This window comes from Blochmannia endosymbiont of Camponotus sp., assembly GCF_023586085.1.
Taxonomy (GTDB): domain Bacteria; phylum Pseudomonadota; class Gammaproteobacteria; order Enterobacterales; family Enterobacteriaceae; genus Blochmanniella.
Map to the genome: position 1 here is coordinate 230,685 of NZ_CP097757.1, position 57,671 is coordinate 288,355.

Consider the following 57,671-nt stretch of genomic DNA (forward strand, 5'->3'; position numbering starts at 1 on the left):
CAATTGCCCTGTAATATTAGGAGGAGGCATCATAATGCAATAACTTTTATGAGATGTATCTCCATGAGGATTAAAGTAACCTCCTTGTTCCCAAAATTTATAAATTGGTTCTTCTATATTTTTAGGATTATATATTTTTTCCACGACATGTTTACTCATGAAATTGGGATGTTAATAACATTCAATTTAAATCCATTTTTTTTGTAAGATTGGTATCTATGTCTTGCACATTTTTTTAGAATGTCAGTTACAGGTACAAAGTCTATTATTTCGTTAAAATTAAAAAAGAAATCCATATTTTGTTTCATAAGATTAATTAATAGATCTTTTGGATTATTGTTATAACAGCATTGACGCCAGTATATAACTACTGGAGCAGTGTGAATAGTTTTTCCAAATAAATTATGAGGTAAAAATGTATTTTGATCAAATGTCCACAATATTTCATCTATTTTTATAGCTTGATGTTCATTTTCGCAAGCTACTAAGATGTTTTTACCAGATCTCCATTGTATACTTATTAAAGTACAAATAAATTTTTCTATATAACTGAATTCGGTTTGTTGCTTAAATTCCTGAGGTATTAAATAAAAAGTGCCATGCTTCATATATTATTAATTTCTATTAAGTTTTACAATTAAAATAGTCTTTGTTTATTTTTTATATGGATGTGATTTATTAATCAAATATTGTGATAAAAGCGCTACGGGCCGGCCCGTAGCGCTTTTATCATGACAATTAGATATCCATGCTGTTCCAGCAATATCTAAATGTGCCCAACTATATTTATACGCAAATTTTTGAAGAAAACAACCAGCTGTAATAGCCCCTCCAGATTTACCTCCAACATTTGTCATATCTGCGCATGTAGATTTCAATTGTTTTTGGAATACATCATTTAGCGGTAATCTCCAAACGTAATCTCTAGATTGTTTTGAAGCTATAATTAAATCATTGATTAAATCTTCATTATTAGACATTAAACCGCTAAAATGATGCCCTAATGCAACGACACAAGCTCCGGTTAATGTGGCTATATCAATTACAACATCAGGCTTATACCGCTCTGCATATGTCAATGCATCACATAATACTAAACGACCTTCAGCATCAGTATTTAGTACTTCTACTGTTTGTCCTGATAAAGTAGTTAAGATATCACCTGGACGGAAGGAAGTATGATTTATCATGTTTTCACCAATAGCAAGTATCCCGATAATATTTAGTGGTAAATTAAGTTCTATAGCTATACACATAACTGCATATACTGCAGCAGCTCCGCACATATCATATTTCATTTCATCCATTTTGTTTGATTCTTTAATAGAAATACCACCAGAATCAAAAGTTAATCCTTTTCCTATAAATATAATAGGAGGAACGTTAGATCCTTCAGGGTGTCCCTCATATTTAATTATAGGCATTTTAGGAGTATAACTGGATCCAAGGCTTACTGCTAAATAAGCATTCATACCTAATTTTTTCATTTCTAAAGCATCAATTATATTGATTGTGATATTATCATAACTGGATAATTTATTCACTTGATCAATTAGATAATCAGGAGTACAAAAATTAGGAGGCATATTTCCTAAATCTTTAGCTATTTTTATTCCATGAACGATCGATAATCCATCTTTAATAGATTGTTCGCAATATGTAAGTTCGTTTGTGTTGGGTATATGTAAAATTATTTCTTGTAGCGATTGGTTAAATTCATTCTTATTGTTTTTAAACTTATTAAATACATATAATTCTTCTTCAACAATTTCTATTGTCTGTCTTATTTTCCAGTAATTATCATATCCTTTGATCTTTAATTCGCTTAAAAAAAACAGTATTTTAACTATGGGGATTTCTTTACATAAGAGCATTATTTTATGAATTAATTTCCTATAACAATATTCATCAAAATTATACTTTTTACCACAACCAATTAATAAAATTTGTCTATTATATAATTGAGGAATATCATATAATAAGAGTGTTTGCTCCATTTTTCCTTGAAATGCTCCACGCTGTAATAATGAACTGATGTATCCTCCGCTTATGTTATCAATCTTTTTTGTTGAAGGAAATAAATGCGATTCTTCAAATATACCAGTAATTATACAACTATCAGGATATAATTCTAGATGACTATCAGTAACCCTAAATTTTATCATAAACTTTCCTGTATAAGGTATTCTAAATAATATGTTGAGATTAAATTAATCACAATATGTGTGATTATATATCATATGTAACAATAAGGTATATTGTTTATACGATCTGAATTAATATTTTATCATTGGTAAATTTTGTTTGCGTTATAAATAAATTAAGTATGCATTTTTTAACATCATAATTTTATTATTGGTACGATACTGATTTTGATGTAAAACAAGTTTTTTAGGTAAAATAATGATATTTACGAAGTATATATTAAAAGAAATATTTAGAAATCAATTAATTATTTTAACATTATTATTTTTAGTTTGTTTTTGTCAAAAATTGATCAAAATGTTAGGACTGGTAATAGATGGCAATATTTCAATGTATTTATTTTTTCTATATCTTGGTTTAAATATACCAGAAGCAGGAAAATTACTTATTCCTTTTAGTGCATTTTTAAGCGTATTGGTGACTTTTTATCGCTTACATATTCATAATGAAATTATAGCTATGTATTCTTGTGCTGTAGGTAAATACATTATTATAAGGAGTATATTTTTATTTAGTGGAATCATCGCAATGTTTGCGATGATTAATATAGGATGGTTATCTCCTTATTGTTCAAATTATCAAAGTAAATTATCGTATGAAATCAAAGAAAACATTAATTTAACTGTTTTGTCAGAAAAGAAATTTCAACCATTATCTACTAAATCTTTAATTTTATTTGCAGATAGTATTCGGGGAACAAAATTAAACCATGTTTTTTTAGTGCAAACAAATCAAAATAAAAATAATAGTATGTTTACAATTGTTACGTCAGAACAAGGTAATGTTGATCGAAATCCTGATGGTTCTCGATTAATTATTTTAGAGAAAGGTACGTATTATGAAATTTATAATAAATGTGAATTATGTGAAGATATATTTATAACTGATTTTTCTAAGTATAGAATGTTGATCAATAGTACGTTTAAAACATTTTTAAAAAAAAATAAGCCCATTGATCATATGTCTATATACCAATTATGGTGTTCTGTCGCTCCAGAGGCGCGTGTGGAATTGCATTGGCGTTTAACTTTGTTAATGTCTATTTTTATTATGCCAATGATTACAACATTATTAATTATTACTATTTCATATAACTATTTATCAAATTTTTTATTAACAATTTTTTTGTATACTATTTTTTTTGTTTTGCATACTTTATTGCGTTCTCATATCATTTTAGAAAAAACAAATCCTATGGCATGGATGTGGATTATAAATAGCATTTATTTATTAATAGCTTTATTACTTAATACATGGGATACTTCTTGTATGAAAAAATTAGTTTTAGTAGTATTTAATCGTAATTAAGTAACAAGATAGTCTATATGTACAATATTTTAAACCATTATATTAGAAAAGTAATTATATCAAGCACAATAGTGGTTTTTTTAGTATTAATATCCTTATCTAGTATAATTAGATTAGTTGATGAACTACGTAAGATAGAAGAAGGGAATTATTCTATTTTTGAAGTTATTATTTATATTGTTTTAAGTTTACCAAAAGATTTTGAATTATTTTTCCCTATAGCTACTTTATTAGGCGGTCTTTTAGGTCTAAGTGTACTTGAAGTACATAATGAATTTATAGCGATGCAGGTTTCTGGATTTAGTAGATTACAAATTGCTTTGTCAGTTATAAAAGCTTCTGTTCCCGTATTACTGTGTAGTATAATTTCTAATGAATGGGTAGTTCCTAATAGTGAAAAAATAATACATACATATCGTGATAAATCACAATATGACACTTGTTTGTTATCTGTAAAGTTTAAAAATTTGTGGTTTATAGATAACAATGATTTTGTTTATGTTGAGCGTGTAGTTTCATGTAGTGAGTTATTGGGAGTAAAGTTGTATAATTTCGATGAAAAAAAAAAATTAAAAAAGATATTTTATGTTAATCGAGCAGTATTTATTAGCAAAGTATGGCATTTAATTGATGTGAATGAATTAGATATTTCTGATGAAATGTGTATTGTTAATAAAAAAATATCACATTCTGAATGGCATGCTGCATTAACTCCATATAAATTATCAATGCTGATTACTCATCCGAATGTTTTATCTATTTCTAAATTATATCATTGTACGAAATATTTTAATAAGGTTGGTCAAAGTTCAAAGTATTATCAGATGATATTTTGGAATAAGATATCATCTCCTATATCTGGATCAGCTATGACCATAATGGCATTAGCATGTACTTTTGGTCCATTATATAAAAAAAAGACAGGATTCAGATTATTTATAGGAAGTATAGTTGGATTTTTATTCTATATTTTAAATCAAATATTTGGAACATTAGGTATAATATATAATATTCCACCAATAGTTGGATCAATATCGCCTAGTATAATATTTTTGGTAATTAGCACAATTATCATATGGATATATTCATAAATTTATTAAATTAGGAATCTTTAAAAAGTTTTCATATTTATTTTATTTTAGTTAAAAACATGTCTTTGGTAAATTCTCGTAACCATTTGTGAGCAGGGGAATGATTGTGTTTAGAATGCCATGCTTGGATGATATTTCTTTTTCCTAAGTTAAAATCAGTATGAAAATATGTTATTGGCATATTTAATTTTTGTGCAATTGTTAACACAAATTCTGGGATTATAGCCAACGCGTCTGAATTAATGATAGCATTTACAGTAGTAATGTATTCAGGAGTAATACCAATTAGATTTCGTTCTGACCAAAAATATTTGTTATGTTCGTCAAAATTGGTTAAGTATTCATTTTTAGTTTGAATAAATTGATATTTTAATAAATTATCCATATTTTTATTTTTGGATAAAATGGGATGATGATTTCGGCATATTAAACAACACTTAGATACATAGATAGTTCTAATGGTTATTTCAGGGTTAAGAGAACGTATTTCTCCTATATATAGGTCTATGGTATGATTGCGCAAAAAATCATCGTCATAGTCTGAATCATTTACTAAATTAATAAATACGTTGGGAGCGCTATTTTGAATCTCTTGGAATAAGATAGTATTGAGAATAAAAAAAATAGCATGATTTGATGCGATAGTAAATGATACCGTAGTACTTTTAGGTTCAAATGCTATGTTACTATTGAATACTGATTCAATACGATTAACTAGTTCTTTAATATTTTCTTTCAGAGACATTGCTTTAGGCGTTGGAATTAATTTAGTTCCACTACGAACTAAAATTTGATCATTAAATAAAACGCGTATTTTATTTAGAGATTTACTAATAGCTGGAGCAGTGACATTTAGTTTTTTTGCCGCTAAATTTACACTATTATCTTCTAGTAGCGCATTAAGAACTACTAGTAAATTAAAATCGAAATTGTTCATATAATAAAATTTCATATAGTATTTATGTACCAGGTATTATAATGTATAAATATACAAGAGTAAAATATATTAATGTAATCAATTATGATATTCTTGTCGATAATAGGTATATTAAAGATAAATACGACATTTACATTTTGCATAAAATAAGAATTATAAGTGATAGACATAGTTGAGAGAAATAAAAATGTATGATATATATTACTACTACGAGTAGTAATATATATTTGATTATCGTTTCATATTGATTAAGGTATTTTTTTAAGAAATAAAAATATGATTTTGTATGTTTAATAATTAAATGAAATAAATATGCATAAATCAATTTTTTATGTGATAAAATCATATTTTATGTACTATACGTATAGTTTGATTATTAAATATTGATTTTAGAGAATGCTTTTAAAGTATGTTTGTTTGCCGAAGTGGCGAAATAGGTAGACGCAATTGACTCAAAATCAATCACTTTTTATAAGTATGCCGGTTCGATCCCGGCCTTCGGCAGAGTTTATATAAGAAAGGTTGTTGCGACAGAAAAATCTAAAATGTCTATATATTTTAAAATTTTTTGTTTGAGATTTATAGGTATTAAGTTAAGGTGAACTAAATATATTTTATAATAGCACTGAATGAGCATAATTTATTTTTTAAATTAGCATGTTTCTATGTACTAGTTACAGTTAGAGGAATTGGGATTAATATTTGATAAGAATTCAAGTTGCAATTAAAAGTATCGGGAAATTTATTAGGAGGTGGGAAAGAAAGGTGAAGAAGTAAGAGTTGTATGAAAGTTGAATTAGATTAGGGGGTTTTTTATTAAAAGATGTTATGTTATAACATCACTTAAATTATTAAGAGAGTTGCATGTCATCATTTTATTCTAAACAACGGTTATCTATTGGAATGAGACTGTTTATTACTTCAGGATTAGTTCGTATGCTCATAGTATTAGTGATATTAATGTGTTTGTGGGCTGCTATTCTTTGGTCGTCTTTGTTACCCTAATAATACAAGGTTAAATCCATGATGACATTATATAATGTAATAGCAGGTTATTATGGTCGTAATGTTAGTCCATCCGTGAGCGGTCGTATTAAGTATGGCAGTATGATTGCAATTGTAGGACCTAATGGAATAGGAAAATCTACTTTATTAAAAACATTAGCTGGATTATTACCCCCGATATCTGGTACATTAAAATTTGGAAAAAGAGGTAAACCTCGTGTAAGTTATTTACCTCAGGATAAAACTATAGACTATCATTTTCCATTAACTGTTTTTGATGTAGTATCTATGGGTTGTTGGCCTAGAATAAATTTGTTAAAAAGACTAAATCAACGTCAAAAAATTGTGATTTGTCGTTCTTTAGAACAAGTAAATTTATTGGATTTATTAAATCAATATATAGAAAATTTATCAGGTGGACAGATTAGACGCATGCTGTTTGCTAGAATATTAACGCAGGAAGCATCGTTAATTTTACTTGATGAGCCGTTTCAGGGTGTTGATGCAAATACTTGTAAAATAATGATACATTCCGTAAATCTGCTTTGTAGGAGAGGATGTACTGTAATTGCTGCATTGCATAATGACGAATTAGTAACTGAATATTTTCCTAATATATTATCATTAACTCATTCTTGTAGCATTTGGAATCCTTCTGTATAAATGTGATAATTTAATTTTATGTAATTTCATATATTTTATACATGAAATTATTGATATATATTATGTTTATTTTGGTAAAAATATGGTTATTCATATGTTGTTTGATCCTTTTATTAATTGTGGTTATATGCGTAGAGCTATAGTTGCATGTTGTATATTATCTATTAGTATGACGCCAATTGGCAATTTCTTAATGTTAAAACGTATGAGTCTAGTGGGAGATGTATTGTCTCATGCCATATTACCAGGAGTAGCTATAGGATATTTTTTTTCAGGTATGTCATTTGTTATGATGAGTATAGGAGGATTTATTTCTGGTTTAGTTGTTGCAATATTATCCAATTGGATTAGTGAAAAAACATTGTTGCAAAAAGATGCTAGTTTTTCTGGATTTTATCTTGGATCTTTAGCATTTGGAGTTATATTAATGTCATTACATGGTCCTAATATAGATTTATTAGATTTATTGTTTGGATCTGTTTTATCTGTAAATTTATTGCATTTAGAATGTATTGGAGTAATTGGAACAATAACTTTGCTTATTGTTGCCTTACTTTATAGAGCTTTGATTATTGAAACGTTTGATCCAGATTTTTTAAGAGGAAATGGTGTTAAGGCGTCTAAATTTATTCAAATAGTTTTTTTATCAATAGTTATGTTGAATTTAATAGCAAGCTTTCAAGTGACAGGCACTTTAATGTCTGTTGGGTTAATGATGTTACCTGGGTTATCAGCTCGGTATTGGGTTAAGAGTTTAATGAATATGCTTTTGTTGTCAGTATTAATTGCTTTATTGTGTTCATGGATAGGATTGCTTGGAGCATTTTATATGCTTTTTCCAGCAGGTCCTGCTATCGTAGCATGTGGTAGTGTGGTATTTTTAGTTTCAGTATTTTTTGGAAGAAATAAAGGTATTTTATTTTTTATGTATTATAAAAAATAAAATTTTTTTGCATTACTTATTTAATTAATCATTTATTATGTTAAGAAGAAATTAAGTGTGTTTGTTTAAAACACTATTTTTTGTAAACATGAACATATAGTAATTGAATATTTATATGATTAATTTTAATTTTTTATATGAAATTATATTTAGCAATATTGCTTGTATCTACTTGCATGTAGAAATATTAAGTTTTAATAGTATTAAAAATTTCTATTATTAATTTTTTTAGTATTACTAATAAAATTAGGTATAATTTTCATTTAAATTAGATATCTTTGACTGCAATTAGAAACTAATAAATAATGATTTTGATAGTCATTATTATTGTTGTTGTTTTTAGCAGATAAAAATGTGATACTGTATGATTTATAATATATATCAACAAAAATTAATGTATCTATAACATTTGTTATGATATCAATAACAATGGTATTTTTCAGTTAAGCTTATATTATAAAAAATAAGGAAATTAAAAAATTGAATTTTTTGAAAAAGATGTAGAATAGTAATCTTAAGTGGGAAAAAATAAATCCTTCGTGCTTTTAGGAAAAAAATATATGACATCCCATATATGTTACTTTTTGGTCCTTTATAAGGAGCAGTATTATTTAATGTCATGTTATATGAAATATGACTGTAAGTAATAATCACTTCAAACTGGTGTTTATGTTTACTAGATACTATAATTGCAATTTACTATCATACGGTTGCCTAAAATTATTCTCGTTACTTAATGAGATTTTGTGTTTTATAAGATAGCACATAAAATATACGTAATTTTATAATTAAACTATGTTCATAAACTAATATTTATTTTGATTTAAATTGTTTATTTCGGTAGCATAGATTAGCTTTAATAGTATTTAGTATGTGCTGTAATTATTAGAAATTATTAATTTTTAGTTTGTGCGCGTCAATCATGGTTTATGGTAAAATTATAATTTAATTGTATCTCCTAAATATACTTGTTGTACATTTTTGTTATTCAAAATTTCATTAGGAGATCCATGAGCAATTAATTTTCCTTGATTAATGATATATGATCGCTTACATATACGTAATGTTTCTCTTACATTATGATCGGTTATTAACACTCCAAGTCTACGGGCTTGGAGTTGTTTAATGGTTTTTTGTATATCTATTATCGCGATTGGATCAACTCCAGAAAAAGGTTCATCAAGCAATATAAATTTAGGATTAGCAGCCAATGCTCGCGCGATTTCTACGCGTTTTCGTTCTCCTCCAGATAGTGTTTGACCAATATTGTTTCGTAGATGATTGATATGGAAGTTATTCATTAATTCTACAATAAGTTTATTGCGTTTTTTTGTATTAAGATTACGTTGGGTTTGCAATATAGCCATTAAATTATCAAATACCGTCAATCGACGAAAAATTGAACTTTCTTGAGGCAAATAACCTATTCCTAACCGAGCTCTAAGATAGATTGGAAATATACTAATATCTTTTTTACCAAGGAAAATATGCCCGGCATTATGTTGAACAATTCCTAATATCATATAGAATGTTGTAGTTTTTCCTGAACCATTTGGGCCTAATAATCCAACAATTTCTCCAGAAGAAATATATAAACTTATGTCATTAACTACATAACGTCCTTTGTAGATTTTGGATAAATTTCTTATAGTAAGTGTTGTCATGCTATCGAATTAGAATTAATTATATAGTATATATTAAACATATTTTTTAGATTGATTGGCTAATAAAGTTGTTATAACTTTATTACCTTTATTAGAAATAGCTTTCATTTGTTTTTTTTTTATTGAGTATATGATTTTATCACTTTTTATAGAACTTCCTGATTGCTCTATATAAGCATTACCAATAAAAGTAACGGTATCATCGTTAGTGCTATAATATATTATCAACGATTGAGCAAATATTGAATTCTTTATGTCTTCTTGTGTTTGATTTAAAATAGCAGGTTTTCCATGCGCTTCTATTACAGATAAATGATGTATATCTTTTGCATGAGAGATGAGTATTTTATCTGCATGAAGATTGATATTTTTATATTTAAGAGTAACTTGATTTGTAAAAATTATTGTATTAGTTAGCATATCAATTGACTGGCATTGAGAACAAATTTGAATTATTTGTGTTTTTTTGTGTGTTATAGCATGGGAACATGTAAACATAAAAAATATGTTAATGCAAATAAGGATCGTTCTGTTTTTACCGTATATGTTGAATTTCATAATAAGTTTGTGTACTATCAATTAATTTGATTGTTTGTGTATGCAGATTAGCATGCATTTTCATCCCGACAGAATAAAAATAACGACCATGTATAATTACTTTTTTATCTGCAATAATATCTTGGGTTATTAAATTAATTATAGCTTGGTTTGTTTTAATGGATTGAAAATATGCACTATCTATTAAATTATTCATATGGACGTGTCCATGTAAATGTAATATTTTTCCATGATCTAATCTAGCTTGATTTGCTGTAATTTTCCATATTGGAGTATTTTTTTCATTAAAAGCAGTTACGTCAGGATGCTTAAACCAAGTAATTTTTTGATTTGAAAAATGTTGAATACAATACGCTGTTAATTTAAATTTAAGTTGCCCTGTCGTATAATATGTGTTAATCACTACATTGTTACCTTGATGAGTATAAATCTCTTTATTGACCAATGAATTTAGTGATGTATTCAACATGATTAGTGATTTTTTTACAAAAATAGACAAAAAAATTATTATTAATATTAATAAAATTAAAATAAAAATATATTTTTTGTTTTTGTTTAATAATCTAGATAGATAAAACATCGTGTTATCTCATTATTGAATGGTTATAATTTAATATTATTAATTGGTGTAAATAATAAAAAATATTATCAGGAGTTGATATAAATCAAATATTGCTTGGACCGTGAATTTTAGTGTTATTTTGGTGTGAAGAAGGCTACGTATAAAATAATGTATGTCATAAAATAATACGATTGAAACAGTTATCTATAACAACATAAAATGTAGTGTACAGACATAACAATATATTCATTAACTTAACGTGATATATAATGAAATTAATTTCAAAATATTAATTTTTAGTTTAGTTGCTAATTTTGAAATTAATGTTAATAACATATAGTATTATATGTTTTATTTAAGCGTTACGTATTTCTGATAGATTTAGGTGTCTTTAATTTTAGTTTGTGATAATATTTTTATGATTAAGTTGTATTGTATTAGATAATATAAGTAATATATATTGTGTGTAAGTAATATATTTATATATGTAATTTTTAAGTTTGTTTTTTATTAAAAGTATAATTTTTATATGTAAGATGAATATTGTTTATATTCAGTAATAAAATTTTAATTTATATAAAATATATTATCGTTAATTTTTCTAAAATAGAAAACAATTATTATCTTTAATAAGATAATCGAATTTACTTTTATAGATTTATTAATTGAACATAATTTTTTATACATTATATACACAACATAAAGATATTTAATATCATAAGCGTATGAGTACGGGATAAATCTCTACAGGATTTTATCACTATATGATTATTTAGGTTAAATATTCTTATGTTGTAGTACGTATGCGTAAATTATATATTGTAAATTTGTATTATACGAAGTCACTTTAGATAAATTTGTATATATTCTTTGTTACATGTGCATTATAGTCAAATAGTGCGTATGTAACAAAATAGATTATTAATAATTAAATTAGAAATATAATAATATTTGTTATTTATGTAATAAAGCGTATTTTTTAATTTATTTTTAATATTGATGGAAAATTTATTCTTAATGCATTTGTAATAAAAATTATAAGTTGTATGAGAATTATTATCATTTTGGTAATGTTATTAGTAATTATAAATACATATATCCATCCCAAAAATAGTTGGAAATAATGTTATAAATTATAATAAAGATTGTTTAAGCTTATCAACTACACTTGAGTAGTTGATATAGTCGGTGGTGTGTTTATTGATGTAATTTAAAGCGTTACTTTAATAAAAATTTATTTTTAGTAATGTTTAATATTAATTTTTAATTATAAACATATAGATATAAAATTTATTAAAATATGGTTGATATATTATAAATTTTAATAATATCTGGATGAGTGAAATAATTAATTTATAAATATAATGTTATTTTTACATTATTCAGTGTCTTATAGGTTCTATAAATAATAAAATTTTTTATTTTTATAGTTAGGTTAATAACTATTATGAGAAAATTATAATAATTAACCTAATAATATAAAAATAATATTTTTAAAAAATATGATGTAAGTATATATAAAAAATATATTTGATGTACTATCAATATTTTCATAGGTATATATTATCAATATTGGTTTAATTATGATAAATATGGTATCTAAGATTTTTAGATAAAAAAGATATTGTTGTGTATACTATAGTATTTTATAGATACAAAGAGTTTTGTAGATATATAATATACAAAAATTTTAGATTTTATCTTTTAATGTATTCTCATTGAAAGATAAAGATAGTAATGATTATTGTTAGATATTGACTAAAAATAAAACCAAAAATTAGTTATTTAAGATTAAGATTAAATATAAATTTCAGAATATTTTAATTTAAAAATAACAGCCTAAAATAATTTTTAAATAAAACATGATTAAGATAATTATTTGTTCTATTATTAATTGTATTTTTTAAATGGATTTGAAGCTTATGAATGGGAATGAAGTTAAAGGTATTTTATTAAAAAATTTATTATTAGATGAAGTGTATGTTTCTTTCTATGAAAATAGTTGTCAAATTATAGCTATAGGTCATATATTTTATAATATGAATGAATTAGAGCGGCATAAAATGATATATGCTCCTCTTATGCGGCATATATTAAATAATGAAATTCATTCTGTATCTATTCAAGCATTTAATCCTGAAGAATGGAATAAAAAACGTATGTCATATAATATATGAATCAGGTTTTTAATTACTATAGTAATAGTATGTAATTAACGTTAAATTATGATAATGGATAGATTTTACATTTATGGTCCTACTCCTTTAAATGGTGAAGTGAGGATATCAGGAGCTAAAAATTCTGCATTACCAATTTTGTTTGCTACGTTATTAACTGAGGAACCAGTAGAAATTTTCAATGTTCCCAAACTGAAAGATATTGACGTTACTGTAAAACTTTTAAAAAAACTGGGAGCAAAAGTGGAACATTGTGATGTGGTTTTTGCAGATACTAGCAGTGTTAATACATGTTGTGCTCCTTACGATTTAGTTAAATCTATGCGTGCTTCTATTTGGGCATTAGGACCATTAGTGGCGCGGTTTGGAGAGGGAAAAATTTGGTTACCTGGTGGATGCTCGATTGGTAAAAGGTTAGTAGATTTGCATGTTAATGGGTTAAAAAAATTGGGCGCAACAATTATGTTAGAGAAGGAATATGTTATAGCTTCTGTGAATGGACGATTGCATGGCGCTCATATTATAATGGATAAAGTTAGTGTTGGAGCTACAGTCACTATTATGAGCGCTGCTGCATTAGCAGAGGGAACTACTATAATTGACAATGCTGCTCGTGAACCAGAAGTTGTTGATACTGCTAATTTTCTTATTATGTTAGGAACAAATATTAATGGAGCTGGAAGTAATAGAATTATTATTGAAGGAGTTCGAAAACTAGGTGGCGGAAAGTATTGTATTATACCGGATCGTATTGAAACTGGAACTTTTTTAGTTGCTGCCGCTATTTCACGTGCAAATGTGGTTTGTTTAGGATCACGTCCAGATACTTTACGTTTTGTTTTAAAAAAATTACGTGAATCTGGAGCTGAGATCAAAACTGGTAAAGATTGGATTAGTTTAAATATGAATGGAAAACGACCAAAAGCTATTACTATATGTACTAAACCATATCCAGGATTTCCTACCGATATGCAAGCGCAATTTACTTTATTGAATGTAGTATCTGAAGGTACGGGGAAAATTATAGAAACTATATTTGAAAATAGGTTTATGCACGTTCCAGAACTTATTCGTATGGGAGCTCGTGTTAAAAAATCAAAAAACATGATTGTTTGTCATGGAGTTAATTCATTAGTTGGGGCACAAGTCATGGCAACAGATTTGCGAGCATCTGCAAGTTTAGTATTAGCTGGTTGTATTGCTGAGGGATTAACGGTAGTTGATTGCGTATATCATATTGATCGGGGATATGATCGTATTGAAAAAAAATTAAAGAACATGGGAGCTTGTATTGAACGAGTCACTAATAAATAGCTTATGTTAGATATATAATTATTTTTATTTAATTGATTTTGTAATCTTTTATATTTGATTTATTTTTTTAAATAAATCAAATATAAAAGATTACAAAATCAATGCAAAAATTTAACGTAGTAATAGAAATATATTTGCATCTCCGCGGACAATGTTAAGTGCAATAATAGATGGTTTTTCGTTTAAAATTTTGCGTAATTGAGATAGGTTATGTACTTTCGTACGATTTAATCCAATGATTATATCTCCTTTTTGTAAACCAATAGCATAAGCTGGAGAATCTTTGGCCACTTCTTCAACTTGTACTCCTTTTGTTCCATCTTTTAAATATCCATTACTTAAAGAAGCTCCTTGTAATGCAGGAGTTAATACCTCTTCACTGGTGCTAACAGAGGTGCTGTCATCTAGTAAAACTGATATTGTTTGTATTTTTCCATCTCGTAACAACCCTAGTTTTATAATTTTACCTGGGGTGGTAGTACCAATTTTGACTCTTAATTCTGCAAAATTTTTTATTGGTTTTCCTTCTATAGATACAATAATATCCCCTGCTTTTATATTTGCTTTAGCAGCTGCAGTTCCTGGTAAAACTTCGCTAACAAATGCGCCACGTTGTGCGTCAATATTCAGCGCCTTAGCAATATCAGCAGTTAATTCCGTTCCTTTAATTCCTAATTGCCCGCGTTTCACTTCTCCAAATTCGATTAGTTGTTGACTTAAATTTTTTACAATATTGCTAGGAATAGCGAAACCAATACCAATATTTCCTCCACCAGGTGTTAAAATGGCAGTGTTAATTCCAATTAATTCTCCATGTAAGTTTACTAAAGCCCCTCCAGAATTTCCTCTATTTATAGAGGCATCAGTTTGTATAAAATTTTCTAGTCCTTCAAGGTTTAAACCACTTCTGCCTAGTGCTGATACAATGCCAGAAGTTGCTGTTTGACCTAATCCAAAAGGGTTTCCTATCGCAACAGCAAAATCACCAACTTTTAAGATATCGGAATCAGCCATTTTTATTTCAGAAAGATTTTTAAATTTTGATAATTGAAGTAATGCTAGATCAGTTTGTTCATCATGTCCTATTAATTTCGCATCAAATTCTCGACCATCGTTGAGTTGTACTTTAATTTTATCCGCGCCATTTACAACATGATTATTAGTAATAATATAACCCTTATTGGCATTAATAATCACTCCTGATCCCAATCCTTCAAATGGTCTAGACCCGAAATTTCCTCCGGGTATATCTGGTCCAAAAAAATATTTGAATTCTTTAGGTAAGGTAAGTTTTCTTGCTGGTTGAATACCCTCCACATGTACACTTACTACTGCTGGAAGCACTGTATCTAACATGGGAGCTAAACTTGGTAGGAATCCTGATTTTTCCGTAGAAAATGTTGTATGATTGATAGAAGATTGAGAGCATGAAATGCTTAATGCGAATAATATACTCAATATGTTAAGTAAATGTGTTGTTTTCATAAATAATTAATTTAGTTAGTTATATTCTTAGGTAAGAATAATATTTATACTAAAATGTTTATAAAATTTTAGTGACTAAATTACATATATTGAGGCCTATAATTAATTTTAATTGTCCGCAAGCTGTGGTGTTGAAGACAACACTTCATACATGAAAATATAATATAGGGTATAATGAAATTTATATAAATGATGCTAGCTTTATTTGTTATCATGATTTTTTAGAGTATTTTCCGTATTATTAGAATAATCTAGTGGTGCTTCTATCGGTAGTTGTTCGTTTTGTATCTTTGCTTCTTTAGTGTTAAACATGCACATTATATCTTGAATATGTGCGTTTGGTAGAAAAAAATTAGCGCTTTTTTTTACATTATGATATAGATGACGATAATCAACTATCATTTTGTTTAATAACTCTATGGTGCATAAAAAGTGTTTACTTAGTTCTCTTTGGTATTCATTTAGCTTAATTTTGTTTTCTTGTAATTCGTCGTATAAATTTTTTTGATTATGTAGCAAATAACGAGTTCTGTAGTACATTATAATTGCCCCTGTTGTAATACCAATTATTAAGCTTGCAAGTATATACATACATATCATGGTAATAACTCCTAAAATTTATTTTGTTTAATACACTTTGTTTTGTATATTAATTAAGTGGCATAAGTACTTTGGCTAAATATTTAGGTGATTAAAAATAATCTTTAAAAATTGTTTAGGAATATTAATTATCGATTTTATTAATTGATAATATACAATGAATTTATTCATTGTAAAATATAATGTGATTATATTTCTTAATTATTTAAATTTTAGTTAATCTATAGACATATAGATGTGAGATATTTTATGTGTTGAGTATTAATACATATCTGTTTTAAATGTTAAATAACATTGGAGAAATTTTATTTTTGAATGACGCTATTATAGTATAGAATTTATTGTGTTATAATGATTTTCATATTAAAAACCTATTTTTAATTAGAATAGGTAGATTTTTATGTTGAGTTGAACTTTATTTTCATGAAAACTTTTATGGCAAAATCAAATACGATTAGACGAAAATGGCATGTTATTGATGCTAAAAATAAAATACTTGGTCGTTTATCTACTGTGATTTCTAGATATTTAATTGGCAAACATAAAGTGGAATATGCTCCCCATATTGATATTGGAGATTATGTTATTGTGTTAAACGCAAAAGAAGTATCTGTAAGTGGTCGTAAGCGTGATAATAAGATTTATTATCATCATACTGGGTATGTTGGAGGTATTAAACAATCTAATTTTAAGAGAATGATTGATAGGTATCCTGAAAAAGTAGTTGAAATTGCAGTTAAAGGTATGTTACCTAAAGGTCCTTTAGGTCGTATTATGTATTGCAGATTAAAAGTATATTCGGGAGATACACATATACATTCTGCTCAAGCACCTCAATTAATAGATTGTTGATGAATAAAATACAATGGAAAATAGAGTATGATCTATAATCAATATTATGGTACCGGGCGAAGAAAAAGTGCATCAGCTCGGGTATTCATTAAACTAGACGCGACGAGTAATGGAAAAATTATTATAAACAAACGTAAATTAAATCAATATTTTCCTAAAAATAGTATGCAGTGTATTGTTACCAGGCCTTTGAAAATTACTAATTTATTAAATAATAAGTTAGATATATATATTACTGTGAAAGGTGGAGGTACATCTGGGCAGGCTGGTGCTATATGTCATGGAATAACACGTGCATTATTGCAGTATGATGAAAAATTACGTGATGTATTGCGTTCAGTTGGATTAGTTACTAGAGATTCAAGAGAAGTAGAAAGAAAAAAGGTAGGATTACGTAAGGCACGAAGGAGCCCTCAATTTTCTAAACGTTGATATTTTTGACGCATTTTGTGTATAAATAAGTATAAGGATGTAATGGTTTTATCTTTTAAATGAGATTGAAAATTAAATATGAAATCATTTTTAATGATAAACATTGAGGTAAAGGTTCAGCATACTGTAAGTGTTTTGGTTAATAAAAATTAGAGATAGTATTATTTAAAATAACATTGATCCCTATGGGATGGTGTATGCATATACATGTCGTATTAGTGGTATGGTAGATGTGTTATTGGTTTGATGATTAGGTTTATTTATATTGTGTTATATAAAACGAAATTGATATGATCGTGCGTTTTATTTTTTAAAAATTATATATTTTAATATTCACGGAATTATAATTGATTCAATAATCGTAGGGATGTCTTTGTTGTAAGAGAATGAAGATTTATAATCATGTAGGGTTTATTTGTAATAAATATTGTTAACTTTCAAGCCATAGAATTTTAAAAAGTTCAATAATGTTCATTATGCGTATAAATTAAAAAATTTTATAATTTAAACCTAAAGTATATTTTTGATAAAAATAAAAATAGAATCTTCATTGAAGATAGAGTATATACAGAGTGATTGATTATTATTAAAATAATTAGATATATAGATAAGTATATTGTATACAAATGGTTATTTTAAGTATTTTTATTATTACTTCCTATGTTAGTAAACATATATGCATATAAATGATGATTTATAGATAAGGTGATGATGTACTATATCTATTTTTATTAAAGATTCACGCATTATATTCAATATTTCTTATTAATTTAAATGAAATAATTTATTTGGTTTTACATATGGTATATATAAACTAAAATTTAGTGTTAAAGTGTGTGTTTTTATAGTATTTGTATATGTTTAAAATGATGTTGATTTATGAATATATTGTATTGACAAATAGATTGATTAATTTCTTCATATTCAAAGTTATATCCTAATGTGGAAATAGGAAGTGTTTTATTATTTTTGTTAAAAATTCTATGTTATTTGTAGATAGAATTAATTAGAAATTTGCTAATTTGGTATATTTATGAATATAAATAAAAAAGCATTAATTAATGATAACTAGCCTTTTATGATGATAAAAGTTAGTAAATAAATTACATCATAAATGATGTGTATGGATATATTTTTACTCTATTTTCTCAAGTATTATCTGTAATTTAAACTTATACAAATAATTTTTATAAAGTATAATAAACAAACTTATTGAAGAAAAGATTTATATTTCTGATCTGTAACTACTGCATTTCCCTTATGCATAGGAAAATGCAGTAGTTACATTTTTTACCCCATTTGTTGTGTTTGCTATTTTTTCAGCATATTTACCTTCTGCATAAGTAACTTGACCCAAAAGAAATACCTCTTTATTTTCTGTAATTATTTTAATACTAGAAGCATGTATATCTCTTTTAAGCAAAAGGTTTAAACGTATTTGATTAGTAATCAAAGTATCTGTGAAAATAGATTGCAAACATATTGGCGTACCTTGTCGAATTGCATTATAAATATTTTTTGTTCCATTAATTTTAGTTACTATTTTTATGGCTTCTTTGATAAAAGAAATAGAGGGAGCCTGTCCAGTTAATAATACGTTACCCTGATATACAGTGTTTTTTATACGTGCGTATTTTTTAATGTGTTGATTTTTGTTAAAAGCGTAAGCAATATGAGTTTCTAAAATGTGATCATCCAGTTGAGTACCTATAGTACGAGGATCATGCCATGCTGTAGTAATAAATGCAGCAGTTCCGATAGCTAACATACTTGAACAACAAGCTTGCAATACCAATACAGAAAACAAAATTAATAATAATTGAACTATATGATATCTAATGTTCATTTATATGTATTCACAAATTCAGATATTAAAAATGGATATTAATACTAGTTCACTTATTATATTTTTTGTAAGTAAATTAATCGCAACTAACCATTTTGATTACACAAATGTATCAATAATAATTGTAAATAATATGAAAATACTCATTTTACTGCGAGTATAGTATACTTTTAAAAAATTTACATAAGATTATTATATTTTTGTTAAGTATTTTTAATAATTTCATTATGTTTATCATTTGTTTTTAAAGTAACCATTTTGACAAGAAGTAATTTTTAAAATGAATTATATTTCAACTAGTAAATTTTAATTATTCAATGTTGAAGTATTAGTTAAAAACATGTTTTAGTTAAATACATATTTAAAATGCGCTTAAATTTTTAAAAAATAATAAAAATAATGTACTAATTAATTTTTATATTATTTAATTATTCCTATATTGGTGAGTCTTAATGTATGAGACACTAATTTAGTATGTTGGTATTAACAATAAAAATGCACCGTATTTTATAGTTTTTATTAAAATAATTCCTATTAAAATAAGATATTAATATATGAAGAAAACATCATCATCAATAACTAATTGTGTATCTGCTTTGTATATAGTTCCAACTCCTATTGGAAATTTAGAAGATATTACATGCCGAGCGTTATCAGTGTTGCGCCAAGTAGATTGTATTGCTGCAGAAGATACACGCCGTACTCGCATATTATTAAATTTTTTTTCTATTCGTACATCTTTGTGTGTATTACATCAACATAATGAATATAAAACAATACCAATATTAATTTCAAAATTACAGGCAGGATTAAGTGTTGCTGTAGTTTCTGACGCAGGTACTCCATTAATTAACGATCCAGGATATCGTTTAGTACAATGTTGCCAGAAATTAAAAATTAAGGTTATTCCGCTTCCTGGCCCATGTGCTGCTATTACCGCATTATGTGGATCTGGATTGCCGACGGATCGGTTTTGTTTTGAAGGATTTCTACCGCATAAACATAGTTTACGAATAGGTCGTTTACAAGCCTTATTGGAAGAACCACGCACATTAATTTTTTATGATGTAAAATACCGCATAATGGATACTTTAAAAGATATGATTAGTATTTTTGGATTAGAACGTTATGTTGTATTAGCTCGGGAATTAACTAAAATATGGGAATCTATTTATGGAGCCCCTGTCGGCCAATTATTATCTTGGATACAAAAAGATAATTCTCGAATTCAAGGAGAAATGGTTTTGGTGGTAGCAGGAAATTGTCTAAAAAATAATGAATTATCGCCAAAAATACTTCATGTCATGAACTTGTTGGCATCGGAGTTATCTATAAAAAAAGCTGCAACTTTAGTAGAATATATATATGGAGTAAGAAAAAATGTGCTTTATAAAAAGTATTTGAGTAAACAATTAAATAAAATTTCAGATCAAAATATTAATTGATTAATGACATCATTTAAAATAATGGTTATAATGCTTTAGGGAGTTAGTCAAACAATCGCTGCTTCTTGTATTTGTAGTAATGAAGATGAAATTGGTATAATTACAAGTGAAGGGGAGGAAAGTCCGGGCTCCATAGGGCAGAGTGCCAGGTAACACCTGGGAGATGTGAATCTACGACAAGTGCAACAGAAAGAAAACCGCCAATAATTATTTATTATCACGAATAATGATAAATAATATAGGTAAGGGTGAAAAGGTGTGGTAAGAGCGCACCATATGGGCTGGTAACAGTTTGTATCATGTAAACTCCACTCGGAGCAAGGCTGAATAGAAGTTCTATAGTATGGTCCGTACTGAACTTGGGTAAGCCGCTTAAGCTGGCATGAGAATACCAGTGTAGATGAATGATTGTTTAAAACAGAACCCGGCTTAATGACTAGCTCCTTGTTAAAATAAATATAGAGTAAGAAGAATAAAATAAAAAATAATATAGTAAGTGTTTAGTTTTATAGTCAGTAATGTGTCTTTAAATCGTTAATTATAGAAAAATTATACTATTTATGATAGACAATGAAAATTTTATTTGATACTTATAACATCCATATCACATACTGTTGTTTATTATCATAAGTATTTTTATGTGGTATCGTTAAATTAATTTGTAATGTTATCAACAAATAAAATATGTAAATTAAAATTTAATCAGTATTTACTTACAACATATCATTGCATTATTTAACGTAAATAGATATATAGTTACATTAATACATTTTATACAAAAGTTTTAAAGAATTTAACATTTCTACAAAAATATTTCAGAATTTATAATTATAGTGATTAAATAAATATTATTTCTAATTATTTGTTGGCAGCATTATGTAGAGGGGTTAAAGGAATAGTAGATTTGTATTTTTTGTTGAAAAGTGATGGACTAAAATAGGGATATGCAAAAAATATAGATTTGTTTTAAATTGATTAAATATTCTTATATGTATGCAATTCAGTGAGTCATGGATATTTTAAAAGAATTACTAAATATAATATGGCAGAATAATCTTACGTTATTTCCTAATTTAAGGTTAGCATTAGCTATTTATTCGTTAGTATTTATTATTCTTTTTTTAGAGAATGCTATTCTTCCGGCATTTTTTTTGCCAGGAGACAGTTTATTAATTGTATTAGGAATATTAATTGCGAAAGGTATTTTAAATTTTACTGCAACTTTAGGAATTTTAACAGTAGCTGCAAGCTTAGGTAGTTGGATGAGTTATTTGCAAGGTAAATTTTTAGAAAATAACAAAACAATAAAAAGCTGGTTATCTTTTATACCTAATAAATCCTATCAAAGAGCAAATCGTATGATCCACAAACATGGACTATCTGCTCTTTTTGTTGGTCGTTTTATAGTGTTCGTGCGAACAGTGTTACCTACTATTGCAGGGGTGTCTGGATTAAGCTCCTTTCGTTTCCAATTGTTTAATTGGATCAGTTCATTTGTATGGGTGTTTATACTTATTGTTTTGGGTTTTTTTTTGGAACGATTAGAATTTTTTTATCTATTATAATAGATAATGTAGTCAAAATTACTCATTGATAATGATATTAATGCTATTAGATCATGGGGTTTTTAAAAAATGATTTGTAAACGCTTAATGAGATAATGTAAAAATTATTTTTAGTAAAAATATTATGACCCCTGCTGGATTTGAACCAGCGACCAAGCGATTATGAGTCGCCTGCTCTAACCAATCTGAGCTAAGGGGCCTTGATTTTAATTTAAATTACCTGCAATATGAAAAATTTTTTATTTAATATTAAATAAATCATTATAATCGAAGTCTTCTATATGTTATCAAGTTATATTGATGTTCTACTATATAATTTTATTTATTGATATTCTACGTCGTAGTGTATAGCATACTTTATGCAATTTTGCAAAAATTGTTATGTTTTATATTTGTATATTGAATATATATATTGTAAATTAATATGTGATATCATAATTATACCAATTGGTAATTATTTTTTAAAATTTTTATATTTATTTAATCATCTAAAAAGCTGCGTAATATTTCAGAGCGGCTAGGATGACGTAATTTTCTTAAAGCTTTTGCTTCTATTTGACGGATACGTTCCCGTGTTACATCAAACTGTTTTCCCACTTCTTCTAAAGTATGATCAGTGTTCATATCAATACCAAACCGCATACGTAGTACTTTAGCTTCTCTTGGAGTTAATCCAGAAAGTACATCATGAGTGGCAGTACGTAAATTATCTGAAGTTGCTGAATCTAAAGGTAAGTCAAGATTCGTATCTTCAATAAAATCACCAAGATGAGAATCTTCATCTTCTCCTATAGGAGTTTCCATGGAAATAGGTTCTTTCGCTATTTTTAATACTTTTCTAACTTTATCTTCTGACATAAGCATGCGCTCTGCTAATTCTTCTGGTGTTGGCTCATGTCCAATTTCTTGTAGCATTTGCCGAGAAACTCTGTTAAGCTTATTGATGGTTTCTATCATATGAACAGGAATTCTAATAGTACGTGCTTGGTCTGCTATTGATCTAGTAATTGCCTGGCGAATCCACCAAGTAGCGTAAGTAGAAAATTTATAACCACGACGATACTCAAATTTATCTACAGCTTTCATCAAACCAATATTACCTTCTTGTATCAAATCTAAAAATTGTAACCCTCTATTTGTATATTTTTTAGCAATAGATATGACTAAGCGAAGATTAGCTTCAACCATTTCTTTTTTAGCTCTGCGAGCTTTAGCTTCCCCAATCGACATACGACGATTAATATCTTTCACTTGTTCTATTGTTAGTCCTGTTTCTTTTTCAATTTGGTGTAGTTTTGATAAACTATGTTGTACATCTTCATCAACTTTATGTAATGTTTCCGACCATGACGTGTTGTGCATAGATAAAGCCGTATTAAACCAAGCTTTATTAGTTTCATTTCCTGAAAATAACTCTATGAAATTTTTTTTAGGCATTTTACTAATTTCAACACATAATTTCATAATCAAACGTTCTTGTATGCGTACTCGTTCCATCATAGAGCGCATGTTATTAACTAAGTTGTCAAATTGTTTCGGAACTAATCTAAATTGTTTAAATACTTCAGAAAGCTTTAAGATTTCTTTTGATGATTGAACATGATTTCGTCCATTACATTTTATTGATTTTCGCGTTATTTCATATTGATTACGTAGCGCTATAAATTTTTTACGAGCTACGTCTGGATCAATGTTATTTTCATCATTATTTTCTTCTTCATCGTCGTCAGATATTGTTTCAGAAACAGTTTCAGGAGTTATATTCTGAGTTATATTTGTGCGTGCTGATATATTTTCTTCATCTGCGTTAGGATCTACAAAACCTGTAATTAAATCTGAAAGGCGTGTTTCTCCGGTTTCTACACGTTTATATTGATCTAATAGATAAGTAATTGCTTCTGGGTATTCAGCAACTGAGCATTGCACTTGATTTATCCCATCTTCGATTCTTTTAGCAATATCTATTTCGCCTTCTCGTGTTAATAACTCTACAGTACCCATTTCTCGCATATACATTCGTACTGGATCAGTTGTTCTACCTAACAACTCTGAGTCAACATTAGCTAATGCCTGTACTGCTGCTTCTGTTGCGTCTTCTTCGTCGTTAGTAGAACTAGTATGCTCAATTAACAAAAACTCATCGGAACTAGGCGCTTCTTCCATGACTTGAATACCCATATCATTCATCATTTGAATTATATTTTCGATTTGACTTGGATCCACAATATCTTCTGGTAAATGATCGTTGACCTCAGAAAAAGTTAAATATCCTTGTTCCTTCCCAAGTGTGACGAGTAACTTAAATTGTGATTGTGGGTTATGTTCCATAAAAAAGACTCCCACGTTTGCAGTGATATTTAAAAGTTTAATAGATGGTGTAGTGCCCATCTATCGATAATATGTAAATAAAATTATTAACAGTAATTTATTCAGGAGGTATTTTTATGATTATTTTCATTAGTAATATTGAACCTAAAAAGTGTATAATTTTATATTAACGTTTTGATAATGTTTGAGTTAATAACCACAATTCTTGACGTTCTTGTGTTGTTAATCCAGATATTCGATCACGCGCGATCAGTATTTCTTGACGTTGTTCAAGAGTGAAATTATATAATTTAGTTAATGCATCAATAAAAGCGGTTTCTATCATATCATTTGTAATCAAGTGGTTCCAATATGCTAGTGTTTCAAGTTTTGAAAAAAATTTATTCTCACGGTAGTACTCTAACAATTGTGCAGGAGTTGGTGTTGGATATGTCTTACATATTTTAACTAAATCAGTAAAAATCAACATCATGATATCGTTTTTTTTAAATTGTTTTAATTCTTGTATGTTTGGTACTAATTTAGAAAGTTGTGGATTTTGTATTAGCAATCCTATTAATATGTGTTCTACGCTATAATTTATACAATATTTTTTTATTTTATTAGTAGATAAAACAGGTTTGTTTATAAGCAATTGATTTAGTTTATTTTCATCTAAAATTCCTATTTTATTACCTAATTGTTGTAGTAAACATAATTTTAATGTTTTTCCAGGAATTTTATTAAGCATAGGTAATATTAGGTTGCTTAATTTAACCCGACCCCCCAATGTTTGTAAATTTATTTTTTGTGATAGTGTTTTGAAAAGAAAATTTGATAAATCTTGTGTTTGTGTTAATGTTTTTAAAAAATTATCTTTTCCTATTTTACGTATTAATGTATCTGGATCTTCTCCATGAGGTAAAAATATAAAATTTATTTGGCGATCGTCAGTAAGATATGGTAAAACGATGTTTAATGTACGCCAAGCAGCTTTTTTACCAGCATGATCACCATCATAACAACAAATAATTTGATTGGTGATATTATATAATAATCTAATATGATTAGCAGTGGTAGTTCCTAAAGAAGCGACTGCATAATTGATTCCAAATTGTGTTAATGTAATAACGTCTATATACCCTTCTACTAAAAGTATATAAGAGGGATTCTTACATTGTATGCGTGCTTCATATAAACCATATAAATGTTGATTTTTTTTAAAAATTTCGGTATCTGGTGAATTTAAATATTTGGGCATTTTTTTATGTGTGATGACACGCCCTCCAAATGCTACGATTCTTCCTGCTATATCTCGTATGGGGAACATAAGACGATTACGAAATCGATCATATTTATATTTTCTGTTATTACTAATTAACATACCTGATTGGTCAAGTAGTATTTGATCATATGATGTAAAACGAAATTTTCGTATTATATTATTCCATCCAGGTGGAGCAAATCCAATGTTGAAGTCAGTAATAGTTTTAGCGGTTAGTCCACGATTTTGCAAATATTTATAAGCATATAAATATTTTTTTTGAATCAATATATTTTGATAGTATTGACTTAATTTGTTCATTAGTTGATACAAATTGGGTTTTTGACAATTATTTTTTTTTAAAATGTCTACATTTAGCTCTAATGATATCCCATTTATAACTGATAGTTCCTTAATAGATTCGATAAATGTAAGTCGGTCATAATTCATCAGAAAATCTATCGCATTCCCATGTGATCCACAACTAAAACAATAATAGAATTGTTTCTCGATATTAACAGTAAATGATGGGTGGTTTTCGACATGAAATGGACAACGAGCCAGAAAATTTTTTCCTTGTTTTTTTAAAGATATACGTCGACCAATTAAATCAACAATATTAGTACGCGATATCAACTCATTGATTACTGTATTTGGAATACGGGTAATTATATCTCCTTAGTTTGTGTTATTGAATAACAAATAACACTAACGTTATTATAAGTTATGATTAAATGTTATGTTTATAAATATAGGTGACTTAGTTGTACTCATCATAAAAATAATGTTTTTCATTTATTTTTTGTATATTAAAAAATTATATGAGTGAGAATAACTTAATATAATCGAACACGTCTTAAATTTTCTCGGGCTAATTTTTTTGCATGACGCTTAATTGCTGATGCTTTTGCTCGTTTACGTTCTGTAGTTGGTTTTTCATAAAATTCTCTACGACGTACCTCAGATAAAATTCCTGATTTTTCACAAGATCTTTTAAAACGGCGTAACGCTACGTCAAATGATTCGTTTTCACGTACTTTAATTATTGGCATATATTTTTCTCTATTATTATTTATTTTTTCATCTTCTTGTTGAAGATCATGATATTAACATGATTAAAATAACTATATTTTTACTATTTTGTAATATAACATTAAATATTATGACATGAAATATAAAACTAATGTGAAGTATTTTATAATTATTAATTAAATATGGAAATATGTATGCGAGTTTTAGGTATTGAAACTTCATGTGATGAAACCAGCGTAGCTATTTATGATCAATATCAAGGGTTATTAGTTAATAAAGTATACAGTCAGGATTCGTTACATGCTGACTATGGAGGAATTGTGCCTGAATTAGCTGCTCGTGATCATGTACGAAAAATAGTTCCTTTAATTTTGTCTACATTAAGGCAAGTTTATTTAAAACCTGAAGATATTAATGGAATAGCGTATACTGCTGGACCTGGTTTGATAGGTGCTTTATTAGTTGGAGCGACTATTGCTAGAACACTTGCTTATGCTTGTAAAATACCTGCTATCGATATTCATCATATGGAAGCTCATTTGTTAGCGCCGATGTTAGAAAAAAAAGCTCCTACATTTCCGTTTGTAGCATTATTAGTATCTGGCGGACATACTCAACTGGTATTTGCAAGTGATATAGGAAAATATAAAATATTAGGCGAATCTGTTGATGATGCTGTTGGAGAAGTATTTGATAAAATTGCTATATTGTTAGGATTAAAATATCCTGGTGGCGCCTTGTTATCGCAAATGGCTCGACAGGGTATTGCGGATCGTTATATATTTCCTCGTCCCATGATTGATCGACCAGGTTTAAATCTTAGTTTCTCCGGATTAAAAACTTTTGCGGTAAATACTATTATGTCAAGCGCTCATGATGTTCAAACTCGTGCTGATATTGCACGTGCATTTGAAGATGCCGTTATTGAAACATTAGCAATTAAATGTCGTCGTGCATTGGATCAAACTGGATTAAATTGTTTAGTAGTATCTGGAGGTGTTAGCGCTAATCATGCATTAAGATCGTATCTTTCAAAAATGATGCGTATCTTAAAAGGAAAATTATTTTTTCCTAGTCCAGAATTTTGTACAGATAACGGAGCAATGGTTGCGTATACTGGATTTATTAGACTTAAGGCTGGATTATTTAGTGATTTACCAATTTTAGTAAGACCACGTTGGTCTTTAGAATCCCTTCCGAGAATAAAATAATTGCCATAATTATTATTAGCAATATTTTATATTAATTACGCCAAATACGTTTTTCTTGATGATTCCATAGTCGTTTAATATTGACAATATGCTTGATTAAAACTAAAGAAGATATTATTATCGTTGGAAGTGAATATTGGGGTTGAAAGTACCAAGTATAGCAAGGCACGATTAATGCAGAAATAACAGCACCTAATGAAGAATATCCAAAAGATAGTACAGTTAATAACCAGGTACTTATCATGATGATGGAAAGATTAACGTTTATTGTAGTAAGTGCTCCAAATGCGGTAGCCACGCCTTTTCCTCCATAAAATTTGAAAAATATGGGGTACATGTGTCCTAAACATGAAAAAATAGCTGTAATTCCCAAGGAATTAGATGAAATTTCCAGATAATAGCCTAACCATATTGGAATTGCACCTTTTAATACGTCGAATAATATTACTAGAATTGCGATTTTATAGCCTGCAATACGAAAAATATTAGTAGCACCGGGGTTTTTAGAACCAAAATATCTTGGGTCTGGGATATCTAATATTTTGCATATTAAAATAGCGCTAGATATTGATCCTAACAAATAAGCAGATATTATTATTAAAATAGAAATAAGAGTCATAAGTCATTCTTTTTCGATGTGTAGTGAGTGATTATTATATAAGATTAATATATAGTGTATTTTTTACATCGTTAGTATTATTTTAATAAATAATTTATTTACATAAATTGAATATCATAACATATAAATGAACATTCTATTTATAGAACAACTAACAGTGATGGCATATATAGGTATATATGATTGGGAAAAAAAATCTTTACAAAGGTTAATTTTTGATTTGCAATTGTCATATGATACTGCAGTTTTCTTAGGTGGAGCAAGTAAAACATCCTATGTAGATTACACTCATGTAAGTCAAACAATACTTGATTTAGTAAGTAAAAAATATTTCTATTTAATAGAAGATGTTGCTAATTTAACAGTAAACACGTTAGTAAAAAAGTTTTGCGTTTATTGGATTCGTGTAAAAGTGAGTAAGCCTGGAGCAATTCGCGGTGCTTCTAATGTTGGTGTATGCATCGAACGAAAAGTGGATATTTATTAAATCCTTAAAATAAGATTAGTTGCTTAAGCAAGCGTATGTGTATCTATTTTAGATCAAATAAATTTTTTAAATAAATACAATTTTATTCTATATGTTGAAAACAATGCGGCAGTTTATCTTTTCAATTATTTATATTAAATTAAATGTTATAATTATGTTGTTTATTTTGGATTATTAATGTTAGACGTACGTAAATTAATTATTTCATTGATTCTGGGGGTCGTGGAGGGTTTAACAGAATTTCTTCCTATTTCTTCAACAGGCCATATGATGCTAGTGGAGAGTATTTTTCATTATATGGAAGATTCAGAAAAAACTTTTACTGTGATTATTCAGCTAGGTGCTATTTTATCTATAACAATAATGTTTTGGAATAGATTACATAGTATGAGTGTAGTTTGTATGAAAAAAATGTTTGTTAAACAACATTATGGCAATAATCATTTATGTATTCGACATATATTATTAGGGACGTTTCCTGGGGTGATGTTGGGTTTAATTTTTTACAAAGAAATTAAATTGATTTTCGGGTTAACATATATTATGTATGGATTAATAATTGGTGGAATATTTTTATTAATTGGGGAATTATGTTTACTAAAAGGACCGCGTGTATCAGAAATTGATAATATAACGTATGTGCAATCTTTTTTAATTGGATGTTTCCAATGTTTAGCGTTTTGGCCAGGATTTTCTCGTGCTGGAGCTACTATCGGAGGGGGTTTATTGGTTGGATTAAATAGGCGTATATCATTAGAATTTTCATTTTTTTTAGCAGTTCCTATTATATTTGGTTCTGTAGTATTAACTTTATACCATTGTGGATCTTCTATTAGTACAACGGATGCTTTGTTATTAATTGGCAGTAGTATAGTGGCATTTGTTATAGCTTCACTTATTGTGAGATGTTTTTTAAAAATAGTTCAAAATATTTCTTTAATTCCTTTTGCTATATATCGATTTTTGTTAGCTGGAGGAATTTATTGGGGATTAATAACATAATTAACGTTGATGTTTTTAAAATAGTTGTTAATAGATTACATAGGAGTTAAGAATGAATTTATATATTTCGGATCTCACATAATAAGACTAGCGTTACATATACAATAATTTATATATCTATATGAAAATTTTTTAGATAATTTTGGTTATGCTAAAATCAGATGTTGTGCATATCTAATAATTGTTTTTTAGTTTGGATTGTGTATTTCAAGTTATTTTACTATTTGTAGTTTTTACAATTTTTATATTTAAATATTATTTGTTTTTATTTTTCCAAATGTTTAACGCATGCAATCGTCTAGCCTGTAATTCTTTACTTATATTGATTCCAGTAAATCCGTCTTCAATAATATCTGCAATGCAAATTTTTTTAGTAATAGAAAAGGCTGTGTGCAAAAAATTTGTTTGATTGTATAAATAATCGTTGTGATTTGTATATCTTAACGTATTAGATTGACTAATTAAAATGATTTGTTCTAGTCTCTTGGGGCGTCGCCAACAATCAAAAACATTAAATAATTTCATTAACATTTTTGGTGTTAATGTTTCAATATTATATAAATAATCATGATATTCAGAAACAATTTTTGCAAAATTACAAATTTCATGTGGTATTTTTAATCTATTACATAAATTGTTAATTAAAGGAACTCCTGATTTTCTGTAATCATGATGTTTAATGCGTTTTTTTTTATTATTAAGAAGAGTTGGTTTTCCTAAGTCACGACATAAAATAGAGAAGCGCACATTGATATCATCTGTTAGACAAGCAATCTTAGTAAGCATCATCATAGTAAGATTCTCAGTGTTTATTGGTGTATTCTGCTGTACTAAATCAGGTGTATCAAATAGTGTGTTGAATTCAGGAAACAAGATTTTTAATGCTCCGCAATGATGCAAAACTATAAAATATATTTGTGGATTATTTGTAATTAAAGCTTTTTTTGTTTCAATCCACACACGTTCTGGAGATAGAAATAACAATTCATGAATCATTTGTTGCATTAGCATTAGTGTTTCTGGAGCTATAGTAAAATTCATATGCGCGAACCGCGCAGCAAATCGAGCAACTCTTAATACTCGTAGAGGGTCTTCGTTAAATGTATGAGAAACGTGCCGTAATAATCGTAATTGTATATCTCGTCGTCCATGATATGGATCCACAAGATTGCCATGTGTATCATAGGCCATAGCATTAATAGTTAAATCTCTACGATATAGATCTTCTTCAATAGTGACCGACGGATCTGTATGACAAGTAAAACCAGTATAGCCTCTACCGGATTTTCGTTCAGTACGTGCCAATGCATATTCTTCGTGATTTTCTGGATGTAAGAATACTGGAAAATCTTTTCCAACTTGCTCATAACCATTGCTTAACATTTCTTGAGGACTAGATCCTACTACTACCCAATCTTTTTCTTTAATTGGTAGTTTTAACAATGTGTCTCGTACGGCGCCACCTACTAAATATTTTTCCATTGTGCAATTTTTTAATTAAATGATCTATATTTTGATATAGGAGATATATAAATTATACATATATTTTATGTGATGTTGATAAATTAGAAAATAAAATTATTTCATATGTCATATGATTTTTTATATAAAATATAATGGATTTGGTTTTGTTGTTATTAATTGTCTTACATAATAAATTAGTCAAATAATTATTCTAATAATAATAATAATAAAATTAGTTCGGATATATAAAATTGTATGTGGTATAAATAATTTTAAATATAAGAACATTAATACCTGCTTTTTAATTTAATATAAAATTCTTATCTGCAAACTTTTTTGGGAGATATACGATTCATTGTAATTTAAACACAATGCCATAAAACACTAGGAATTATTTATATTTGTAGATTTTAATTATTTACTAAATAATTTAATATATTATTTTTGTTATTAACTTAATGTAAAATTAATCATGTTTTTATTTATTTAATCAGAATATATTTTAAGTAAATTATGACTGTTATTTTTCCAAATTTTTCTAAATCTAGTGTGTTAATTGTAGGAGATGTTATGTTAGACCGATATTGGTATGGGTCTACCGATAAAATTTCTCCAGAAGCACCTGTTCCGATTGTTAAGATTAATAAAATTATAGATAGACCGGGCGGAGCTGCCAATGTTGCTATGAATATTGCTGCTTTAGGTGCTCAACCAAGATTATTAGGATTAACTGGGGTTGATGAAGCGGCCAACATTTTAAAAAAACAACTTGATAAATCAAATGTAAAATGGAATTTTATTCCGATTAATACATGTCCTACTATAATTAAATTACGAGTCATGTCACGTAATCAACAAATTATTAGATTAGATTTTGAACGATATTTCCATAATGTTGATACTACAAAATTGCTTAAACAAGTTGAATTTTATTTACCCAAATATAAAGTATTAGTATTATCTGATTACGATAAAGGCTCTTTAAATAGTATAGAAGAAATTATTAAATTAGCACGTTATATTAATATACCAATTATAATAGATCCTAAAGGTATGCAGTTCTCTCGTTATAAAGGTGCTACTTTATTAACTCCTAATATATCAGAATTTGAATCTATAGTAGGATTTTGTCGCAATGAAAAGACTTTAATAAATCGTGCTCAGGAGATTATAATTGATTATAATTTATCAGCTTTATTGATTACACGTTCTGAACAGGGTATGACTTTATGTACACGGAATGCAGCTCCGTTACATTTTCCAACTCAAACAAAAGAAGTACATGATGTAATTGGCGCTGGAGATACAGTAATTGGTGTGTTATCAGCGGCATTATCTTCTGGTAATAGTCTAAAGAAAGCATGTCTTTTAGCTAATTTAGCTGCTAGTGTGGTAATAAAGAAATCTGGTACTTCTACTACTAATTTAAATGAAATAAAAAGTATTATAAATAGCCATGCGTACACCAATTTGCCTTGTGGCATATTAGATGAAAAGACGTTAAAACAAATAATATCTTTAGTTCATAATAAAGGTGAAAAAATAGTGATGACTAATGGTGTATTTGATATACTACATCCTGGGCATATAAGTTATCTAACCAATGCTAAAAAACTTGGAGATAGATTAGTTGTAGCTGTAAATAGTGATGATTCAACAAAACGATTAAAAGGCGAAACAAGGCCTATAAATACTTTAGAGAAACGTATGCTTGTATTAGCTGCTTTATCAGTAGTAGATTGGGTAGTTCCTTTTCATGAGGATACGCCTGCAAGATTGATTGAAAATTTGTCTCCAGATTTTTTAGTAAAAGGGGGTGACTATCACGTTTGTGACATTGAAGGAAGTAAAGAGGTATTCAAAAATGGAGGAAAAGTACATGTATTAAATTTTAAAACTGGTTGCTCTAGTAGTAATATTATTAATGCTATTAGGCGGAAAAATTAAAATAATATAAATTAATTACGAACGATGCATTTTTATCATGATGGTAGAGCAGAATACAGTAAATGTTTGGGTAATGAAATGTGGGTATTGCAACTGATGTGTAAGCCTCAAATATAATACAAAAAATATATTAAAATGATAGAGACCCTTACCATGAGTGGGCAGTATTTATAATTATGTAGTTATGCTAGGATTTATTTTTTAGTTTTATTTATTATCAAAAATTTTTTGTTATTTTAATTTTATTAAAGTTCATATTTACGTTAGCCGTAATGTTTTAATAATTTATTTTGTTATATATCTTGAACAAAATTCATAGTTGTAAATCAATTTTTCATTGATTTATATAATATATATTAATTACCTAAAGATATAGTAATTATTGAGTTTTGCTCTTTAAATTATATGTAAAATATTAAATAATTTTAGAGTAAATTCATGGGAATAGTATAATAAATCATTAATTTTTAAATATTTAAAATAATTAGTGTTTTTAGTTATTTTTTGATCACTTAAACATTAAATTTAGTAGCTGGTATTTTAATATAAATTTAAGCGCATATGGTGAGTGTTATGTAACATGTTTTATGAACATAGTGTTTTAGTTTATTTTATAAATCCGATATAATTTTAGGCTAAGATGATTTATTACATACATAAATTGTATTGTTATTATATTATATGTATAATGTGTAGTACTGTTGGTATAGTTTTTAAATAGTGTTTTAATGTGATTTTGATATTTATAACGATAGTATAACCAAGGTCACTGTTCGTGATAAATTTTAATTTATAAATATTTGGTTTTACTGAATTATAGTTTTGGTTTATATCTAATTTTTCCCTTGTTGCATAAATAATGGTATTAATTAGGATTAAATTATCATGCGTCGGCAGAGTTTTTTATCTGAATTTGGTACTCCTATGGAGCGCGTCCAAAATGCATTAGAAGCATTGCGTAATGGTCGTGGTATTTTAGTAATGGATGATGAAAATCGTGAGAATGAAGGTGATATGATATTTGCTGCAGAAAATATGACAGTTGAACAAATGGCATTAGCTATTCGTTATGGCAGCGGAATAGTTTGTTTATGTTTGACAGAAGATCGATGTAATCAGTTGAATTTACCAATGATGGTAGAAAATAATAGCAATCGTTATGGTACTGCTTTTACTGTTACTATAGAAGCAGCAGAAGGTATAACTACTGGAGTTTCAGCTGCAGATAGATTAACTACAATTAAGGCTTCTATAGAAGATAATGCAAAACCTTCCGATTTGAATCGTCCTGGCCATGTTTTTCCTTTACGCGCCCAAAATGGTGGGGTTCTGGCTCGTATTGGACATACAGAAGCGGCTATAGATTTAACTTCATTAGCTGGATTGAGACCATTTGGAGTATTGTGTGAAGTAACAAATAAGGATGGAAGTATGGCGCGTATATTAGAAATTGTCACATTTGCAAATAAATATACGATGCCAGTTCTCACTATTTCAGATTTAATAACTTATCGCATCAATATAACTTAATATATGTAAAGCTAACTTTAGCCGTTTATGGACTTGGAAATATTTTAATATATTAATAATGAGTAATTATTGTTAAATACAATGAATGATAATATATTTAGTTCAATTCATTTTTAGTATATTTAATAGTATTATTTATATAGTAAATATTTTATATTCTATAAATAGAATATCTATATGTTACGGACGAGGTTGGTGTTTTTATTAAAAATTTATATTCTGATACTTTCAGAGAGAGAAAATGCTTGCTATTATACGTATTGTTTTAGTTTTGATATTGTCAGTTATTATTTGTGTATTCGGTATCGTTTATTGTTTATTGAGACCACAGCAGTCATACCACTCTGATTTTTTTGGTCGTTTATTTGGGAGCATGGCTCCTATTTTTGGTATTACAGTTAAGATACGAAATTTTTCAAATAATCCATTACCTAAGAATTGTATATATATTGCAAACCATCAAAGTAATTATGATATGGTTACAGTAGCTCGTGTTGTACAGCCGCGTACAATAATAGTCGGTAAAAAGAGTTTACTATGGATTCCATTATTTGGTCAATTATATTGGTTATGTGGCAATATATTAATTAATCGGAATCAAAGTTCTAAATCTCATAATATTTTAATAAAAATAGCTAAATCTATTAGAACACGCGATATCTCTATTTGGGTGTTTCCAGAAGGTACGCGTAGTTTTGGAAAGGGATTATTACCGTTTAAAATAGGAGCTTTTCATGCCGCAATTTCTGCTAGAGTGCCTATTATACCTGTTTGTGTTTCTAATACTGCTAACAAAATAAAACTAAATCGTTGGTCTAATGGTTTAGTAATTGTTGAAATTATGACACCTATCGCAACTCAACAATATGAACCTAATAGAATACGTGGTATGACTAAATATTGTTATGAAGTTATGAAAACAAAAATAGATGCGTTGAATCAAGAAGTAGTTGAATTTGAAACACAGGTACTCGGTCATTAAACCAGCGTTGTACAAAATAACTTGCAAATTGTATTACAGATAATTCTCAGCAGAGAAGTCAGCCGTATTGATTATTTTATGGTTAACAGAATATTATATATGTAATGTAATAGCCGTACAGTAATGTACAAACTTATATTTTATGTGATCATAATCATTTTTATGGTAATGAAAGCAAAAGATTTATATAGCATTTATGATATTACAAATTAATACGACTAAAACCATCTGATAAATCATGAATCAGATCATTAGGATGTTCTAATCCTATATGCACCCGAATCAATGTTCCTGTAAAATCTAACGTTCCGGCTGGACGTATGCAGCGCAGTTCTTCTACTTGATTTACTAAAATTAAAGATTCAAATCCGCCCCAGGAATATGCAAGTTTAAAATACTTAAGGTTGTCAATAAAACTAGATAATTGTAAATTGTTTAAACGTTTCTTCAGAATAAATGAAAATAATCCACTGGATCCGCTAAAATCTCTTATGAAATATTCATGTCCTTTACATGTAGCTAAAGCGGGGTGATTTACTCGTTCCACTGCTGGATGTTTGGCTAACCAATGAGCAACATGAAGTCCATTTTCTTCATGTTGCTTTAATCTAACATATAAAGTACGTAGTCCTCGTGCTGCCATATAAGCAGTATCAGCATCAACCATTTGACCCATTAAATAAGATTGTTCTTGTAATTGGTCCCAACAACGTGCATTAGAAACTGCAGTTCCTATCATGGCATCAGAATGACCTGTAATATATTTGGTACCAGATTGCAAGGAAATATCCACTCCTATATCTAGTGCTTTTAAAAAAACTCCTGCTGACCAAGTATTGTCTAATAATATAATGATATCTGATTTTTTTTCACGCACTGTTTTAACAATATCGGGGACATTTTGTACCTCCATAGTTATTGAGCCTGGCGATTCTAATAAAATCAAACGGGTGTTATGTTGAATGAAATTATAAATATCACTTCCAATTAATGGGTCAAACCAAGTAGTACACACGTCCATTTTTTTTAAGACATGTTGACAGAATTTTTGAGTTGGTTCATATGCTGATCCTGTCATCAATATATGGTCTCCTGGCTTTATAAAAGAAAGTATTGCATGAGTAATTGCCGCTGTACCGCATGGGTATAACATACAACCAACGCCATTTTCTAATTCAGTCATGGATTGACGTAAAGAAAAATGAGTGATAGTCCCATATCTACCGTAGAATAATGTATCAGTTGTATTATAATTCTTAATAGCTTGTTTTTTTTGTTGAATAGAATTAAACACTACCGAAGATGTTCGTTGAATGATAGGGTTAACTGCTCCGTGTGTATATTGCTTGTCTCTTCCAGAGGTAACTAGTTTGGTTTCAAATTTTACCATAATTACTGCATTACATTGATTCACTCTAAAGCTTGTGATCAGCTTTTGTTATATATTATATTTCTACTATGATTATTCTTTTTTATTAGATAGAAAATTAAAATTCTGTATAAATTACTCATTAAATCCATATATGTTTAAGTTATTTAACTGAATTGTAGCATAATAACTGTATATTGTTATAATTTCAATGGATGTATGTATATTATGTCTAGTACTATATTTTTATAGTGTAACATATAGCACGATTTATGTTAAAGAGAAGACTACTTTTAATTGAATGATTTATATAAAGTAAATAATCAGTAAATTATATTAAATATATATTTTCATATGTTAATTGTTTATATAGTTTGTTATATAAGTTTTGTTTTTAATTTTTATGCATTTTATGATTGAATGTAATTATTCCATTATTTAGGAAATGATGTTTATCATAAGTTTATAAGTGTATATTTGAATTGAATCGTTGCATTATTTATACGATATATAGAATTTAATAAAGTAGATAAGTAAATATTATGTCATGGTAGTAATATATTATTTGTATGACCGAAATAAATATATGATGACTACTATCATAGTAGTAAATAATTAATTATTTTTATAAAATAGAAATTTTTTGAGTTATATCTTTATAAAAGTAAATAGCATTGAGTAAAAATTTTGATATTATTGGATGATATAGCTGGTATTAGTTATAATTGATAAAATTGATCAAACCAACTATAAGTTTTTTGCGAAACTATCCACTGAATATAGTTATAAAGTTTGATTTTTTAATATAAAAATACTAGTTATTTATTTTTTAAATATATATGTATAAGCACATACTATTTTTTCATAACTCTTGATTAATTTATTTAATCGAGACAAATACGTTGTATATCAGCGTAGTAGTCTACAATTTGCTGTATTTATGTTTGTGAGTAGTTTATTGCATTATAAATATACACTACTTTAATTAAATACTATTAACTCATTTAATTTTTAGAAGCACTAATCGTTAGATCAGGAAATGTAGTTTATGTTGTTTAAATATAGTATGACCTAAATAAGGTTATAAATCATTTTCAAAATTATTCTATTTTATATAGATATACTATCTACTGCTATATTTTTACATTAAGATATGGTAAATGGATACATTTTTGTTTTTATTTTTATTCTAAAAATCATGGGTTTTGTTAAAATCAAACATAATTTATAACGGTTACTTCAATATCTATCGGTTTCAATATAAGACATGATGTTTTATTCATACTGGATACTGCTAGGTTTTAGTTACTAATAATTGTAACAAATTTTTTAATATTTCAATTTATAAATTAGTTGATTTTTAAAATATGCCCGGACTTGGAATTGAACCAAGGACACGAGGATCTTCAGTCCTCTGCTCTACCGACTGAGCTATCCGGGCTTTTTAATTTTTATTAATATTTTTAGTAAAAAAACCTAGTTGTATTATCTTTATTCTATTCATTTCGTCAATATATTTTATTTATTAACGGAAAACTATTATTTAAATATTTCAAAATAACAAATAATTCTATATTTCATATTAGTTCATATCAGTAATATTATTTGAATAAAACAGTATACATCGCAATAAACAGATATTGTTATCTGTTTTTATCAGAATATGTATTCATTTCGCTATTTGAAATAGTGATTTTTATTTTTTATTAATTTCTTAAATAAAACAATTTTAAAAAAATTTTAGAATACAAAGTTCGATTTCTCAAAATCTATTATTAGAGTAAGTATACTAGGATTTTGTTGCATAATTAATCACTATGTAGTAGTATATATATTATATAAACTATTAGCGTTATAGTAATGTCGATCGCATCCACGATAGGTAGCTTGGCTCTCCATCTATAATAGGTAATACTAATAATTCTGGAACTGTATAAGGATGGAATTTTTTAATTGTTGTAAACACTGAATCTTTTAAAAAACTTTGTGTTTTAATTAATAATTGTAGTTCAGTGTGATCTTTCAGGGTAGTTCCCCAATAATAAAATGAGCGTACTTCGTGTAATAAATTTATACATGCTGCTAGTTTATTACTTAATAATGTTTTTGTAATATTTAAAACAACAGACATATCGTTTGGCGTAGTACACAAGATTATTATCATGTTTCTCTCTTTAAACAATCAAGTTATGTATTCACTGATATAACATAGATAGTGAAATATTTGTACTCTATTTTTAACAAAAGTCAATTATTTTAGCATATATCGATTTTTTATATTGTGTTTATATTGCTTTGTATCATTATATTACATGGTATTTTTGTAAATGTAATGTCAATTACAACAAAAATTAACTGCTATTAATGATCGATAGACTACTTATTTATGAGGATACAAATATTTATATATGTAAAAAATTTTTAATCCCCCCTTGAAGCAATCCTGAATGCCCCCATTTTAAGTATTGTCCTGAAGTGGTGAATATTAATAAAATTTGCATCTGATGTTCAATGTAAGACTATTAACATGATATGCAAATAGTTAGCTAATACAATTAGGGAGCGTTAAATGAAAATTCGTCCATTGCATGATCGTGTAATTGTTAAACGTAAAGAGGTTGAATCAAAATCTGCAGGAGGTATCGTATTGACTGGATCCGCAGCAGGAAAATCTACACGTGGGGAGGTATTGGCTGTTGGTCATGGCCGTGTTTTGGAAAACGGGGAGGTAAAAGCTTTAGATGTTCGTATTGGAGATACCGTGATTTTCAATGACGGGTATGGTGTAAAAGTGGAGAAAATTGATAATGAAGAAGTATTAATTATGTCAGAAAGCGATATCCTTGCTATCGTTGAGAAATAATTCGCGACTAACTTATTAATTGAACTAAAAATTTTTAAGGAAAATGAAATGGCAGCTAAAGATGTAAAATTTGGTAATGATGCTCGTGTCAAAATGCTGCGCGGTGTGAATGTGTTAGCCGACGCGGTAAAAGTTACTCTTGGCCCTAAGGGTAGAAATGTAGTGTTAGATAAATCTTTTGGAGCTCCAGTTATAACTAAGGATGGTGTATCTGTAGCTCGGGAAATTGAACTAGAAGATAAATTTGAAAATATGGGCGCTCAAATGGTGAAAGAGGTTGCTTCTAAGGCAAATGATTCTGCAGGTGATGGAACTACGACTGCCACTGTTTTAGCTCAGTCTATAGTTAATGAAGGATTAAAAGCTGTAGCTGCTGGAATGAACCCTATGGATTTGAAACGTGGAATTGATAAGGCAGTGGTTGCTGCAGTAGAAGAGCTAAAAAAATTGTCTGTTCCTTGTTCAGATCCTAAAGCTATCGCTCAAGTAGGTACTATTTCTGCAAATTCTGATGAAACTGTTGGTAAACTAATTGCGCAGGCAATGGATAAAGTAGGAAAAGAGGGTGTGATTACCGTAGAAGAAGGATCTGGTTTGCAGGATGAATTAGATGTAGTTGAGGGTATGCAATTCGATCGTGGTTATCTCTCTCCTTATTTTGTCAATAAACCTGAAAGTGGTACAGTAGAATTAGAGCATCCTTTTATTCTGTTGGCAGATAAAAAGATTTCTAATATTAGAGAAATGTTACCTATATTAGAATCTGTTGCGAAAGCAGGAAAGCCATTACTTATTATTGCTGAAGACGTTGAAGGAGAAGCTTTAGCTACTTTAGTAGTAAATAATATGCGTGGTATTGTAAAGGTAACTGCTGTAAAGGCTCCAGGATTTGGTGATCGACGTAAAGCTATGTTACAAGATATAGCTATTTTGACTGCAGGAACTGTGATTTCTGAAGAAATTGGGTTAGATTTAGAAAAAGCAACATTAGAGGATATGGGACAAGCCAAACGTGTAGTTATTACTAAGGATGCTACTACTATTATTGATGGAGTAGGTAATAAGTCTGCTATAAATAGCCGTGTGGCTCAAATTAATCAACAACGTGATGAAGCTACTTCTGATTATGATCGTGAGAAACTTCAAGAACGTGTTGCTAAATTAGCTGGTGGAGTTGCGGTAATTAAAGTTGGAGCAGCTACTGAAGTAGAAATGAAGGAAAAGAAGGCGCGCGTAGAGGACGCATTACATGCAACTCGTGCTGCTGTAGAAGAAGGTGTGGTTGCAGGTGGTGGTGTGGCTTTAATTCGTGTGGCAAATGCTATTAGAAATTTGTGCGGTGATAATGAAGACCAAAATGTAGGAATTAAAGTAGCCCGTCGCGCAATGGAAGCTCCGTTGCGGCAAATTATGGCTAATGCTGGAGAAGAACCATCGGTAATAGCTAATAATGTTAGATCTGGAGAGGGAAATACCGGATATAATGCTGCTACTGAAAAATATGGTAATATGATAGAGTTAGGAATTTTAGATCCTACCAAAGTAACTCGTTCTGCTTTACAATATGCTGCATCTATTGCAGGTTTAATGATTACTACTGAATGCATGGTTACTGAATTACCTAAAGAAGATAAACCAGATTTAGGAAATGCAGGAGCTGGTGGTAATATGGGCGGCATGATGTAATTTTTAATTAAATAATATAATCACCACCGAACTAAACAACCCTAATCTTATTCCTGATTTTAGATTAGGGTTGTTTAGTTCGGTGGTGAAGTCGTACTTATTTTTAGAACTAATTTGTTTATGGTACTGTATAGTATTAATGAACTTAAAACTGGGCTTAAGATTATTCAAAATGATGAGCCATGTGTTATCATCAGTAATGAGTCTATAAAACCTGGTAAAGGGCAATCCTTTAGTCGTGTGCGATTTAGACAAATAATATCTGGAAAAATTTTAGAAAAGACGTTTAAGTCTGGAGATTTGTTAAGATCAGCTGATCTGTATGATATCAGTTTAATTTATGTGTATCATGATAGTGAGTTTTGGTATTTTATGGATGAAAAAAATTTTGAAGAGATTGCTGTTGCTTCAAAAATAATAGGCGACAATTTTAAATGGATTACTACTCAACTACATTATTTAGTAACTTTATGGAACAATGTTCCAATTCTTGTAACTCCTCCTAATTGTATAGAACTAAAAGTAATAAAAACTACTTCAATAAAAAAGAATAATTCTGGATCGTCTGAAACAAAATTAGCTACTGTAAATACTGGAGCTATGATTAAGGTTCCACTTTTTATTCAATTAGGGGAATTAATTAAAATAAATACTCGTTCAGGAACATATGTCTCTCGAGCAAAGTAAATCTATATCAGATAATAGTATCTATTTTGTTGCGTAATGATTTGCATTAGGATAATTAGAGTCAAAATTATTAATAAATAGTTGATTGTTATAAGCATATATTGGTATATATGGTAGTTTTAGTCCGTTATTTTGGTAATATTCTATGATCAACATATGTATTTGATGACATAAAGGCATACGAAGCTTTATATCTGATATATGCATTCGTATTTCAAACACAGGCAGTCCCTGTTGCAAATCTACTAAATATACTTCTGGAGGAGGAGTATTTAAGGCAAGGGAGGATTTTTTTACTATTTGTAGTAAGATTTGCACTATTTTTTTGGCATCTGTTTGTAACGGAGCTGGCACGCGTAGTACTACGCGTGTTAACGTATCCGATAAAGACCAATTGATAAATTGTTTTGTAATAAATTCTTTGTTTGGAACAATAATTTCTTTGTGATTCCAATCAGTAATGATAGTTGCACGAGTATTAATACGAGTGATATTACCAGTAAGATTGCTAATAGTTACAGTATCGCCAATACGAATTGGTTTTTCAAATAGTATTATTAATCCAGAGATGAAGTTAGCAAAAATTTCCTGTAATCCAAAACCTAATCCTACACCTAATGCTGCTACTAACCATTGTATTTTAGTCCATTCTATACCTATCAATGAACATCCTATTATCCCCCCGAGACACATCAATATATATTTAGTTAATGTAGTAATAGCATATCCTGTGCCTGGCGTAAGATCTAAATGTTGTAAAAAAGTGAGCTCTAGAAATGCTGGCAAATTTCTCACTGTTTTTGTAGTAATAACAATTACTAAAACAGAAATAATAAATGAATTTAACGTTATAGGTTGGATATTATCTACGCCTTTTATAGTAGAAGTAACATCCCATAATGTAATATTTTCCAAAAAAGAGAATGCTGAATATAATTCAGACCATAGTAAAGTTGTTAACAATAAAGCAATGAGAGTGATAATAGATCGTATTAGCTGCAATGACTGCGTACTGATGGTGTCTAAATCTAAAATCTTTTTATTGCTTTTATCATTAGATTCCAATTTGTTAGTCTGTAATTGATAAGCATTTGATTCATTATTATATGCTCTTAGATTTAATTGAGTAACTCGTCTTTGTTTAGCTCGCTCAAAAGCAATACGACGTCGCTGAATGGATGTCCATCTACGAATAATATGGTATACGATTAATAATACAATCCAAATAAATAATGATGTTTCCAATCGCGCTAATAATGCTTGAGCAGCGAATAAATAACCTAAAATACAAGAAATCGCTGCGATTATTGGTGCACATATCATAATATTCCATAAAGAACGATTGATGATATTATCAGAAGAATCATATTTATTTAAATATAAAGGTAATCCAGAACATTTTAGATTGTTAGTAATGAATGTTAAATAAATACATAGCAAAATAAAGCATAATCGCCCTAAAGTATTAGAAAACTCTCTATCATTATAGTTATTAAATATGGTTAACATCATTATTAAAAATACAACTGTTGCAACAGCCCAGACATAATGGTGCGAAAAAACTTGTTGAACTCTTTTTTTTGGCCAACCAAAATGGATAATGAACAATCCTTTTGGGGACGCAAAATAAATACCTACTATGCATATCCACAATATAAATGTTGTAGCATTAATTTCATCACTAATTTCTACAGAAATGGGGTATAACCAAACGTGATTTAAACTATGTCCTATAACTACCCATAAAATTGGAATCGGTAATGCTATTAACATTGAGTACCATATATTATACAAAGTAAGCGAAAAATTATCTTGATTTACTTTGCCTATTTTTTTACTAGATCGTTTTAAAAATTCTTGATAATGACGCTGTGCAGTAAAATGAAATCCAATCGATGCAATAAAACTTAATATTATTAGAATCAGGGTTTTATGATTAGAAAAAATCATTTTTAAAACATATATTATTTGATGATCAAATTTATTTGCAGTTAATAATCTGTATAAATCATGATAAATATCTAATGGATAGGATATAGTAATTGGATGTACATCAGCTACCCAAAATAAATGACGATGCGTAGCTTTTTGCACATCTTGTAATGCTTCTTTAAGCTGTTCATAAGAAACTTTTAATTTTGTTAATTCAAGGATTTGTGTATCATAATTATTTAATAATGAAGTAATAAGATTGCGTTGTATAGTTAGTTTTTTTTCAAGAATATGTTTTTGCGGTGATGTTAATGATGATCCATCGTCTTGTTTGCTTTGTGATGATATTAACATTAATTTATTTAGTTGATTTTCACATTGAAGACGCTTAGCTCTTAATTGCGCCATATCATGATCTAGTTGCTGAGATTTAGGCATTTTTGGTAACTTTGAAACTTGAGAACGTAGTGTTTCTCCAAGAGCCGGAGATTTATCTAACCACTGTGCTTGTTCAAGCAAATTAGCAAAAGTTTGACGTACTTGTAATGTATGTGATGTAACTTCTTGTTGTTTAGATGTAATACTGTGTATATAATGCGCTTGTTGATTTAAAATAACTGAAAGATCACGATTAGTTTGTATCTGTTTTGTAATGGATTTTGGTAATGTATTGTTCTGTTCTGGCAATATTTTTTCGCTATGTTCAATAGGTTGTTTTGTTTCTTTTTGACATAAACAGCTTAATTTATTTCTTAATATTTGTAGTTCATTCTCTACATATTTATATTTTTTTTTTAACAATATTGCCCGAAGTTGGGATAATTCTTTGCGATTATTGGCGCTTAACTGAGCAAGTTCGAGTTCGGCTACTTTTAATTGTCTAGCTGTTTGTTCTGCTTGTAATGCAGTAAATTTGGCTTGTTCTATCGGAGTATTTATATTGGTAATAGTTAACATTTTTTGTTGTGTTAAATTATTTAATATATTTTTAGCCGCAGCTTGTTGTTTTGGTAACAACATTAATGATTCATTAATTGAAGATGTATAATCTTGTTCTTGTTTTAATTGTTTTGACAAATCTGTTAACTGATTATTAATTTGGAATAATTTCAGTTTCACTTCATGAGCAGAAAGATCCTTATCAATATTAATACTTTTATTAGATATATTGCTGTATTCTTTATGTAATTGAAGAGTTGTACATGGAAAATCATCTATTATTTTTTGATATTCTTTAATTTTAAAATTAGAAAATTTTCTTTCAGAAATAAAATATAAAGTGGATTGTAGATTTTCTATAATAGATTTTTGATAAATGTCACAATGTTCTTGTTGTTGTGCATATTGTAAATATTTTTTTATCTCGTTTTCTTCTGAAAAATCATAAGAAAAAATTATCAGTGGATACAAACATCCTACAATGAAGATCAACGAAGAAAAATATTCAAAAAATATGGTTCTTTTTTGAAAAAAGATCATATTGTATACAATATTATTGCATGATTTTAGATAATGCATAATATGTGTGATTATTTTTCTTGATTACATCCTTGCGCTAAAGGCATTCCGATACGAGCAATATCATATGGTTGTAATAGATTGTTTAAAATAACCTTTTTGTTATCAAATAAATTAATAACAGTAGATCCTAATTTAAATGATCCCATTTCATCTCCTTTTTGTAATGTAATTGCATCTTCAATATCTGAAGTATTCGGATAACGCCAATGTTTAACAATACCTTCTCGTGGTGGGGTAATTGCACCTAACCATGTAGTTTCAATACTTCCTACTATTATAGTTCCAACTAAAATTTGAGCCATATAACCAAAATTTGTTTCAAATAGACAGATAACTCTTTCGTTGCGAGAAAATATATTAGGTATATTTTTTGTAATTTTTGGATGCACTGAAAATAAATCACCGGGTATATATAACACTTCACGCAGTGTGCCCGTACAAGGCATGTAGACGCGATGACAATTTTGTGGAGGTATATAAATGATAACGAAGCTTCCATCATTAAAATAGTCAATGATGTTATCATGGCCTGCTAGTAATCCGTCTAGATGATAAGGAATTCCTTTTACTTGGAATGTATTATTTTTTTGGTTTATTTTCCCTATTTGAGTAATGATTCCATCAGCTGGAATAACTAATGTAGATAGATTGGTGTCTATAGGCCGAGAATTATTACGCAATTTTCGAGTAAAAAATTCATTAAACGTTGTATAACTGGATGGATTGGGGTTATCGAATTCTTTCATGTCTATTTTATAGATACGAATAAATAATTGAATAGCATAACGTGTTATCCATCCACCTTTCCATGAGGCCGCTAGTCCTAATAAATAAGTAATCCAATATTTTGGTAATAAGTACTGCAGTAGAACTTGTATTTTTTCTAACATAATATGTACCTAATTTTTAGATCATTAATTTTTTAGTTAAGTGATTATAGTGATTATGCATTTCGCTATTAACTTTTTGTGAATTCATATTATTCTTAAATATCAATATAACATATAATATGATTGTATATTGTATAAAAGTGCGCAAAAGTATGTTAAACTTTTACTTGAAAAATAAAGTTAAGTTTATTGCTAAGAAGAAGTTACAACACAGTAATAATTCGATATAAGAATTTTGTTTAAATGATATAGTGATTCATATTTACAATTTGATATGTATTTATATTATAATAATTACGTATACACATGTATATAATATGTTTCATATATTTTATTCAATTTAAATCAGCATAATGTTAAAAAATAAAAGTGCTTATGGATAATATTTATGTGCTTCTATTAAATATTAAGTAAACGTAGACGTATAGGGTAAAGTTGAATGCATGATAAGAACTTAATATGGATTGATTTAGAGATGACTGGATTGAATCCAGAGCAAGACCGTATTTTGGAAATAGCTACTATAATTACTGATAGTGAATTAAATATTTTATCGGAAGGTCCTGTTATAGCGATACATCAATCTGAGTCTCAATTATTGCTAATGAATGATTGGAATGTACGTGTTCATAGTTTTACCGGATTATTAGAAAAAGTTAGATCTAGTAAAGTAGATGAGATAGATGCATCTAGTTTAACAGTAAAGTTTTTAAAAGATTGGGTGCCTTTTAAAAAATCACCGATATGTGGGAATAGTATAGCTCAGGATCGACGATTCTTATTTCGATACATGCCAGAATTGGAATCATATTTTAATCATCACTACTTGGATGTTAGTACTATTAAAGAATTAGCAATTCGTTGGAGACCAGATTTAATATCTGGATTGAAATTACATAAAACTCATCGTGCATTGGAAGATATTCGTGAATCTATTATAGAATTGATGTATTATCGAAAATATTTTATGAAATTATAAGATAATATATAGTTGATAATATAAGTGTTATCTGGTCAATTTTTAATTGATGGGGCATTAAAACTATACAATAATTAATTAGTATAAAAATTTGGTTATTGGCATAGGCCACATGCATATTAATGAATGATGATTATGGGTTTTGATTTTTATCTTAAATAAGCGGGAATAGCTCAGTTGGAAGAGTACAACCTTGCCAAGGTTGGGGTCGCGAGTTCAAATCTCGTTTCCCGCTTTATTTAATTTATTTTCAACGCTCTATTTATTGATTATGTTATATATTTGCATCAACGTTAGTAAATTTTTGGGGAGGAGTGTAAATATTTATGTATTTAATATAGTAAATTATAAATTGTTATTTGGTTTTTTAAATAATTGAATGATTGTTATATTTATGGAAATAAAGATCGTTTATACTTAGGAATAAGGACGCGTAATAGATTATTACGTGCTAATTCTCGTGAAAAAATCAGTAATGTACATCTTATTGTGTCAATACATTTAACGCTTATTATTGTAATAATATGACTTGGTTTTTTATACATCGTCATATTTATATATAATATGTTGGAATAATAAGAAATTATATTAAATTTTTGTATTGTTTTATATATAAAATATTTTGTCGAATAAGATCTTAAATTATATTGAAGATGAAAAGATATGTATTGACGTTGTCTGATGAATCAAAAACCTTATTATTAGGTGCTACATTGGCTTCTGTTTGTACGCGAAGCTGTGTAGTTTATTTAAATGGTTATGTGGGATCAGGAAAATCTGTTTTTTGTAAAGGATTTTTACATGCATTAGGACATGTCGGGCATATAAACAGTCCGACTTACACTTTGATTGAATCTTATATTTTAACGCATTGGCGTGTGTATCATTTTGATTTTTATCGGTTAACTTCTTCAGAAGAACTTGAATACATGGGAATTAGAGATTATTTTGATGGCTATGCTGTATTTTTGATAGAATGGCCAAAAAAAGGGATGGGATTTTTACCAACAGAAGATATTGCAGTAACAATGAACTATCATGACTGTACAGAATCCAGAAAAGTAGTTATAGAATCTTTTAGTAATTTAGGCCATAGAATGCTAGATGATTTATTAGCATATTGGAAATTGCATATATGAAGTTGAAATACGAAATAATTTTTGTAATGATGATCTTATCAAAATATTTATGCATTGAACCAATAATGGCGTCAACTCTTAGCGCAATCTCTGTTACAAATAATAAAAATCAATCTACGATAATGCTAGATTGTTCTGTTATTCCTCTTTATATGATATTTTCTTTGGGCAATCCAGAAAGAATTGTAATAGATCTTCTAACAGCATCCAAAGTTGAAAAAGATATATTTCCAATAAATTTCAATGGTTCTAATTTAGTTAGATGCATTCGAACAAACACATCCATTAATCGTCAAAATATACGTATAGTATTAGATTTAACTTGTCCCTCAAACATAGGAACAGTAACACAAAAGCAAATAAAAGAAAATTATCGTCTTATATTAACAATTTTTAAAAAGAAAACACTTACCGTAGCTGATAATATAAATCTTCATGAGATTCCGCCTATTATGGTTCGTAAAACTCGTGTGCATGTAAATAAAGTGATAAATCATCAAAAAAAAATAATAGATACGCAATTTAAAAAAAACCAAGATTATAAACAGGTATTATCTCCAATTATTGTGGCAATCGATGCCGGACATGGAGGCCAAGACCCAGGAGCGATGGGGCGTCATGGTGGGATATATGAAAAAAATATTACGATTAATATAGCTAAAAAGCTAAAAATGTTGTTGGATTTAGATCCGAGTTTTAAAGCCGTAATGATTCGTGATGGAGACTATTTTTTATCGGTTATGGAACGTTCTAATTTGGCGCGGAAAAGAGGAGCAAATGTTTTAATTTCTATTCATGCAGATTCTGCGTTAAACACTAATGTTAGAGGAGCGTCGGTTTGGGTATTATCTGATCGTCGCGCTAAAAGCGAAATGATACATTTGTTACAATGCAGTGAAAAACATTCAGAGCTATTAGGAGGATTAGGAGATATACTAACTAGTTATTGCAATGATCCATATTTTAGCCATTTAGTTTTAGATTTACAGTTTGGTTATGCTAAACGAGTAGGATATGACATTGCGGTGCATGTGTTACATCAATTAAAGAATATTACTCCTTTACATAAGAATACACCCGAGTATTCTAGTTTTGCTGTATTGCGATCTCCCGATATTCCATCTATTTTAGTAGAAACTGGGTTTATTAGTAATATAAAAGAAGAGTATCTACTTGTTAGTAATCTTTATCAAGAAAAAATAGCTAATGCTTTGTACAAAGGTTTATGTTCTTATTTTATAAAATCACAAAAAAAACCGTTAGATTCTGCGCAAGTAAAAAAAACATATGTTGCCGCAAGTTAATGAATAATCAGTATTACTACATTGATACTGTTATTACAAAGATTTCATTTTTTAAAAATTATTATTAATATTTATTGTATACTCTTGTGTACAAGAGTTAATATTTTCGTTGAAATAATTGAAGTATTTTCATAATATTATGTTACTTACATAACCTATCAAAATAACACTTTTATATCGTATAAGTTAAGGAAGCAGAATATTAAACGTCAACCATTAGTTATATTTTTAATGGGTCCTACGGCTTCTGGAAAAACAAGTGTAGCTGTAGCTTTAAAGAAAAGAAAAATAAAAATAGATATCATTAGTGTTGATTCAGCTTTGGTATATCGTGGCATGAACATTGGTACAGCTAAACCTGTTCCTGAAGAATTAAAGCTTGCTCCTCATAAATTGATAGATATTCGTGATCCAGTTGAATGTTACTCAACAGCAGATTTTTGTCATGATGCAAATAATGAAATAGAAAAAATTATAAGATCTGGGAATACGCCTTTTCTAGTTGGAGGGACAATGTTATATTTTAAGAATCTACTAGAGGGTTTGTTTTTTTTACCAAAAACTAATCAGAAAGTTCGTGATGATCTAGAATATGAAGCTAAAAAAATAGGATGGGTAAACATGTATAATCTATTTAAACATGTTGATCCTGTTGCTGCTAATAAAATTCATTTAAATGATCATAAAAGAATAATTAGAGCATTAGAAATTTTTTTTATTTCTGGCAAAACATGGACAGAGTTGAAATTAACTGTTAGCCTCAAATTGAAATATCAAGCATACCAATTTGCTATTGTTCCATCAAGTCGTGATATTTTAAATAAAAGAATTGAACAACGGTTTTATAAAATGTTAGAAATCGGATTTGAAGATGAGGTTAGTGAATTATTTAATCGCCCTGATTTACATAGAAAAGAAGTAAGATCGTCTATTTCTTGTGTTGGTTATCGCCAAATGTGGGAATATTTATCTGGTGAGATTAACTACAATCAGATGATAATTAAGGGCATTTGTGCTACTCGACAACTTGCAAAACGGCAACTTACATGGTTACGTAAATGGCCAAATTTACGTTGGTTATGTAGTGATAATTTATCTGCTGCAATTGACAGTATTGCAGAAATATTAACTAAAAACTAATTTTTAGTGTATGAAATTTTAAAAAATAAACTTGAAGTTATATAATTTTTGAGATCATTTAAAATGATAAAAAATAAATTTTAAGGAAATTGAAAAATGAACAAAGGTCAATCATTACAAGATCCATTTTTGAATGCATTACGTCGAGAACGTATTCCAGTTTTTATTTATCTAATAAATGGTATTAAATTACAAGGAGAAATTGAGTCTTTTGATAAATTTGTAATACTTTTAAGAAATACAGTGAATCAAATGATTTATAAACATGCTATATCTACCATTGTACCCTCCCGACTCGTCCCATATTACATAAGTCGTCATAGTTAAAAACTTATTTCTAATTATTTATTTCAGAGATGTTCATGTCTTTTTGTATGTGATTATATATTAAACTTGATTAATTACTATCAAATATTATTAAGTGTAGTATACTGCGAAGTGTTTAATTAATTTTATTATATGTGATTATATATATTAAATTTACTTGGAGTAGTTATTGTTGTATGATTTAAATTTTTTTAATAAACAAGCTATATTAGTTCATACGATTTTTTCCAAAAAAAAAGAAGATGAAAATTTTAATTTAAAAGAATTTTTATCTTTAGCTTCTACAGCAAGAATACGAATTCAAAGTATTCTTACTAGTAATTGTAAAACTTGCAATAATAAATATTTTATTGGGACTGGAAAAGTATTAGAGCTTGAACAAATGGTTAAAAATAATCCCGCATCTGTTATATTATTCAATTGTATTTTATCTCCTCATCAAGAACGTAATCTTATGCATTTATTACAATGCAAAATAATTGATAGAAATCAATTAATTCTTAATATTTTTGCGCAACGTGCACGTACGTATGAAGGTAAATTACAGGTAAAATTAGCCCAATTACGTCATTTAAATTCTCGTTTAGTACATGAATGGAGTCATCTTGAACGTCAAAAAGGAGGTATTGGTTTACGAGGTGGATCAGGGGAGATGCAATTAGAAAGTGATCGTCGTTTATTGCGTAAAGAAATTACTCAAATCTTATTGCGTCTAAAAAAAATAGAAAATCAAAGAGAACAAAATAGAAGACATCGGTTTAGAATTGGAGTACCTACTGTTTCTTTAGTAGGATATACAAATGCTGGAAAATCTACTTTATTTAATATAATGACTGAATCACATGTTTACACAGCAGGAAAATTATTTGCTACTCTCGATCCTACATGTAGACGCATTGTATATAAAGGAGGGTCTAATATTATATTATCAGATACGGTAGGTTTTATTCAAAATTTACCACAAGGCTTGATATCTTCTTTTAAGGCAACTTTACAAGAAACAATACAAGCAACATTATTATTACATGTTGTAGATGTCTCTAATGAAAGATTTGAACAAAATATCAACACAGTACATTATATTTTAAATGGTATGAATATCCATAATACTCCCATACTTTTAGTGATGAACAAAATAGATCGATTAAAAAAACTAGTACCACGTATTGATCGGGATTATGATAACCGTCCAATACGAGTATGGATATCTGCTCAAGATAATTTAGGTATTTCTTTATTAATACAAGCCCTTAATGAGTTGTTATTAAATAATATGATTTCTTATGAATTGCGAATGCCTATAAATAATGATTTATGCCAAAAATTATATAGACTGCAAGTTGTTAAACAATATTGGGTTGAAGATAATAATTATGTTAGATTAAAAATATATTTATCTTCTATAGATTGGTGTCGTTTGTTAAAAAATAATAAATTATTAACAGATTATATTATTTAATATTTTTAAAATAAAGAAGAATAATGTAAATTACTCATATAATATGTGAGGCTAAATATGATTTTTAATTTTTTTAATAACTATAAGTATATTCATGATCCATGGGGAGATCATGATAAAAATGATGTAAATAGTTCTTCTTCCAAAAATAAATCTAAATTTAACATATTAGATCCGGATAAATGCTTAAATAAAATAAATGACAAACTAAATATATTTAGCAATAAAAATAAAGACATAGAAAAATTTTCTAAAAATAAAAATTTTTTTATAATTTTAATATTGATTATTATTGTTTTTGTATGGATTTTTAGTGGTTTATATACTATTAAAGAAGCAGAGCGTGGAGTAATTTTAAGATTTGGAAAATATCATCATTTAGTACAACCAGGATTAAATTGGAAGCCTACTTTTTTTGATGTTGTAATTCCAGTAAATGTAGAATCGGTACGTGAATTAGCAGCGTCTGGTATGATGTTGACTTCAGATGAAAATGTAGTTCGAGTAGAGATGAACGTGCAATATCGTGTAACTGAGCCTAAAAATTATTTGTTTAACGTTATTGATGCTGATGACAGTTTGCGTCAAGCTACTGACAGCGCATTGCGAGGAGTTATTGGTAAATATAATATGGATCGTATTTTAACTGAAGGGCGTACAGTGGTTCGTAGTGATACTCGAAGAGTTTTAGAGAAAACGATACATCCTTATAATATGGGTATTACTTTATTAGATGTAAACTTTCAAACAGCTCGTCCACCAGAAGAAGTAAAAGCAGCGTTTGATGACGCTATTGCCGCTAGGGAAAATGAACAACAGTATATTCGTGAAGCTGAAGCTTATGCTAATGAAGTACAACCACGTGCCAATGGACAAGCACAACGTATCTTAGAAGAAGGTCGTGCATATAAAGCGCGCACTATTTTAGAAGCGCAAGGAGAAGTACAAAGATTTTCAAAAATTTTGCCAGAATATAAAGCAGCTCCTGAAATTACTCGCGAACGACTATATATAAATTCTATGGAGCGTGTGTTGAGTAATACTAGAAAAATATTTATAAACCTAAAAAATACCCAGAATGTATTATTATTACCTTCAGGTCAAGTAAAGAAAATTAAAAATAATAACGACAAAGTTGAATATTCTGATAGCATTGATAACACTGATGATACTTTTAATTTTAAAAAAGTATGTGCTACTAATGATTCTGATACCGACCATTCACAATTAATATCAAAAAGTAATCAACTGTCTTGTCATGCAAATACTATAGCTGAAAAAAAAGTTTTAGATCAAAGACAAGCTAATACACAACGTGTTAATGTTGTGCGTAAAGGGAGAGAGTCATAAATGATACGAAATGTTTTTTCATTTGTTATATGTATAATAGTAGTAGTGTTGTTTTTTTCTTTATTTACAATAGAAGAGGGGCATAAAGGCATTATATTACGTTTCGGTAAAGTATTACGCGATATGGATAACAATCCATTAATCTATAATCCTGGATTACATATAAAAATTCCATTTATTGAGACAATAAAAATTTTAGATTCACGTATTCAAACTATGGATAATCAAGCAGATCGCTTTGTTACTATGGAAAAAAAAGATTTAATTATTGATTCTTATATTAAATGGCGTATCAGTGATTTAAGTCGATATTATTTAGCAACAGGAGGGGGTGATATTTCCCAAGCAGAGGTATTAATAAAACGAAAATTTTCTGATAGATTGCGATCGGAATTAGGCAGATTAAATGTTCAAGGTATTGTAACAGATTCACGAAATAGATTAATGACTGATGTACGCGCATCATTAAATCATGGCACATCAGGAGAAGAAGCGCTGACATCACACTCTAACAATATTAAAAATTTTAATTTTAATTCAGAAAAATATGATATCTCAGAACATAAACAATACCGTGTTTCCAATGTAGTCAATCCAAATAGCATGGCTGCATTGGGTATTGAGATAGTAGATGTGCGGATTAAGCAAATTAATTTGCCAACAGAAGTATCTGATGCAATTTATCAGCGTATGAGAGCAGAACGTGATGCTGTTGCTAGACGCCATAGATCCCAGGGACGAGAAGAGGCAGAAAAACTACGTGCTACTGCAGATTATGAGGTAACACGTACTTTAGCAGAAGCTAAACGTCAGTCTTTAATTATTAGGGGAGAAGCTGATGCAGAAACTGCTAAATTATATGCCACTACTTTCAATGAAGATCCATCATTTTACGCGTTAATACGTACCCTGCGTGCATATGAAAATAGTTTTAAGAAAAATAATAATGATCTCATGGTATTAAGCACAGAAACTGATTTTTTACGTTTTATGCAATCACCCCAAGTTCTGCCAAGTGTTAACAATTAAAATCTTATGAATAATAAATACCCCATATCATATATTATAAACAGATATTATTTGTTATTTTTTATATACCTAATCGTTATAGGAAATAATTATTTAAATTAATAGGTGATTTGAAAAAATGGTTAGAAGTGTTGTTATATTAGGAGCTCAATGGGGCGATGAAGGTAAAGGAAAAATAGTTGATTTGTTAACTTCACAAGTGCAATACGTAGTGCGTTATCAAGGAGGGCATAATGCTGGTCATACTATTGTAGTAGGCCAAAAAAAAATTACTTTGCATTTGGTTCCTTCTGGTATTTTACATAATCATGTAACTACTGTTATTGCTAGTGGGGTTGTAATATCGCCGGTATCTTTAATAAAAGAAATAGAAATGCTGAAAAAATCAGATATATCAACGTGTAAACGTATATTTATTTCTGCATCCTGTCCTTTGATATTGTCTTATCATGTAGCAATGGATTTAGCTAGAGAAAATTGTCAAGCTTCTGAAACTATTGGTACTACAGGGTGTGGTATTGGGCCAGCTTATGAAGATAAAATAGCGCGACGTGCGTTACGAGTGGGTGATTTATATAATATAGAAAATCTTAAAAATAAACTACAAGATATAATCAATTATTATAATTTTCAATTAGTTCATTATTATAAAGTGAAACCTATTGATTATCATGTGGTTTTAGATGAAGTGATATCAACATCTGATATATTAATTGATATGATTGTTGATGTTCCAGAATTATTAGATGATGCTATAAAACGAGGAAATGCAGTTATATTTGAAGGAGCTCAGGGTAGTTTACTAGATGTTGATCATGGAACATATCCTTATGTTACATCCACGCATACTATTGCTGGAAGCGCAAGTGTTGGTGTAGGGATTGGGATCGGGTGTATTGATTATATTTTAGGTGTTGTAAAAGCGTATTCTACTCGTGTTGGATTTGGCCCTTTTCCTACAGAGCTATCGAATGATATAGGTAACTGGTTATGTATGAAGGGAAATGAAATTGGATCCACTACTGGGCGTCGTCGTCGTACTGGTTGGTTTGATGCAGTAGCGGTACGATATTCTGTAAAAATTAATTCTTTTTTTTCGTGTTGTTTAACAAAACTTGATGTTTTAGATGGTTTGGAAGAAATAAAAATCTGTATTGCGTATCGTAAGAAAAATGGAGAAGTGATATATAATTTTCCATGCTCTTTAGAAGAATTAGAAAATTTAGAGCCGATATATGAAACGTTACCCGGATGGCAGAAAAGTACAGTAGGTATTACGGCATTTCACCAACTGCCTAAAGAGGCGCAATATTATATTAGACGTATAGAAGAAATTATTGGAATTCCTATAAATATTATTTCTACTGGTTCAGAACGTTCAGCAATAATAGTATTATGCAATCCGTTTAATTCTTAATTAACATACAAGGAACTGATATTTTATTTAAATAAGATAATTATTTGTTTGATAATTATATATTGAATCTATATTAACACGC

47 protein-coding genes, 4 tRNA genes, 1 other RNA gene and 1 pseudogene (1 of these 53 only partly in view) are annotated in these 57,671 nt (G+C 28.4%); 32 read left to right on the top strand and 21 right to left on the bottom strand.

Annotated elements, in window-relative coordinates:
- The 3 genes in view from M9400_RS00925 to M9400_RS00935 are tightly spaced (at most 45 nt apart) and all read right to left on the bottom strand, a layout consistent with a single transcriptional unit that may run on beyond the window.
- Window positions 1-144, bottom strand: the beginning of a protein-coding gene (locus tag M9400_RS00925; RefSeq protein WP_250232681.1) for a valine--tRNA ligase. The gene continues 2,730 nt to the left of window position 1, outside the view; 144 of the gene's 2,874 nt are visible here — the first part of the coding sequence; it begins with the start codon at window positions 142-144; its stop codon lies off the left edge, out of view.
- An 11-nt stretch (window positions 145-155) separates the two neighbouring features.
- A complete protein-coding gene (locus M9400_RS00930) occupies window positions 156-608 on the bottom strand; it encodes a DNA polymerase III subunit chi (RefSeq protein WP_250232564.1) in 453 nt (150 codons plus the stop codon).
- 45 nt (window positions 609-653) lie between these two features.
- Complete coding sequence (locus tag M9400_RS00935; RefSeq protein ID WP_250232565.1) at window positions 654-2,165, bottom strand: leucyl aminopeptidase; 1,512 nt, start codon at window positions 2,163-2,165, stop codon at window positions 654-656.
- 238 nt (window positions 2,166-2,403) lie between these two features.
- On the opposite strand from M9400_RS00935, the gene lptF reads away from it, so the two are divergent.
- A complete protein-coding gene (gene lptF / locus M9400_RS00940) occupies window positions 2,404-3,513 on the top strand; it encodes an LPS export ABC transporter permease LptF (RefSeq protein WP_250232566.1) in 1,110 nt (369 codons plus the stop codon).
- A gap of 71 nt (window positions 3,514-3,584) precedes the next feature.
- A complete protein-coding gene (gene lptG / locus M9400_RS00945; protein ID WP_250232567.1) occupies window positions 3,585-4,604 on the top strand; it encodes an LPS export ABC transporter permease LptG in 1,020 nt (339 codons plus the stop codon).
- Between the two features lie 37 nt (window positions 4,605-4,641).
- On the opposite strand, the gene M9400_RS00950 is transcribed toward lptG, so the two are convergent.
- On the bottom strand, window positions 4,642-5,541 hold the full coding sequence (locus tag M9400_RS00950; protein WP_250232568.1) for a LysR family transcriptional regulator: 900 nt from the start codon (window positions 5,539-5,541) through the stop codon (window positions 4,642-4,644).
- Window positions 5,542-5,960: 419 nt separating this feature from the next.
- Here M9400_RS00950 and M9400_RS00955 point away from each other — a divergent pair.
- The 4 genes from M9400_RS00955 (at window position 5,961) to M9400_RS00970 (ending at window position 8,152) form a co-directional block, all read left to right on the top strand.
- A tRNA-Leu gene (locus M9400_RS00955) sits at window positions 5,961-6,045 on the top strand.
- A 360-nt stretch (window positions 6,046-6,405) separates the two neighbouring features.
- Window positions 6,406-6,546: a hypothetical protein gene (locus M9400_RS00960; protein ID WP_250232569.1), complete on the top strand. Its 141-nt coding sequence runs from the start codon at window positions 6,406-6,408 to the stop codon at window positions 6,544-6,546.
- A gap of 18 nt (window positions 6,547-6,564) precedes the next feature.
- Window positions 6,565-7,209, top strand: a complete 645-nt coding sequence (locus tag M9400_RS00965; protein WP_250232570.1) for a metal ABC transporter ATP-binding protein — start codon at window positions 6,565-6,567, stop codon at window positions 7,207-7,209.
- Between the two features lie 82 nt (window positions 7,210-7,291).
- Entirely contained in the window at window positions 7,292-8,152 is an 861-nt protein-coding gene (locus M9400_RS00970) for a metal ABC transporter permease (RefSeq protein ID WP_250232571.1), read from the top strand.
- A gap of 938 nt (window positions 8,153-9,090) precedes the next feature.
- Here M9400_RS00970 and lptB read toward each other — a convergent pair.
- Genes lptB through lptC form a run of 3 tightly spaced genes read right to left on the bottom strand, consistent with a single transcriptional unit; the run spans window position 9,091 to window position 10,954 of the window.
- Window positions 9,091-9,816 (bottom strand): LPS export ABC transporter ATP-binding protein, encoded by a 726-nt coding sequence (gene lptB, locus M9400_RS00975; protein WP_250232572.1) that lies wholly within the window; start codon window positions 9,814-9,816, stop codon window positions 9,091-9,093.
- 33 nt (window positions 9,817-9,849) lie between these two features.
- Window positions 9,850-10,314 carry a lipopolysaccharide transport periplasmic protein LptA gene (gene lptA, locus M9400_RS00980; protein WP_250232573.1) on the bottom strand — a complete coding sequence of 155 codons (465 nt, stop codon included), beginning with the start codon at window positions 10,312-10,314 and terminating at the stop codon, window positions 9,850-9,852.
- Between the two features lie 37 nt (window positions 10,315-10,351).
- The gene (gene lptC / locus M9400_RS00985; protein ID WP_250232574.1) at window positions 10,352-10,954 is read right to left on the bottom strand and encodes an LPS export ABC transporter periplasmic protein LptC; all 603 of its coding nucleotides are present in this window, start codon (window positions 10,952-10,954) and stop codon (window positions 10,352-10,354) included.
- Window positions 10,955-12,858: 1,904 nt separating this feature from the next.
- Here lptC and M9400_RS00990 point away from each other — a divergent pair.
- Window positions 12,859-13,113: a BolA family protein gene (locus M9400_RS00990; RefSeq protein ID WP_250232575.1), complete on the top strand. Its 255-nt coding sequence runs from the start codon at window positions 12,859-12,861 to the stop codon at window positions 13,111-13,113.
- A 54-nt stretch (window positions 13,114-13,167) separates the two neighbouring features.
- Complete coding sequence (murA, locus tag M9400_RS00995; protein ID WP_250232576.1) at window positions 13,168-14,427, top strand: UDP-N-acetylglucosamine 1-carboxyvinyltransferase; 1,260 nt, start codon at window positions 13,168-13,170, stop codon at window positions 14,425-14,427.
- 111 nt (window positions 14,428-14,538) lie between these two features.
- Here murA and M9400_RS01000 read toward each other — a convergent pair.
- Together M9400_RS01000 and M9400_RS01005 are read right to left on the bottom strand one after the other, a co-directional pair.
- Window positions 14,539-15,807: pseudogene (locus tag M9400_RS01000) on the bottom strand (Do family serine endopeptidase); the annotation flags it as partial.
- Between the two features lie 306 nt (window positions 15,808-16,113).
- Entirely contained in the window at window positions 16,114-16,512 is a 399-nt protein-coding gene (locus M9400_RS01005) for a Z-ring associated ZapG family protein (RefSeq protein ID WP_250232578.1), read from the bottom strand.
- A gap of 423 nt (window positions 16,513-16,935) precedes the next feature.
- On the opposite strand from M9400_RS01005, the gene rplM reads away from it, so the two are divergent.
- Together rplM and rpsI are read left to right on the top strand one after the other, a co-directional pair.
- A complete protein-coding gene (rplM, locus tag M9400_RS01010) occupies window positions 16,936-17,364 on the top strand; it encodes a 50S ribosomal protein L13 (protein WP_250232579.1) in 429 nt (142 codons plus the stop codon).
- 27 nt (window positions 17,365-17,391) lie between these two features.
- Window positions 17,392-17,796, top strand: coding sequence for a 30S ribosomal protein S9 (gene rpsI, locus M9400_RS01015; protein ID WP_250232580.1), 405 nt, complete (start codon window positions 17,392-17,394; stop codon window positions 17,794-17,796).
- A gap of 1,258 nt (window positions 17,797-19,054) precedes the next feature.
- Here the strand turns inward: rpsI and dolP are convergent.
- Entirely contained in the window at window positions 19,055-19,642 is a 588-nt protein-coding gene (dolP, locus tag M9400_RS01020) for a division/outer membrane stress-associated lipid-binding lipoprotein (RefSeq protein WP_250232581.1), read from the bottom strand.
- 554 nt (window positions 19,643-20,196) lie between these two features.
- Between dolP and rsmI the strand changes: the two genes are divergently transcribed.
- The 3 genes from rsmI to M9400_RS01035 all read left to right on the top strand — a co-directional run bounded on the left by rsmI (window position 20,197) and on the right by M9400_RS01035 (window position 22,652).
- Entirely contained in the window at window positions 20,197-21,087 is an 891-nt protein-coding gene (gene rsmI / locus M9400_RS01025) for a 16S rRNA (cytidine(1402)-2'-O)-methyltransferase (RefSeq protein ID WP_250232582.1), read from the top strand.
- A gap of 39 nt (window positions 21,088-21,126) precedes the next feature.
- Window positions 21,127-21,535: RNase P RNA component class A (rnpB, locus tag M9400_RS01030), an RNA gene on the top strand.
- A 562-nt stretch (window positions 21,536-22,097) separates the two neighbouring features.
- Window positions 22,098-22,652 carry a DedA family protein gene (locus tag M9400_RS01035; RefSeq protein ID WP_250232583.1) on the top strand — a complete coding sequence of 185 codons (555 nt, stop codon included), beginning with the start codon at window positions 22,098-22,100 and terminating at the stop codon, window positions 22,650-22,652.
- Between the two features lie 125 nt (window positions 22,653-22,777).
- Here M9400_RS01035 and M9400_RS01040 read toward each other — a convergent pair.
- The 4 genes from M9400_RS01040 to rpsU form a co-directional block, all read right to left on the bottom strand.
- Window positions 22,778-22,852 (bottom strand) — tRNA-Ile (locus M9400_RS01040).
- Between the two features lie 280 nt (window positions 22,853-23,132).
- Window positions 23,133-24,980, bottom strand: a complete 1,848-nt coding sequence (gene rpoD / locus M9400_RS01045) for an RNA polymerase sigma factor RpoD (RefSeq protein ID WP_250232584.1) — start codon at window positions 24,978-24,980, stop codon at window positions 23,133-23,135.
- Window positions 24,981-25,146: 166 nt separating this feature from the next.
- Window positions 25,147-26,895, bottom strand: a complete 1,749-nt coding sequence (gene dnaG / locus M9400_RS01050; RefSeq protein WP_250232682.1) for a DNA primase — start codon at window positions 26,893-26,895, stop codon at window positions 25,147-25,149.
- 164 nt (window positions 26,896-27,059) lie between these two features.
- Window positions 27,060-27,275 carry a 30S ribosomal protein S21 gene (gene rpsU, locus M9400_RS01055; RefSeq protein ID WP_250232585.1) on the bottom strand — a complete coding sequence of 72 codons (216 nt, stop codon included), beginning with the start codon at window positions 27,273-27,275 and terminating at the stop codon, window positions 27,060-27,062.
- A gap of 174 nt (window positions 27,276-27,449) precedes the next feature.
- Here rpsU and tsaD point away from each other — a divergent pair, with 174 nt between their 5' ends.
- Entirely contained in the window at window positions 27,450-28,466 is a 1,017-nt protein-coding gene (gene tsaD / locus M9400_RS01060) for a tRNA (adenosine(37)-N6)-threonylcarbamoyltransferase complex transferase subunit TsaD (RefSeq protein WP_250232683.1), read from the top strand.
- Window positions 28,467-28,497: 31 nt separating this feature from the next.
- Here tsaD and plsY read toward each other — a convergent pair whose 3' ends face one another.
- Window positions 28,498-29,085 (bottom strand): glycerol-3-phosphate 1-O-acyltransferase PlsY, encoded by a 588-nt coding sequence (gene plsY / locus M9400_RS01065; RefSeq protein WP_250232586.1) that lies wholly within the window; start codon window positions 29,083-29,085, stop codon window positions 28,498-28,500.
- Between the two features lie 127 nt (window positions 29,086-29,212).
- Between plsY and M9400_RS01070 the strand changes: the two genes are divergently transcribed.
- Window positions 29,213-29,572 (top strand): dihydroneopterin aldolase, encoded by a 360-nt coding sequence (locus M9400_RS01070; protein WP_250232587.1) that lies wholly within the window; start codon window positions 29,213-29,215, stop codon window positions 29,570-29,572.
- A gap of 177 nt (window positions 29,573-29,749) precedes the next feature.
- Window positions 29,750-30,574, top strand: a complete 825-nt coding sequence (locus M9400_RS01075; RefSeq protein WP_250232588.1) for an undecaprenyl-diphosphate phosphatase — start codon at window positions 29,750-29,752, stop codon at window positions 30,572-30,574.
- Window positions 30,575-30,829: 255 nt separating this feature from the next.
- On the opposite strand, the gene M9400_RS01080 is transcribed toward M9400_RS01075, so the two are convergent.
- Entirely contained in the window at window positions 30,830-32,056 is a 1,227-nt protein-coding gene (locus M9400_RS01080) for a tRNA CCA-pyrophosphorylase (protein WP_250232589.1), read from the bottom strand.
- A gap of 495 nt (window positions 32,057-32,551) precedes the next feature.
- On the opposite strand from M9400_RS01080, the gene hldE reads away from it, so the two are divergent.
- From hldE to M9400_RS01095, 3 genes are all read left to right on the top strand, one after another.
- Window positions 32,552-33,985 (top strand): bifunctional D-glycero-beta-D-manno-heptose-7-phosphate kinase/D-glycero-beta-D-manno-heptose 1-phosphate adenylyltransferase HldE, encoded by a 1,434-nt coding sequence (hldE, locus tag M9400_RS01085; protein ID WP_250232590.1) that lies wholly within the window; start codon window positions 32,552-32,554, stop codon window positions 33,983-33,985.
- Window positions 33,986-34,870: 885 nt separating this feature from the next.
- On the top strand, window positions 34,871-35,515 hold the full coding sequence (ribB, locus tag M9400_RS01090) for a 3,4-dihydroxy-2-butanone-4-phosphate synthase (protein WP_250232591.1): 645 nt from the start codon (window positions 34,871-34,873) through the stop codon (window positions 35,513-35,515).
- A 241-nt stretch (window positions 35,516-35,756) separates the two neighbouring features.
- Complete coding sequence (locus M9400_RS01095) at window positions 35,757-36,497, top strand: 1-acylglycerol-3-phosphate O-acyltransferase (protein WP_250232592.1); 741 nt, start codon at window positions 35,757-35,759, stop codon at window positions 36,495-36,497.
- Window positions 36,498-36,699: 202 nt separating this feature from the next.
- Here the strand turns inward: M9400_RS01095 and metC are convergent, their stop codons facing one another.
- The 3 genes from metC to cutA all read right to left on the bottom strand — a co-directional run bounded on the left by metC (window position 36,700) and on the right by cutA (window position 40,030).
- Entirely contained in the window at window positions 36,700-37,887 is a 1,188-nt protein-coding gene (metC, locus tag M9400_RS01100) for a cystathionine beta-lyase (RefSeq protein WP_250232593.1), read from the bottom strand.
- A gap of 1,347 nt (window positions 37,888-39,234) precedes the next feature.
- A tRNA-Phe gene (locus M9400_RS01105) sits at window positions 39,235-39,307 on the bottom strand.
- 411 nt (window positions 39,308-39,718) lie between these two features.
- Window positions 39,719-40,030 (bottom strand): divalent-cation tolerance protein CutA, encoded by a 312-nt coding sequence (gene cutA / locus M9400_RS01110; RefSeq protein WP_250232594.1) that lies wholly within the window; start codon window positions 40,028-40,030, stop codon window positions 39,719-39,721.
- 405 nt (window positions 40,031-40,435) lie between these two features.
- Here cutA and M9400_RS01115 point away from each other — a divergent pair, with 405 nt between their 5' ends.
- From M9400_RS01115 to efp, 3 genes are all read left to right on the top strand, one after another.
- A complete protein-coding gene (locus M9400_RS01115; protein ID WP_250232595.1) occupies window positions 40,436-40,729 on the top strand; it encodes a co-chaperone GroES in 294 nt (97 codons plus the stop codon).
- A 48-nt stretch (window positions 40,730-40,777) separates the two neighbouring features.
- On the top strand, window positions 40,778-42,415 hold the full coding sequence (groL, locus tag M9400_RS01120; protein ID WP_250232596.1) for a chaperonin GroEL: 1,638 nt from the start codon (window positions 40,778-40,780) through the stop codon (window positions 42,413-42,415).
- Between the two features lie 120 nt (window positions 42,416-42,535).
- A complete protein-coding gene (efp, locus tag M9400_RS01125; RefSeq protein WP_250232597.1) occupies window positions 42,536-43,102 on the top strand; it encodes an elongation factor P in 567 nt (188 codons plus the stop codon).
- A 21-nt stretch (window positions 43,103-43,123) separates the two neighbouring features.
- Here efp and mscM read toward each other — a convergent pair whose 3' ends face one another.
- On the bottom strand, window positions 43,124-46,513 hold the full coding sequence (gene mscM, locus M9400_RS01130) for a miniconductance mechanosensitive channel MscM (protein WP_250232598.1): 3,390 nt from the start codon (window positions 46,511-46,513) through the stop codon (window positions 43,124-43,126).
- A gap of 50 nt (window positions 46,514-46,563) precedes the next feature.
- Complete coding sequence (asd, locus tag M9400_RS01135) at window positions 46,564-47,445, bottom strand: archaetidylserine decarboxylase (RefSeq protein ID WP_250232599.1); 882 nt, start codon at window positions 47,443-47,445, stop codon at window positions 46,564-46,566.
- Window positions 47,446-47,884: 439 nt separating this feature from the next.
- On the opposite strand from asd, the gene orn reads away from it, so the two are divergent.
- From orn to M9400_RS01185, 10 genes are all read left to right on the top strand, one after another.
- On the top strand, window positions 47,885-48,424 hold the full coding sequence (orn, locus tag M9400_RS01140) for an oligoribonuclease (RefSeq protein WP_250232600.1): 540 nt from the start codon (window positions 47,885-47,887) through the stop codon (window positions 48,422-48,424).
- Window positions 48,425-48,586: 162 nt separating this feature from the next.
- Window positions 48,587-48,659: transfer RNA gene (locus tag M9400_RS01145), tRNA-Gly, on the top strand.
- 418 nt (window positions 48,660-49,077) lie between these two features.
- The gene (tsaE, locus tag M9400_RS01150; protein ID WP_250232601.1) at window positions 49,078-49,563 is read left to right on the top strand and encodes a tRNA (adenosine(37)-N6)-threonylcarbamoyltransferase complex ATPase subunit type 1 TsaE; all 486 of its coding nucleotides are present in this window, start codon (window positions 49,078-49,080) and stop codon (window positions 49,561-49,563) included.
- Window positions 49,560-50,867 carry an N-acetylmuramoyl-L-alanine amidase gene (locus M9400_RS01155; RefSeq protein ID WP_250232602.1) on the top strand — a complete coding sequence of 436 codons (1,308 nt, stop codon included), beginning with the start codon at window positions 49,560-49,562 and terminating at the stop codon, window positions 50,865-50,867. The genes tsaE and M9400_RS01155 overlap by 4 nt, the downstream gene beginning before the upstream one ends.
- A gap of 231 nt (window positions 50,868-51,098) precedes the next feature.
- Window positions 51,099-52,007: a tRNA (adenosine(37)-N6)-dimethylallyltransferase MiaA gene (gene miaA / locus M9400_RS01160; RefSeq protein WP_250232603.1), complete on the top strand. Its 909-nt coding sequence runs from the start codon at window positions 51,099-51,101 to the stop codon at window positions 52,005-52,007.
- A 96-nt stretch (window positions 52,008-52,103) separates the two neighbouring features.
- Window positions 52,104-52,334, top strand: coding sequence for an RNA chaperone Hfq (hfq, locus tag M9400_RS01165; protein WP_250232604.1), 231 nt, complete (start codon window positions 52,104-52,106; stop codon window positions 52,332-52,334).
- Between the two features lie 172 nt (window positions 52,335-52,506).
- Entirely contained in the window at window positions 52,507-53,793 is a 1,287-nt protein-coding gene (gene hflX, locus M9400_RS01170; RefSeq protein WP_250232605.1) for a ribosome rescue GTPase HflX, read from the top strand.
- 57 nt (window positions 53,794-53,850) lie between these two features.
- Window positions 53,851-55,143, top strand: coding sequence for an FtsH protease activity modulator HflK (gene hflK / locus M9400_RS01175; RefSeq protein WP_250232606.1), 1,293 nt, complete (start codon window positions 53,851-53,853; stop codon window positions 55,141-55,143).
- Window positions 55,144-56,172 carry a protease modulator HflC gene (gene hflC / locus M9400_RS01180; RefSeq protein WP_250232607.1) on the top strand — a complete coding sequence of 343 codons (1,029 nt, stop codon included), beginning with the start codon at window positions 55,144-55,146 and terminating at the stop codon, window positions 56,170-56,172. It abuts the gene before it with no gap.
- A 118-nt stretch (window positions 56,173-56,290) separates the two neighbouring features.
- Window positions 56,291-57,589, top strand: a complete 1,299-nt coding sequence (locus M9400_RS01185; RefSeq protein ID WP_250232608.1) for an adenylosuccinate synthase — start codon at window positions 56,291-56,293, stop codon at window positions 57,587-57,589.
- The last annotated feature ends 82 nt before the right edge of the window (window positions 57,590-57,671 follow it).

Coding starts and splice junctions, on each gene's coding strand:
- M9400_RS00930 (WP_250232564.1), bottom strand. CDS start 608: ATGAAGCATGGCACTTTTTATTTAATACCTCAGGAATTTAAGCAACAA.
- M9400_RS00935 (WP_250232565.1), bottom strand. CDS start 2,165: ATGATAAAATTTAGGGTTACTGATAGTCATCTAGAATTATATCCTGAT.
- lptF (WP_250232566.1), top strand. CDS start 2,404: ATGATATTTACGAAGTATATATTAAAAGAAATATTTAGAAATCAATTA.
- M9400_RS00950 (WP_250232568.1), bottom strand. CDS start 5,541: ATGAACAATTTCGATTTTAATTTACTAGTAGTTCTTAATGCGCTACTA.
- M9400_RS00960 (WP_250232569.1), top strand. CDS start 6,406: ATGTCATCATTTTATTCTAAACAACGGTTATCTATTGGAATGAGACTG.
- M9400_RS00965 (WP_250232570.1), top strand. CDS start 6,565: ATGATGACATTATATAATGTAATAGCAGGTTATTATGGTCGTAATGTT.
- M9400_RS00970 (WP_250232571.1), top strand. CDS start 7,292: ATGGTTATTCATATGTTGTTTGATCCTTTTATTAATTGTGGTTATATG.
- lptB (WP_250232572.1), bottom strand. CDS start 9,816: ATGACAACACTTACTATAAGAAATTTATCCAAAATCTACAAAGGACGT.
- lptA (WP_250232573.1), bottom strand. CDS start 10,314: ATGTTTACATGTTCCCATGCTATAACACACAAAAAAACACAAATAATT.
- lptC (WP_250232574.1), bottom strand. CDS start 10,954: ATGTTTTATCTATCTAGATTATTAAACAAAAACAAAAAATATATTTTT.
- M9400_RS00990 (WP_250232575.1), top strand. CDS start 12,859: ATGAATGGGAATGAAGTTAAAGGTATTTTATTAAAAAATTTATTATTA.
- murA (WP_250232576.1), top strand. CDS start 13,168: ATGGATAGATTTTACATTTATGGTCCTACTCCTTTAAATGGTGAAGTG.
- M9400_RS01005 (WP_250232578.1), bottom strand. CDS start 16,512: ATGATATGTATGTATATACTTGCAAGCTTAATAATTGGTATTACAACA.
- rplM (WP_250232579.1), top strand. CDS start 16,936: ATGAAAACTTTTATGGCAAAATCAAATACGATTAGACGAAAATGGCAT.
- rpsI (WP_250232580.1), top strand. CDS start 17,392: ATGATCTATAATCAATATTATGGTACCGGGCGAAGAAAAAGTGCATCA.
- dolP (WP_250232581.1), bottom strand. CDS start 19,642: ATGAACATTAGATATCATATAGTTCAATTATTATTAATTTTGTTTTCT.
- rsmI (WP_250232582.1), top strand. CDS start 20,197: ATGAAGAAAACATCATCATCAATAACTAATTGTGTATCTGCTTTGTAT.
- M9400_RS01035 (WP_250232583.1), top strand. CDS start 22,098: ATGGATATTTTAAAAGAATTACTAAATATAATATGGCAGAATAATCTT.
- rpoD (WP_250232584.1), bottom strand. CDS start 24,980: ATGGAACATAACCCACAATCACAATTTAAGTTACTCGTCACACTTGGG.
- rpsU (WP_250232585.1), bottom strand. CDS start 27,275: ATGCCAATAATTAAAGTACGTGAAAACGAATCATTTGACGTAGCGTTA.
- tsaD (WP_250232683.1), top strand. CDS start 27,450: ATGCGAGTTTTAGGTATTGAAACTTCATGTGATGAAACCAGCGTAGCT.
- plsY (WP_250232586.1), bottom strand. CDS start 29,085: ATGACTCTTATTTCTATTTTAATAATAATATCTGCTTATTTGTTAGGA.
- M9400_RS01070 (WP_250232587.1), top strand. CDS start 29,213: ATGAACATTCTATTTATAGAACAACTAACAGTGATGGCATATATAGGT.
- M9400_RS01075 (WP_250232588.1), top strand. CDS start 29,750: ATGTTAGACGTACGTAAATTAATTATTTCATTGATTCTGGGGGTCGTG.
- M9400_RS01080 (WP_250232589.1), bottom strand. CDS start 32,056: ATGGAAAAATATTTAGTAGGTGGCGCCGTACGAGACACATTGTTAAAA.
- hldE (WP_250232590.1), top strand. CDS start 32,552: ATGACTGTTATTTTTCCAAATTTTTCTAAATCTAGTGTGTTAATTGTA.
- ribB (WP_250232591.1), top strand. CDS start 34,871: ATGCGTCGGCAGAGTTTTTTATCTGAATTTGGTACTCCTATGGAGCGC.
- M9400_RS01095 (WP_250232592.1), top strand. CDS start 35,757: ATGCTTGCTATTATACGTATTGTTTTAGTTTTGATATTGTCAGTTATT.
- metC (WP_250232593.1), bottom strand. CDS start 37,887: ATGGTAAAATTTGAAACCAAACTAGTTACCTCTGGAAGAGACAAGCAA.
- cutA (WP_250232594.1), bottom strand. CDS start 40,030: ATGATAATAATCTTGTGTACTACGCCAAACGATATGTCTGTTGTTTTA.
- M9400_RS01115 (WP_250232595.1), top strand. CDS start 40,436: ATGAAAATTCGTCCATTGCATGATCGTGTAATTGTTAAACGTAAAGAG.
- groL (WP_250232596.1), top strand. CDS start 40,778: ATGGCAGCTAAAGATGTAAAATTTGGTAATGATGCTCGTGTCAAAATG.
- efp (WP_250232597.1), top strand. CDS start 42,536: ATGGTACTGTATAGTATTAATGAACTTAAAACTGGGCTTAAGATTATT.
- mscM (WP_250232598.1), bottom strand. CDS start 46,513: ATGATCTTTTTTCAAAAAAGAACCATATTTTTTGAATATTTTTCTTCG.
- asd (WP_250232599.1), bottom strand. CDS start 47,445: ATGTTAGAAAAAATACAAGTTCTACTGCAGTACTTATTACCAAAATAT.
- orn (WP_250232600.1), top strand. CDS start 47,885: ATGCATGATAAGAACTTAATATGGATTGATTTAGAGATGACTGGATTG.
- tsaE (WP_250232601.1), top strand. CDS start 49,078: ATGAAAAGATATGTATTGACGTTGTCTGATGAATCAAAAACCTTATTA.
- M9400_RS01155 (WP_250232602.1), top strand. CDS start 49,560: ATGAAGTTGAAATACGAAATAATTTTTGTAATGATGATCTTATCAAAA.
- miaA (WP_250232603.1), top strand. CDS start 51,099: ATGGGTCCTACGGCTTCTGGAAAAACAAGTGTAGCTGTAGCTTTAAAG.
- hfq (WP_250232604.1), top strand. CDS start 52,104: ATGAACAAAGGTCAATCATTACAAGATCCATTTTTGAATGCATTACGT.
- hflK (WP_250232606.1), top strand. CDS start 53,851: ATGATTTTTAATTTTTTTAATAACTATAAGTATATTCATGATCCATGG.
- hflC (WP_250232607.1), top strand. CDS start 55,144: ATGATACGAAATGTTTTTTCATTTGTTATATGTATAATAGTAGTAGTG.
- M9400_RS01185 (WP_250232608.1), top strand. CDS start 56,291: ATGGTTAGAAGTGTTGTTATATTAGGAGCTCAATGGGGCGATGAAGGT.